Below are 44692 nucleotides of genomic sequence, written 5' to 3'. Positions count from 1 at the left end.
CATACCTAGCCAAACGGAGCTAGGTATGCGGGAGCTCTTTTTCTGTTTTTGAAATCAGCTGAATATCCAAAAAAACAGCGTAAAACAAAAAAAGCTTGTAGAAAAACATCGTTTTCTCTACAAGCTGGACAGCGTGAAGCTGTTCTTTTTATGTTGGCAGATCATGATCTTTTGTTTATAATGGAAAAAATATTCAGGGAGTGATCAGATTGAAAATCGCTGTCATCGGACTCGGCAATATGGGACAGCCCATTGCCAGAAATGTACTTCAAGCAGGCTACAAATTGACTGTTTATAATCGAACGAAACAAAAGACGGAAGAACTTGCATCAGGAGGCGCACAGGCAGCTGACACGCCGCGACAGGCGACAGAGTCAGCTGATATTGTCATCACGATGCTTTCAGATGACGATTCTGTCAGCGACGTGACATTCGGAAAAGATGGGCTGATTGAAGGGTTAGCCAAGAACGGCATTCACATTTCGATGAGCACGATCAGTGTTGAGTTCTCAGAAAAGCTCGCAGCAGCTCATGCGGAGAAAGGACAATCCTTCCTCGCCGCTCCTGTGCTCGGAAGGCCGGATGCCGCCGCCAAAGCCGCGCTCCGCATCATAACAGCCGGACCAGCGGAAGCAAAGCAAACAGCCAAGCCTCTGCTTGACAGCCTGAGTCAGCAGGTATTTGACGTCGGCGATGAAAGCAAGACGGCAAATGCAGCCAAAATCAGCATCAATTTCTTGCTCGTGTCCATGCTGGAGGCGTTATCTGAATCATTCTTACTGATGGAGAAGTATGGCTTAGAACAAAAACAATTTTTAGAAATCGCCAGCGCGCTCTTTGGCTCTCCTGTCTACCAAAATTACGGAACCATCATGGCCGAGCAGAAATTTGAGCCGGCCGGTTTCAAAATGTCTTTAGGGCTGAAGGATACCAATCTGGCACTCGCCGCCGCAGAACAGGTCTCTGCACACCTCCCTCTTGCCGAGCTGGCCAAGAGCCATTTTGAAAGCGGAGTTGAAAAAGGCTTCGGAGACTTGGATTGGGCCGCGCTTATCAAATGTATAAAATAATAAGAGAGCCTCTCCGTTTAAGGAGAGGCTCTTCCCGTTACAAAGACGGCAGCTTCATCTCTTTCTCAAACATCAAATCATCAATGCTTTTAAATGTATAACCTTGTTTTTTCAGATCTGTGATCGCATCATCCAGAGCTTCGGCATTGTCCCTCGATACGGTGTGAAGCAGATAAATGGCTCCTGGATGCGCCTGTTTGATCATATGATCATAGGCATATTTCTTCCCTTTTTGGTTGTTGATTTTCCAATCAACAAAAGCAACCGACCAGAAAACGGTTTGATAGCCTAAGCGTTTCGTTTCTTTCAGCACGTATTCACTGAATACGCCGCGGGGCGGGCGCAGATACAGGTTGTCCTGCTCTCCTGTAATTTTATAGACCTCCTCGTTGACTGAATCAAGTTCGTCCTGAATTTGGTCAGCCGTTTTTGTGGTTAGGTCCGGATGGTGAAAGGAATGATTGCCGATAATATGGCCTTCATCTGACATTCGTTTAATCAGCTCGGGCTGATCCTTTACGAAATGCCCTGTGACAAAAAATGTTCCGGTTACGCGATGTTTTTTTAAGACATCAAGCACTTTTGGCGTATAGCCATTTTCATAGCCGTTATCAAACGTCAAGTAAATCGTCTTTTCCTTCGTATGACCTAAATAAAACGCATCATATTTTTCAATTAACCGGTTCAGCTGCTTCCCGGCATCGGGCGGCTGATGGTTGACACTTCGTTTAAAGCCCCAATTGATCGGCTCATTCGCCACCGCTCCCGCCTGTGCTGCGCCCCCGGCAAGCAAGACGGCTGCACAGCATATTGAACACATCCATTTCATGGCCAGCGCTCCTTCTGCATTTTTTCTTATTTTACAGAAAGGCGCTTCGTTTTATACTGACGCTTTATGCCAAACAAAAAACCGCGGCGTGTGCGCGGTTTTATTCCCAGTCTTTTTTAAAGCGTTCATATTTGGCTTCAAGGTCATCAAGCATGCTGATGAGCCTATCTATATCTTCAACGTCGGTTGCTTCAGGGTCTAATGAATCGATGACGTTCATAAACATGTCAAGTCTGTTCTTTAAATAATCAATCTGCTGATCCTTATTGTTTACGGCGTTCCCCATTCTGTTCCTCCATTCATTTTTTACTATGGTAGCTCATTTTTTGCTGTTTTTCAATCACTGCGCTACTTGCGATCTTGACAAATCAGGTCTAAAATTAACTGTTGGCAGCGTTAGTATGCCCCATTTATAAAGGAGTTAGATAGTCATGACACAAAACACGAAGCTGCGTCCAATTACACCTGAGTTTGATCCTTGGGAAGCCTATATGGATGTTGACCAGTATGGAGACATGCAGCTGACAAACGTTGAATTCACAACGACGACACTGTGCAATATGAGATGCGAGCATTGTGCTGTAGGCTATACATTGCAGCCTAAAGACCCGAATGCTCTGCCAATAGATCTTCTATTAAAACGGTTGGAGGAAATCCCGCGCCTGAGATCCATCAGTATTACAGGCGGAGAGCCGATGCTTTCGTTAAAATCAGTAAAAGAATATGTCGTTCCGTTATTGAAATATGCCCACGAACGGGGTGTGCGGACGCAAATCAATTCCAACCTGACCCTTGATATTGATCGATACGAATGGATTATTCCGTATCTTGATGTCCTGCATATTTCTCATAACTGGGGTACAGTTGAGGATTTTGCGGAGATCGGCTTTGCGATGATGGACAGAAAACCGACATTCGAACAGCGCGCGCGTTATTTTGATAAAATGATCGAAAACAGCCGCACACTCGTGGATGCCGGGGTGATGGTATCTGCGGAAACGATGCTCAATAAACGCACACTTCCGCATATTGAGCATATTCACCGCCAAATCACAGAAGATATGAAATGTCAGCGTCACGAAGTCCATCCGATGTATCCGAGCGATTTCGCAAGCGCTCTTGAATCTCTCAGCCTGAAAGAGATGAGACAGGCCATTCACCGCTTGTTGGACATTCGTGATGAAAACACGTGGATGCTGTTCGGGACACTGCCGTTTTATGCCTGCAGTGCGGACGAAGAAGATCAAAAGCTGCTTCGCCGGCTTCGCGCGGCGAAAAACGTTACTGTGAGAAACGACCCTGACGGCCGTTCCCGGCTGAATGTGAACATTTTCGACGGGAACATCATCGTGACTGATTTCGGCGACACACCGCCGCTCGGCAATATTCAGACGGACAGCCTCCCTTCCGCCTATGAAAAATGGAGAGAGACGAAGCTTGCGAAAGAGCTGAATTGCCACTGCCCGAATGTTCGATGCCTCGGGCCGAATGTTCTCGTTAAAAATAGTTATTATCAAGATGTGGATTTTACAAAACGTCAAGCCAGGAGTTAGATGCGAATGGAAGAAACACTCACGGAGATTTTTCAGAATAAAATCGTCGATATTCTCCTCATTGCTGTTATCCTTTGGATCGGCGTCTTTATCATTAACCGGCTAGTCCAGCTATTCTTTAAACGGACGGACTTTATTGAAGAAAGAAAAGAAAAAACAATCGAAAGCCTTATCCGTTCTGTCACCCAGTACACAGCGACGATTGGTTTTATCTTTTACGTGATATCTTTATTTGTGCATGATTTTGGCAAAATATTAGCTGGGGCTGGAGTAGCCGGTATCGTCATCGGTTTTGGCGCCCAATCGCTGATCAAGGACGTGCTGGCGGGTGTGTTCTTAATTTATGAACGACAGCTGCACAAAGGCGATTATGTCACCGTCAACAATTTGTTTAACGGGACTGTGGAGGAAATCGGCCTTCGCTCGCTGCAAATCCGGGAATGGAGCGGGAAGCTGCTCACCATCAGCAACGGTGAGGTCAGACAGATAGAGAACTATAATATCGATTTTATGAGGATTACCGAATCCTTTCTCATCAGCTTTAAAGAAGATCCGGACCGCGTGTACAACGTATTGGAAGAAGCATGTGACATGCTGAATGAAGAGCTTCAGGATTCATTGAAGCGAGATGAATTCGGCAATCCAACAGAACCGTTTCAAATCCACGGGATCACCGCGTTGAATAAAATCAATCGCGGCGTTGAATTCACGGTAAAAGGCATGGTGAAAGATGATGATTATTTCAGCGCCAGCCTTGCAGTAAGACGGGTTCTCGTTCGCCAGCTGTATCAAAACAATGTGCAAATGCTTGAGGAAGCGGTCAGAATTGAGAGAACGCAATAAATAAAAAACTGATTCCAAGTTGGAATCAGTTTTTTGTTTATCTTGGCTGCGAGGAAAGCTGAAAGCTAAACGTGACGTGGTCTTGAACCGGAATCCAAGCGCCGATTCCCTGTGAGGTGACATTTTTTACGACAAGTTTTCGTTTATTCCCTTTCAGGACTAAGTATACTTCTCCGTAAGTCACTTTTCCTTTTTCATTCACAGCCGGTGCATATGCATGAAGATAACCGAGTTTTTTAGGAGCGACTTTATAAATTTGATCCCGCTTTGTACCCGCTCCGACAACCGTATCAAATGCAAGCGGAAGGTTCGTTTTCTTCATCGCCTTCAGCATCATCATGCTTTTGACATCTTCAGCATTTGGAACCTTAGCTGTCAGTCCGCCCTTCACTTTGTATTGCTGTTCCTGGGCATAATGCATTTCAGCCGTTTCTTTTCCGCCACGGTTATCTGCACGGTTTGTGTTGATTTTTTTATATTCCCAGTTCGCGACTGTTTCATTTGAGTCATAGCCGAGCGCCCATTTCCCGAGAAATATCGTCGCCCGGTAGCCGACTGCGAGCGGTGTACCGGATATGTTGGACTCATTCAGCATTTTGATAAGGTGCGGGTTTTCAATCTTCACCTCAGAATGATCAAGCAATTCCTTTGCCAGCTTGCTCGGCTGAAGCATCGGCTGATCCTGAGAAGCGTTCGGGTATGTGTTTTCCTTTGAAATGCTAGCGACAGAATTAGGAACCTTAAACTGCTTTTTCGCGTGGATGGGCTGAACACCGAAAAAACTAAAGAATAACAGCACAATAAGTGTGGAATGAAATAGCTTTTTCATCATATCACTCTTTCTATGGCATTTTCCCTTAGTCTTTTCATCCCGGTTTGTTGTTATCCATCATTTTTTTAGATTATAGAAGGAAAAAGCCGATCGCCATAATGACATATGCGGCAAGCAATGTCGCCCCTTCAAACCAGTTGGAATCCCCGTCATTTGAAATGGCGATCATCAAGAGAACCGAGGATACCATCGCAACGAGCTCCGGCAGTGTAAAGACTAGCGGCATGCTTACCGGGAAAAAGATAGAACAGATCACAAGAACCGGTGCGACAAACATAGCAATCTGCAGCGTCGAGCCGACTGCGATTTCAACTGCAATATCCATTTTATTTTTATAGGCCATAATGATGGCTGACGCATGCTCCGCGGCATTACCGACAATCGCGACGATGATAACCCCGATAAACAGCTCGCTCCAGCCGAACTGTTCAGCCACCGAATGGAATGTGTGCACTAGGTTTTCGGAAATGTATGCCACGGCAATCGTTGCCGCAAACAAAACAATCGTAGCAACCTTGCCTGACCATTCCGGCTCCTCTTCTTCCACATGCTGGGTGGCATTGTTCGGCTGATAAACACCGCGGTGTGTGACGAGCTTAAAGTACAGAGCAGCCACATACAACAGAATTAAAATAACGCTGATGCCGATGCTTAAATTAAGCTTGCTCACGTCACCCATACCAACGGAGAATACCTCCGGAATCACGAAAGCGACAATGATGGCAAAAATCAAAAGCCCGGAATTATGGCGTGCATCATGGATATTAAACTCCTGCCGTTTATATTTTAAACCGCCGACAAAAAATGATAAGCCTGCCACCAGCAGCAGGTTCCCCAGCACTGAACCGGTTAAAGAAGCAAGCACGATTCCAGTTAACCCTTCCTTTAATGCAAAAATAGAAATGATCAGCTCAACCGCATTTCCAAAGGTGGCATTCAACAAACCGCCGATCCGCGGTCCTGCAATAATGGCCAGCGATTCTGTCGCCCTCCCCATATAGCTTGCCAGTGCGATAATCGTTACGCAATATACTGCAAAGAGAATGGCAGAAGGCCAATGCATGAAACTGCCGATTACAGAAAGCGGAATTCCCGCCGCTACTAAAATAAAAAAGATACGACTCATGGTGAAATGCTCCTTTTATATGACTTGTTTTATTTTTATTCTTCACAAAAATCATCATGATTACACGAGTTCAAATGATTACTTGTGATATAGGCTTTTTTTATGTTGCCCCCTTTTGGAAATCATTGTACGATCAACTTAGCTTCCACATAAGGAGAAAAATACGATGTCACGATTTCATTTCTTTATCCTTGTTTTGCTCGTTTCCATTTCCGGGTTTTCACAAGGCATGCTGCTGCCTGTCATCTCGATTATTTTTGAAACAAATGGGGAATCGGCCGCCATCAATGGCCTGCACGCGACCGGATTGTATATCGGCGTGCTTTTGGCTTCGCCGTTTATGGAAGCGCCGCTCAGAAAACTCGGATTCAAGCCGCTAATCGTCATTGGCGGAAGCATTGTCATTTTAAGCTTGTTCGGATTTATTTGGCTTCATTCGGTTTGGATCTGGTTCCTGCTTCGCCTGTTTATCGGAATCGGCGACCACATGCTACACTTTTCTACGCAAACGTGGGTGACTTCCATGTCATCGAAACAAAATCGCGGAAGAAACCTGTCAATTTACGGGCTTTCCTTCGGCCTTGGCTTTGCCGCGGGCCCGTTCATGGTTCCGCTTGTCAAGCTGAGCCCGGCGCTGCCTTTTATCGTGTCCGGCTGCTTCAGTCTGTTTGCGTGGCTTTTTGTTTTCTTTCTACAAAATGCATACCCGGAAACCAGTCCTCACGAAACCAAATCAGACAATAGTTTCAGGCGGTTTTATCAAGCCATGCTGTTTGGATGGGTTGCCTTTATGCCTACATTTGGCTATGGCTTTCTGGAGACGGCGCTAAACGGAAGCTTTCCGGTGTATGCGCTCCGTTTGGGGATATCTGTAGACGCAGTGGCACTGATCCTTCCCGCATTTGCGATTGGAAGCATTATCTTTCAGTTTCCGCTCGGCATCCTCAGTGATAAATACGGGCGGCGGAATGTGCTGCTTGTGATTTTGCTGACAGGGGCGCTCTGCTTTCTCATCGCCGGCGTGTTTCCTTTGCCTTACGTAATCGGCTGCTGTTTTTTTATTGCGGGAATGGCAGTCGGATCAACCTTTACCCTTGGCATCAGCTATATGACAGACCTGCTTCCGCCCCACCTGCTGCCTGCGGGGAACCTGCTTTGCGGCATTACATTCAGTCTCGGCAGCATCCTCGGTCCAATTGCCGGCGGCTGGTATATGCAGACATTTGATAGCGCAAACTTGTTTTATTTCATTACCCTCACGCTAAGTGGTGTGTGGCTGGCACTTATGCTGGGCAAACCAAAAAGCTGGTCACCAGCCGAAGCCTATTCTTCATCTTCTTAATCCAAACAGCCTCCTGACATGATGTCAGGAGGCTGTTGTGCTAATGATAGCCGTTTTGTCCGTTGGCGCTTCCGCTTGTTTTATGGCTCGATTTGCTTTTCGAATTTTGTTTGTTATGGCTTCCGCCTTTTTTTGTATGCTTGCTCATCACGATAGCCCCCCGACTTCTTTTTGAACCGAAGTTCCCTTATAGGGTGCGCTAATGATAGGGATTTTCATCAGGAAGCTTTTTACGTTTATGTAAAAGAGCGTTGATTTCTCCCCCTAGAATAATTAAAATGCCGCTCAGGTAAAACCAAATCATCAGGACAATGATTCCCCCGATGCTTCCATATGTGGCGCTATAGTTGGCAAACGTGCTGACGTAAAATGAAAACAAGGTGCTGACAACGATCCAGCCGATGGTCGCAAACACCGCACCCGGCATGACAAACCGAAGGGACAGTTTTTTGTTCGGCGCAATCACATACAGGGCGAAAAAAACGATTAGCAGCACAAGCGGGCTGACACCCCAGCGAATTGCGGCCCATATAGATAAAAACAGATCCGATGCGCCGACAAAATCTGACGCGAGCATTCCAAGCTCCCGGCCGAATACCGGCAGTAGCAAGGCCACTAAAATCGTAAATACCATGGCGATCGTCAGAAAAATTGAGGTTAGACGAACAATGATGAAAGAGCGGTTTTCCTCCACTTCATACGCGTGGTTTAATGATCGGACGATGGCGTTCATTCCATTAGACGCAGACCATAAAGCCGCGATAATCCCGAATGACAGCAAACCGCCATTTCGATTATTTAAGGTTTGATGTGTAATGGATTCAACGAGAGACATCGCACTGTCGGGAGCATATTGTCTTACAACTCCCAGAACATCATTAGTAGAAATAGGCAGATACGCGGTGAGGTTCAGTATAAAAATCAAAAACGGAAACAATGACAAAAGAAAGAAATACGCCAGCTCCGCTGATTTGCTTTGCCCTTCATGAAGGGTGTATCTGCTGAAAAGCTCTTTCAAAAAATTCATGTCGTCTCACCTCGCATGTTTGATCATTGCTTTGAAAAATGCTCTTTCGTTTCTTGTACGAGCTCCATCACTTGCGGAGTTGTTTTCTTCAGCTCTTTCACCTGCTGATTCACAAAGCCGACTTCATCTGACAGCGTTTGGGCCAGTTTCTTGGCCTCATCCACTTTTGTGATGACGGTGTTTTTCAACAGCTCTGGATTGCTTTTGTACAATGAAAGTTTATGCTTGCATGTCAGCCATCTCATGCCGCATGCCTGTCTTGTCGGCTTATGGAGCAGTGATAACGCCGCACCTGCCGCAGCTCCGAGAAATATCCCTTTCAACATCAAACGTTCGTTGTTCATACAAATTCTCCTTTCACTCACAATTGTTTTTCTTTTTGAATGGATGCAAGCAAATGCTCACAGCCCAATTTGATTAATTGGCAGACCTCTTCAAAATTCCCTGTGTAGTAAGGATCGGGAACGTCAGCCAAATCTGAATCTTCAACATAGTCCAACAGCCTTTTGATATGCGATGTGTTCTTGAAGCCCGCCATGCTTCTGAGGCTCCCGATATTTTCTGCATCCATCGCAATGATGTAATCAAAATCGGCCAGATCCTGTTCGCGGACTTGACGGGCCAGCATGCCCTCAAAGCTGATACCTTCTCTCTGCAAGATCTCCCGCGTTCCTTCATGTGGCGGATTGCCGATGTGCCAGTCGCCGATACCGGCTGAGTCCGTCTTGATTTTCCCCTCTAATCCTTTTTTGGCTGCCAAGTCGCGAAAAATCGCTTCCGCCATCGGAGACCGGCATATGTTTCCTAAACAAACAAATAACACGCTTATCATGCTGTGTAACCTCCCTATTCTTTGCCCATATTTCTCTAAAAAGAAACCTTCATCAATATCTTAGTAGGATGTTCATTTCCTTTTCAACTGATGTCTCCACTTTTTTGAAATCAACAGCGAGCTCTAAGAATAGGGTTTTTTTCTGATCGAATTCTGTTAGAATAAAACATACCGAATATCGTGCAAAGAAAGGATGGAACCATTTGTCCAGCCCAAATACAGAAACGTTAACTCAAATGATTGAAGAGATTTCCCAAAAACTGAACATGCTGAATGTCGGCGTGATTAAGGCGGAGGATTTCAGTGATGAAAAGATTGAAGACCTCACATACCTTCACAGCATGGTGATGAAAAAACAATCATTCAGCCCTAGTGAAATGCAGGCGATTGCTCAAGAACTAGCCTCACTTCGTAAATAAATGAGACTGGCCGGAAACTCGGCGAGTCTTTTTTATCATTGCCACAAAACCAGTTTCCCTTAAAACAGGCGTCATGAATTCTATTTTTGCATACTGTGGCAGGATGCCCTCGCTTTCCGTTATTTGACCGGTAAAGAAATGCCGTTGATGACAATGTTTGAAAATAAGATTTGAAGGAGTACACAAGCATGAAAACGACACCTATCAAAACAGCATCCGGAATGTATATCAACTACTTCTTTCTGGGGATGGTCAACATCATTCTGGCATCCAATATGTCCTCTTTAACGAAACAGTGGAATACCGATCCGACTGGCATCAGTTATGTCATTGCTGCTATCGGCTTCGGCAAACTGCTGACATACGGAATGTCCGGTGTTTTATCAGATAAAATTGGCAGAAAGCCGCTTGTTGTCGCTTCTGCAGGAATTATGGCCGTCTTTTTAGTCGGTATTCCTTTGTCACCGAGCTATGAACTGGCGTTTGTGTTCGCCTTATTAGCCGGTGCCGCAAATTCAGCGATGGACGCTGGTACATATCCGGCCTTAACCGAGCTCTTCCCGGCTGCTTCCGGATCGGCGAATGTCCTGGTCAAAGCCTTTATGTCTGTTGGAGCCACTCTATTGCCGCTTTTGATCACATTTTTGTCAAACCACAGCCTGTTTTACGGATTTGCCTTTTATCTGCCGGCAGCAGTCTATGCGCTGAATATCGTTTATCTGTCAACGCTTTCGTTTCCTAAGAAACAGAGACCAACGAACAGCAGCCAACAGGAATCTCCAGCTTTCTTGTCTGAACCTGTTTTTCAGAAAGAAGGCACCGCACTGATCATTATCGGTTTTACATCCACGGCTTTATTTACGGTTTCTCAAATCTGGCTTCCGAGCTATGCGCAAAAGGCCGCCGGTTTAGCTGAATCAGCATCCGTGCAATTGCTTAGTTATTACAGCATAGGTTCTCTGATATCTGTATTATTATTAGCCGTTTTGCTGAACAGATGGGTCAAGCCCGTCATGATTACACTCTTATATCCTGTTATGACTTTATGTACGCTCGCTGTCATGCTGACGGTTCATGTCCCGGTTGTGCTGGACATCACCGCCTTTTTCTTAGGCTTTTCTACCGCAGGTGTATTTCAAATTACCATTACATTAATGACAGAGCTTTTTTGGAAGCGAAAAGGAACCGTTACCGGAATTGTAGCAACTGCTTCAAGCATCGCGTCGATTGTGCTGCCGATTGCCACCGGGCTTATCGCAAAAGCGGGAGGCATCGCACATATCTTTATGTTCGACTTTTGCATTGCGGTTATCGGAACAGCTGCAGCAGCCTTCTTGTATTACAGGTACAAGAAACTGACAAGTGCTCCTGCAGATGCCAGGCTGTAATCAACAAAAAACGGACGCCTAGGAGCGTCCGTTTTTCTTACTTCTCAAGCAATGCCAACGATTCACGATTAAACGCCGGAATATCATCCGGTGTGCGGCTTGTGACCAATTGACCTTGGCAAACAACCACTTCCTTGTCCACAACGTCGGCACCCGCGTTTTCCATGTCAACACGAATAGACGTATAGCCTGTCGCTTTTCGGCCATCGAGCGCTTTCGCATTGATTAAAAGCTGCGGGCCGTGGCAAATGGCAAATACCGGTTTTTTGTCAGTCATAAACGCTTTTGTAAATTGGACGAAACGGTCGTCAGCGCGAAGCTGGTCTGGTGAAAATCCTCCGGGAATCAAAAGCGCATCAAAGTCTGAAGGGTTTACGTCGTCAATGGACGCATCAACCGTCACTTCCGCGTTCCCCTGCTTGCCTTTTACTGTTTTTCCTTTTTCATTTTCGATAACAGTCAGTTCATGTCCCGCTTCCTTAAAGGCTTTCGCAGGTTCAGTGTACTCGCTGTCCTCAAAATAATCTGTCAAAACAACTGCAATTTTTTTCGCCATGATTCATGACCTCCCGCTTTAATATGTCTACATAATACACTCTACCCCAGCCACACTAAAATAAACATTCCGCGAATCTGACAAACGATATGCATAAATACCCAGTATTTGTCGTTTGATGCCGCTACATAATACTCATTTTTCTCCCTTTTACAATAATCATAAAGAAACACCTACAAATAGTTACAAATTATTCTTACAATAGGAGCTGTAACACGAATTTCGTTGAAAGGTGGAGAACTGGTGAGAATACAGAAAAGACGAACACATGTCGGTAACATTCTCCGTATTCTTTTGCCCCTGATTATGATATTTAGCCTAATCCTCCCAACACCACCCATTCATGCAGAAGAAAGCGCGGCACCAAAGGTACAACTGAGTATTTTGGCCACGACTGATATTCATGCCAACATGATGGATTACGATTACTACAGCGATAAAGAAACGACGGATTTCGGGCTGGCAAGAACGGCACAGCTGATCCAAAAGCACCGCGAACAAAACCCAAACACCCTGCTTGTCGATAACGGCGACTTGATTCAAGGGAATCCGCTGGGCGAATACGCGGTCAAATATGAAAAAGAAGACATTATCTCCGGCGCAAAAACCCACCCGATCATCAGCGTCATGAATGCGCTGAAATACGATGCCGGCACATTGGGGAATCATGAATTCAATTACGGGCTCGACTTTCTCGACGGCACGATCAAGGGCGCCGATTTCCCGATTGTAAATGCCAACGTCAAAACAACAAGCGGCGACAACCGTTATACGCCGTATGTCATTAAAGAAAAAAACGTCGCTGACGAAAGCGGCAAAGAGCAGAAAGTGAAGGTTGGCTACATAGGCTTTGTCCCCCCGCAAATCATGACGTGGGACAAAAAGAATCTTGAGGGCCAGGTTCAGGTGCAAGATATTGTAGAATCCGCCAATGAAACGATCCCGAAAATGAAGGCGGAAGGCGCAGATATCATAATTGCACTTGCCCACAGCGGTATTGAAAAGCAGGCACAATCGCCAGGCGCAGAAAACGTCGTGTTTGATCTTGCCACCAAAACGAAAGGCATTGACGCAATTATTTCGGGCCATCAGCACGGGCTCTTCCCTTCCACCGAGTATGCGGGTGTTTCTCAATTCGATGCTGAAAAAGGAACGATTAACGGCATTCCTGTCGTCATGCCAAGCAGCTGGGGCAAATCCTTAGGCGTGATTGACCTCAAACTCGAAAAGACGGACGGCTCATGGAAGGTGGCAGATTCCAAAGGCAGGATTGAATCCATAACCGGCAGTGTCACATCCAGAAATGAAACCGTCACAAACACCATTCAGCAAACACACCAAAATACATTGGAGTATGTCCGAAAACCTGTCGGCAAAACAGAAGCAGATATTAACAGTTTCTTCGCGCAGGTGAAAGATGACCCTTCCATTCAGATTGTGACCGACGCGCAAAAATGGTACGCCGAAAAAGAAATGAAGGGTACCGAATACAAGGACCTCCCGATTTTGTCCGCTGGAGCGCCGTTTAAAGCGGGCGGCAGAAACGGAGCCAATTACTATACGAATATTCCGGCAGGAGATCTCGCCATTAAAAACATCGGTGACTTGTATCTTTACGATAATACCATTCAGATTGTCAAGCTGAATGGAAGCGAGGTCAAGGACTGGCTTGAGATGTCAGCAGGCCAATTCAATCAAATTGACCCGGCAAAAGGCGGGGATCAAGCCTTGCTGAGTGAGAATTTCCGCTCCTATAATTTTGACGTGATTGACGGTGTCACATATCAGGTCGATGTGACAAAACCTGCGAAGTACGATGAGAACGGAGAAGTGATCAACGCGGACTCGTCCCGGATCATTAACCTTTCCTATGAAGGCAAGCCCATCAGCACAAACCAAGAGTTTCTCGTCGTCACTAATAATTATCGTGCGTCCGGAGGCGGCGGTTTCCCTCACCTGACGAGCGATAAGATTGTCCACGGCTCCGCGGTTGAAAACAGGCAGGTGCTGATGGATTACATTCTTGAACAGAAAACAGTCAATCCAAAAGCGGACAACAACTGGTCAATCGCACCTGTTTCCGGCACAAACTTGACGTTTGAGTCCTCCCTTTTGGCCAAGCCATTTGCAGATAAAGCAGACGATGTCACTTTTGTAGGCGAGTCTAAGAATGAGGGCTATGGAATGTACAAGCTGCAATTCGACGATGATTCAAACCCTGAGCCTCCTAAAGACGGACTGTGGGATCTGACTGTCATGCATACCAATGATACGCATGCTCACCTCGATGACGCAGCGAGACGAATGACGAAAATCAACGAAGTGCGAAGCGAAACAGACCACAACATTCTCCTTGATGCAGGAGATGTGTTTTCCGGTGACCTGTATTTCACAAAATGGAACGGTTTAGCTGATTTGAAATTGATGAACATGATGGGCTATGACGCCATGACCTTCGGTAACCATGAATTTGATAAAGGACCGACAGTGCTTTCTGATTTTCTCAGCGGAAACAGCACAACCGTTGATCCTGCCAACCGCTATCACTTTGAAGCACCTGAATTTCCGATTGTCAGCGCAAACGTCGATGTGTCAAATGAGCCTAAGCTGACATCATTTGTCAAAAAGCCGCAAACCTTTACTGCGGGAGAAAAGAAAGAGCCTGGCATCCACCCTTACATTCTGTTAGATGTTGACGGTGAGAAAGTCGCCGTGTTCGGACTGACAACGGAAGATACGGCGACCACATCAAGCCCGGGCAAAAGCATTGTATTTAACGACGCGTTTGAAACAGCGCAAAACACTGTCAAAACGATTCAGGAAGATGAAAAAGTAAACAAAATTATCGCTTTAACCCATCTCGGACATAACCGCGATCTTGAGCTGGCGAAAAAGGTAAAAGGCATTGACTTGATCATCGGCGGACACACCCACACTCTAGTTGACAAAATGGAGGTCGTGGACAACGAAGAACCGACGATCGTGGCGCAGGCAAAAGAATATGGCCAATTCTTAGGGCGTGTCGATGTCGTGTTTGATGAAAACGGCGTTGTACAAACAGACAAATCAAATCTAAGCGTGCTGCCAATTGATGAACATACAGAAGAAAATGCAGAGGCCAAAAAAGAGCTGGATCAGTTCAAAAATGAATTAGAGGATGTAAAAAATGAAAAAGTCGGCTACACGGATGTGGCGCTTGACGGCCAGCGTGAGCATGTGCGCACGAAGGAAACGAACCTCGGAAACTTCATCGCGGACGGCATGCTTGCAAAAGCGAAAGAAGCTGCTGGCGCCAAGATTGCAATTACAAATGGCGGCGGCATCAGAGCCGGCATTGACAAGGGCGATATCACTCTCGGCGAAGTGCTGAACGTGATGCCGTTCGGCAACACGCTTTACGTGGCCGATTTGACCGGAAAACAAATCAAAGAAGCCCTTGAACAAGGCTTAAGCAATGTGGAAAATGGAGGCGGCGCCTTCCCTCAGGTGGCTGGAATTGAATATACCTTTACATTAAATAACGAACCCGGACACCGTGTTTTAGACGTGAAAATCGAATCGCCTAACGGAGACAAAGTTGAACTGAATACAGATGATACCTACCGCGTCGCAACAAATAATTTTGTCGGCGCCGGAGGAGACGGATACTCTGTCTTTACGGAAGCGTCCCATGGTGAAGACCTTGGTTACGTAGATTATGAGATTTTCACGGAACAGCTGAAAAAACTAGGAAACAAGGTTTCTCCTAAAATCGAAGGACGAATAAAAGAAGTATTCCTTCCAACAAAGCAGAAGGACGGCAGCTGGACACTCGACGAAGACAAATTTGCGATTTATGCTAAAAATGCCAACATGCCATATGTCTATTATGAAACAGCTGAAGGTTCTCAAGAGAAGCCTATCAATCTTAAAGTAAAAGAGGATCAGGTCAAACTGTTGAAAGAAAGAAAGTCAGATCCTTCATTGACGGTGTTCAACTACTGGTACAGCATGAAGCTGCCAATGGCGAACCTCAAAACCGCAGACACTGTCATTGGAATCAAGTCTACCGGTGAATTGGATGTTTCGCTGGCAGATGTATATGACTTTACAGTGAAGCAACAAGGAAAAGAAATAAAATCATTCAAGGAGCCCGTTCAGCTTTCGCTTCGCATGTTTGATATTGAAGAAGCTCATCACCCTGCCATTTACCACGTCGATCGGAAAAAGAAAGCTTTCACAAAGACAGAAAACGGATCAGTTGACGATGATATCGTGACAGGATATACAAACCACTTCAGCGAGTACACGATTTTAAATTCCGGTGAGAACAACAAACCGCCGGCATTCCCATCCGACCAGCCGACAGGCGGTGATGACGGCAGCAACGGCGGAGGCTCCGACAAACCAGGCGGAAAACAGCCGACTGATGGGAACGGAGGAGAGGATACACCTCCCGGCACTGAGCCGACAAACGGCTCTGGAGGAAACGGATCAGGCGGATCACGAACGGACAGTCCTTCTGGCGGCCTGCTTCCAGACACAGCCACGTCCATGTATTCGATCCTGTTCGCCGGATTTCTGATCAGCGCGCTCGGAACGGCATTGTACTTGTATCAGAGAAGAAAACAGAATAAGACGAATCAGGCATAAAAAAAGAGCTGCTCGATAATCGAGCAGCTTTCTTTTATTAGACCCACTTCACAACATCTTCAACAGCAGATCTTGTTTTCGGACGAGGATCTCGTACACGGTAGCCAAATGCCACCATCACAGAAATGTCGAAGCTTCCGTTTTCCAGAAGGCCTTCTTCTTCAAGAATGCGGTGAATCTGATCATACTGGAAGCCTTCCACAGGGCAGGAATCCACACCAATTTGCGCAGCCGCAGTCATCATATTGCCAAGCGCAATATAGGTTTGTTTTGATGCCCAATCAAACAATGTTCTGTCACTTTCAAGCAAGTGCAGATCGTTTTTCTGGAAATCTTCTGTTTTGCTGAGATAGCCTTCGTATACGTCCTGAGGCATTTGTTTTACTTCTTTTAAATGACGTTTGATGTAGTCCGCATCGTATTTAATATCCTTCGCTGTACGCGCAAGAATCAGAACGAAATGGCTTGCTGTTGGAAGCTGCTTTTGCGCGCCCCATGTGTATTCGCGAAGTTTTTCGCGGAATTCTGGATTTTGGACGACGACAAATTTCCAAGGCTCAAGGCCGAGGGAGCTCGGAGACAGTCTTCCTGTCTCTAAAATAAATTCAAAATCACTGTCTGATACTTTTTTATTTGGGTCAAATTCCTTTGTCGCATGTCTGAAATGGTATGCATTGAGAATTTGTTTCTTTACATCTGCCATGTTGAACACCTCTCCTTATGGTTACTCTCATCTTTATTTATTGTAGCCATTATCATAAAAAGTAAAAGTACGCACATTTTTGTTGGTTAGTATCATTTTTGATACCAAACAAAAATAGCGCGCTGCCGCAGGCAGGCGCCTTTCTCATTTTCCCCGCCGCGCAGAATCGACAAACCGGAATTTGTCATGACGGTGTCTGCTTTCCGTATATTGAAACAGGCTCGTATGATGAGAGGGAGGGGCTGCAGAACATGAGCTCCGTCCGTATGAGTCCATTGTTTTATCGTATAACGAAACCCCTCTGTCACAATGTTATACTTTGTCGAATCTGAATCAGTATTTGATAATGAGAACACCGATGACCGTCATAGGCTGTGTTATTATCTTTGTAGCGATCTATATTGCTCTAAAGAGGGTAAAGAAAAGCGGTTATTGAAGGCCCGATCCAATCACTTCAATCAGGCTATAATGCGTTTGGGACAATGGGCAAATTAATCATCCTGCCGCTTCCCTTCTCAAGCCGGAGCGTCCCGCTGAAACATACCATTTTTGCGATACTGCTGGGCGCTATATTGCTAGCTGTGATGTTATTTCCTTCAATTTTCGGCGCGAAAACAAAACACTAAGAATTTTTGGCTTCTTTTGTTTGGTAAACAGGGTTCTGTTTCGTTCTCCCTCTATCTTTCAGGTAATACTGCTCAGATGTAAAAAATTCGGTATATAGCGCTTTTACCTTTCTGCTCAATAACAGCAGCGCAATCACATTCGGAACAACAATAAAAACTAATGCCAAGTCCAATATGCCCCAGATGGCTTTTGCTCCGCCTGCGGCACCTATGATAATAGCCGCTAAATAAACGAATTTGATCACATGTCCTGCCAGGCGTCCGAACAGAAATTCAGCTTGCTTTACGCCGTAAAAAATGACAACCATGATGGTCGATACAACAAAGAAAACGAGAGAAACCGAGACGAAATACCCTCCGCCTGAACCAAAATAGTGCTGAAATGCAGCAGTCGTCAGTGCGGCCGGATCCTTTGATGCATTCTTCCCTGTCCAGACTCCGGATGAAAGGACGATAAAAGCGGTGGTGGTGCAGATGATCAAGGTGTCGATGACAATGCCAATTACAGACCAGAAGCCTTGCCTTACAGGGTGATCAGTCTTGGCCGCCGCATGTGCAATCGGGGCTGTTCCCATTCCGGCTTCATTAGAATACAGCCCGCGGGCAAATCCCCAGCGAACGGTTTCAGCCAGAGCAGCACCAGCAAATCCTCCAACTGCTGAAGAAGAGGTAAACGCATTTGAAAAGATAAGAGAGAAAAACGCCGGCACTGATGAAAGATTCATTAGAACAATGAGGAGCCCGGCTCCCACGTATGCACCTGCCATAAGAGGCACGACAAACTCTGTTACTTTTCCAATCCTCTTGACCCCTCCTATTACCACCAACCCGATCAAAAACGCAATGCCGATTCCCGCGTATATTTTATTGAAAGAAAACGTTTCGGCAAGAGAGACTGAAACTGAATTCCCCTGAACCATAATGCTCGGAATCAGCTCCACGATCAGTGCAACAGAGAAAAATATGCCGAGCCATTTCATGCGCAGCCCTTTTGTTATGTAATACATCGGTCCCCCGACAAATTCCCCCTGCTCATTTTTTTCTCTGTAATGAACAGCAAGCACACTTTCAGAAAACTTAATCGCCATGACAAATAAGGCAATAAGCCACATCCAAAAAACCGCTCCGGGTCCGCCAAACATAATAGCGGCAGGCACTCCGACAATGTTCGCCGCACCGATCGTCGAGCTGAGAGCTGACGTCAATGCCTGGAGCGGAGTGACTGTGCCTTCTCCCTTCGGCTTTTTTCCTACACTCCCGATCGTCTGCTTCAAAATGTATAAAGGATAGCGAAATTGAAAACATTTCAGCAAAATGGTGAAGTACAAGCCCGTCCCCGTCAGCAAAATGATTAGCGGCGGACCCCACAGCCAATCAGAAATACGCTCTATCCATTCCAATAGTTGTTCCATCCCATCACCCTTTTTTCGTTTATGAGTCATTTCCCCACAGACCGTTAAACATAAACCTTTTAGACAGAGGCCACTGGAACATAAAGAGGATGGCTTCTATCAATCGCCATCCTTCAGACAAGACAAATCAGCTGGAAGAAGGTCTGTTTCGTCCAAGCCGGTCATATACTTTATTTTTATAAAAGGCGGAGGCTGGCTTTGAAAACATGCCTTTTTTGTCGACAAGCTTATCAAGCATCACCTGCTTTTCGGTTTTTTTTCTGATTAACAGCTCACGTTCTTTTTCGTCATAGCACTTTGCGATTAAATGGTCGATGGTCATGAGCTCTTTTTTGAGCGCGCCCTCGTCCTCTGCCATTCCTGCATTTTTTAACATACGGTAGCTCATGCGAAGCGATTCCGGCAAGTGTGCCGCGTCATCCTTTGGCAGCGGTTTTCCCATTCCCGGAAGGTTTTCAAATTCTCCATCTTTGATGGCACGCTTAATTTTATCTTCAGACACAATATGGGAAAAATCCATCATTCCACCTCTTTTCATTTATTCCTATAGTTTATCATACATCTCCGAAAGTACCATTTTATTCCTTAATTTCTAGAAAGAATCCTTATTTTACATTTGCAATATGTTAACGAAACGTTGATTCGACGGCGTTTTTCGCCTCTTTCTTCAACCGGCGGTTTTCACTTTTCTAATCAGCTGATTCGTGTTATATTGGATACGTTCGTTTTTTCTATCGTTTCGCTCGAACTGTGATCGGAAAAAAGGAGTGTAACAATGAAAACATTTATAAAAGAAAGAGGACTGGCCTTCTTCTTAATTGCGGTCGTCCTGTTATGGATCAAGACGTATGTCGGTTATGCCCTGAACTTCAACTTAGGAATAGACAACACGATACAAAAAATATTGCTTTTTGTGAATCCTTTAAGCTCAAGCTTATTCTTTCTTGGCTTTGGACTCTTGTTCAAGAAAAAATTACAGCAGACAGCCATTATAGTGATTCATTTTTTAATGTCTTTTTTACTGTACGCAAATATTGTGTACTACAGATTTTTCAATGATTTTATTACAATTCCGGTCATTATGCAGGGTAAAATAAACGGCGGCCAACTCGGTGACAGCGCATTTTCGCTGATGAGACCGACTGACGCCTTTTACTTTATCGACACAATCATTCTGATCATCTTGGCGATCAAAGTGAACAAGCCTGCTGAAACATCCAGCAAAAAATCGTTTCGAATTGTTCTTGCGTCTTCCATTCTTGTGTTTTTAATAAACTTGGCAGTTGCGGAATCAGACCGTCCTGAATTGCTGACAAGATCATTCGACCGAAATTATCTTGTGAAATACTTGGGAACGTACAATTTTACGATTTATGACGCTGTGCAGAATGTCAAATCCAACAGCCAGCGTGCGCTTGCCGATTCAAGCGACGTGACGGAAGTGGAAAACTACATGAAAGCCAACTACGACGTGCCGAATAATGTGTATTTCGGCAAAGCGGAAGGAAAAAACGTCATTTACGTTTCACTTGAATCTCTTCAGTCATTTATCATCGACTATAAGATTGACGGCAAAGAAGTCACACCGTTCTTAAATAAACTGGCACACGATAATGAAACGTTCTACTTTGATAACTTTTTCCACCAAACGGGACAAGGTAAAACATCCGATGCCGAATTTATGATGGAAAACTCTCTTTACCCGCTGGCTCAAGGTTCCGTTTTCGTCAACAAAGCGCAAAACACGCTTCAATCTGTTCCGGCGATTCTGAAGTCTAAGGATTACACATCTGCTGCATTCCACGGAAACACGCAGACGTTCTGGAACCGTAACGAAATGTACAAAGCGGAAGGCATCGATAAGTTCTTCGATTCTGCCTACTATGACATGAACGAAGAAAACACGAAAAACTACGGCATGAAGGACAAACCGTTCTTCAAAGAATCAATGCCGCTGTTAGAAAGCCTGCCGCAGCCGTTCTATACGAAGTTCATTACCCTATCTAATCACTTCCCATTCGGAATGGATGAGGGGGATACAGACTTCCCGGCTGGAGACTTTGGCGACTCTGTTGTCAACAACTACTTCCAGTCAGCCCATTACCTTGATCAGTCCATTGAACAATTCTTCAATGATCTGAAAAAAGACGGGTTATATGATAAATCGGTTATCGTGATGTACGGAGACCACTACGGCATCTCTGAAAACCACAATAAGGCGATGGCCAAGGTTCTTGGCAAGGATGAAATTACTGATTATGACAACGCCCAGCTTCAACGGGTGCCGCTCTTTATCCACGCTGCCGGCGTGAAGGGCGAGAAAGTTCATAAATATGCCGGAGACGTCGATGTGGCTCCTACCATTCTGCATTTGCTCGGGGTGGATACGAAAGACTACCTGATGTCCGGTTCTGATATTTTATCTAAAGAACACCGTGAAGTGATTCCGTTCCGTAACGGAGACTTTATTTCACCGAAGTACACGAAAGTATCCGGCAAGTATTACGATACGAAAACCGGAAAAGAGCTTGATGAATCCGAAATCGACAAATCAGAAGACTCACTCGTCAAGAAGGAACTTGAAATGTCCGATAAAATCATAAATGGAGACCTGTTGCGGTTCTATGAGCCGAAAGGTTTTACGAAGGTGAACCCTTCCGATTATGATTACAAAAAAGATGACGAAGATTCTACCGAAACGTCAACGGATGATGAAGATCAATAAGAAAAAGCAGAGAGGCTCGCCTCTCTGCTTTTTTATTTTACCGCTGCTCTCAATTCCTCCGCAGCAAATTCGACATTCGGGCCAATGATCACTTGAACCGATTGCCCGCCTGATTTGACGACCCCTTTTGCGCCTGCTTTCTTTAGCAGCGTTTCATCCACTAAAGCGGTATCCTTCACAATCAGCCGCAGTCTTGTGGCGCAATGATCAATGGTTTGAAGGTTTTCTTTTCCGCCGAGCCCTTTCAGCATAATGTTTTCATTGACATCCTGAACAGTATTTTCATCCAGCACTTCATCCACATCATCATCTTCGCGTCCCGGCGTTTTTAAATTCAATGCCTTAATCAGTACATAAAATACTATAAAATAAACTGCCGCATAGCATATACCTACCAGAAGCAGCAGCAGCGGTTTTTCTGCAATTCCGTAGCTCAGCACATAATCAATGGCTCCGGCAGAAAAAGAGAAGCCTGAGCGGATGCCGAGCCAGTTGACGATAAATAGAGACAGCCCGGTTAAGACCGCGTGAACAGCGTATAATAGCGGAGATAAAAACATAAATGCAAACTCAATCGGCTCCGTAATCCCTGTGATAAACGCAGTCAAGGCAAAACCAATCATCATTCCCGCCGTTGCTTTCCGTTTTGACGGCTTTGCAGTCACAACCATAGCCAGACACGCCGCTGGAAGACCGAACATCATGATTGGGAAGAAGCCGGTCATATATGTCCCTGCTGTCGGATCTTTCGCGAAAAAGCGAGCCAGATCTCCGGCCACTCCGTTATATTCTCCGAATTGGAACCAGAAAATATTATTCAGCACGTGGTGAAGGCCAAGCGGAATTAACAGCCTGTTGAACAGGCCAAATATGCCAGCCCCGATGCCGCCTAGCCCAAGCATCCATTCTCCAAACTCGTTAATGCCCGATTGAATCGGCGGCCAGACAACTCCGAATATGCCTGCTAAAATGATCGTAATAATGGCTGTTACAATCGGCACAAGCCGTCTGCCGCTGAAAAATCCAAGATATTCAGGCAGCTTTGTATCCTTAAAGCGGTTATAGGTGTAGCCGGCAATTAAACCGGCAATAATTCCCCCAAACACCGCCATGTTGTTTGTTTTATCAATTGTCTTTGTCGCCGCGTCAAGCATCAGATATGATATTGCTCCTGACAACCCTGCGGCCCCATTGCTGTCCTTTGAAATGCCGATTGCAATCCCAATCGCAAAAATAAGCGGCAGGTGATCAAAAACAGCCGTCCCCGCTTGATAGACAAACGGGATATTCAATACATCCTCTCTGCCAAGCGCAAGGATAATTCCGACTGCAGGCAAAACCGCAATCGGCAGCATAAATGATTTCCCGAGTTTTTGTAAAAATGAAAGCATACCCATCCCCCTCATACCCCTTTTTTTTCAAATATACCATATAAGATATCTAGTGATCTATACCAATATTCCCAGGGTATTTCTTTTTTCCCAGGGCCGTGTGTTTCCTATTTTTAAGACAGTTGTGGTAAGCTTAAGCTAGATTATTTAAAAAGAAAGCGGGAATGACAGATGATTGTAACAAACGATCAAGAATTAGAAGGCCTGAAAAAAATCGGAAGAATTGTTGCACTGGCGCGTGAAGAAATGAAACGGAAAGCAGAGCCCGGTATGAGTACAAAAGACCTTGACCTTATCGGAAAAGCAGTGCTTGATGAGCATGGCGCCGTTTCAGCTCCTGAGAAAGAATACGACTTTCCGGGAGTGACATGCATCAGCGTAAATGATGAGGTGGCCCACGGCATACCAAGCACTTCCAAAATTTTAAAAGCGGGAGATCTTGTGAACATTGACATCTCCGCTGAATTTGGCGGCTTCTACTCCGACACAGGCATCTCATTTGTGCTCGGTGATGGGGAAGAACGCCTTCATAAGCTATGCCAATGCGCGGAGAATGCCTTCCAAAAAGGGCTGCAGCAGGCAAAAACCGGCAAGCGGCAAAATCAGATTGGGAGAGCCGTTTATCATGAAGCACGTTCTCAAGGATTTACCGTTATTAAAACCCTGACCGGCCACGGAATCGGCAGAAGCCTTCACGAAGCGCCGAACCACATCATGAACTATTATGATCCGTTTGATAACGCGCTTTTCAAAAACGGCACAGTCATCGCCCTTGAACCGTTTATTTCAACGAAAGCGGAAACGATTGTTGAAGCTGGAGACGGCTGGACGTTCAAGACACCGGATAAAAGCTTGGTTGCCCAAGTTGAACACACCATCGTCATCACAAAAGATGAACCCATTATCCTGACTAAACTGTAAAACACATTCCGGACTGTCAGATGGTTTAACCTCCTCCAATTGCAGGGTAAACATCACTATGCAGGAGGAGGTATTGCAATGAACAGAGATCAAGAAAAAATCCAAATTGAAAACGAAATGAATGCCATGCATGGCACAACAAAAGAAGACATTTTAAAAGACTTTGAGGAATTTAAAGACTATCTGAGTAAACAAGTAAACCGAGGCAAGAAGATGGGCTTGGACGACGGCAAGCTTGTGAAAAGCGCCGCGATCCTGGGGGATTACCTCGCAAAGCATGAAGAGCCGCACAACAGTGAAGAAATGCTGCTGCAAGAGCTGTGGAGCGTTGCGGACGAAGATGAGAAAAAACATTTGGCACAGCTGCTGGTCAAATTGGTTGATAAGCAATAAAAACACGAGCCGGGCGCATATGCTGCCCGGCTCTCTTGATATGCCACAGCAGGGCTCTTCCAGATATGATACACTACTATTATGTCTGCGAAAGGAGCCTTTATCTGCATGTGGTTTATTATTTTTGGCATCATTTTTTTCATTGAAGGCATCATGTTGACCGTTTACGGCGTGAAGAAAAAAAACGGGATGCTCACATATATCGGCATAGTTTTCAGCATTATGACATTTGGCGTTGTCATCATGAAACTGACCGGCCATTAAATCCTATTCAGCCTTTGCTCCGGATATACATACAGAAGAACGTACAACTAGTACGAAAGGCTCAGTTTTTCCCGCACCTCTTTTCAGCATCTTTCCATAGATGTTACAATGCCAATCGCTTGGTAAAATCCTCTCCATTGGGAGAGATAGGGAAAGGAGTTTTCTGACATGCATTACGGCAGTAAAGGCTGGTATGTGGCAGAATTAAAAAAGCAGGGGATCACGCACCATGAAGGAAGAAAGCTTCAAAGCTATAAAACCCATTTTCTTGCCAACCTGCTTGAAACAAAGAAACATTAATCTTAAGAATAGTAAAGCCGCGCACGTTGATATGCGCGGCTTTTTTCTATTCAGCCGGCTGCAGCCTGTCCCTTATTTTCATAAAGGACGCTCTCCAGCTTTCCGACAGTGCGTCTTCACTTAAAACCCGTTCAATGGCGGCGAGATTTTTTGCATCATGGTATTTGATACGGTTTGCGAATTGAACTGATATGTCTTTCTCGCCTCTGGACAGCAATTCCAGTTTAGCGCCGGGAGAAACCCTGCCCTCTTCCAGCACGCGAAAATAAAATCCGGTATAGCCGGTTTGCTGAACCTTTAGCACCATTTCCTTTACACCAAACTTTTTCGCCAGCTTTACACACGGCTGGCGCGGCTGGCTGACCTGAACAACAGCTTCATCAAGCTTGAACACATCACCGATGCAAACGTTCTCCTCGGTCAGGCCCGCGACCGTCAGATTTTCTCCAAATGCGGCGCTTGGCAGCGTTCTTGAGAGAACCTCTTCCCAAAACGGATAGTGCTCGGCCGGGTAGACACAAACAGCCTTATCAGGTCCTCCGTGATTGACGAGATCCGCCTGTCCGTCACCTTCAAAATTATCCCGATGCAGCATTACAGCGGAATCAGCGGGCTGCTTCATAATGCCCGTTTCGATTTTTTTGCCGTCATACTCAAGCGTCTGCGGCTTTCCGAGATTAAGAGAAAGAACTTTATAGTGCAGTGTCTTCATACGAACACATCCCCTTTACAGGTTGTAAAATGATTGATTATCATAAAAAGAAAAGGTGGTTTTTACATGCTTCAATACCGAATCGTTGCAGATGGCCGGGTTCAAGGTGTGGGCTTTCGCTATTTTGTTCAAATGGAAGCCGATAAGCGAAAACTGGCCGGGTGGGTCAAAAACCGTGATGACGGCCGTGTCGAGATTTTGGCAGAAGGCCCGGAAAACGACTTACAATCATTTCTTGAGGCTGTAAAGAAAGGCAGCCCTTTCTCAAATGTTACCGACGTCTCTGTCACAGAATCCCGCAGCCTTGAAGGCCATCACCGATTTTCCGTTGTCTACTCGTAAGGCTTATCCTGATAAAAGTAATTCGGCTTAACGATTGAGTTATCATAGGAACGGTGGAAGATATGAGTGGCAGCGGGTGAAATCGGCGGGATCAGCCACGTCCAGTCCCCCGTCAGCTTTCTGCCCGCTTCTTCCTCCTGTTCTTCAAACCGTTTAAACTGGCTTGCGGCCGTATGATGGTCAACGATGCTGACACCTTGCTTTTTATACGAGTGCAGTACAGCTTTATTCAATTCAACAAGCGCTTGATCCTTCCATAAGTTCGTATTGTAATCAGTAGAAATACCGATAACGGATGCCACTTTTTTGAGCTTGTCGTACCGCTTTTCATCTGCCAGATTTCTCGCTCCGATCTCCGTGCCCATATACCAGCCGTTAAATGGCGCGGCATTATAATGGATACCCCCGACCTCAAGCTTCATATCGGAAATAATTGGCACACCGTACCATTTCAGCCCCAAATCAGAAAACGCTTCAATTTCAGGATGTGTGATTGGAACCTCGATCACAAGTGAACGCGGCAGCTCATACCAGACCGGCTGTTCTTCACCTCTCATGCGAAAAATGAGCGGCAGCAAATCAAAGTCCGTTCGCTCTCCGCGCCAGCCAAGCTGCTCGCAGGCTGCCGTCAGGGAACGGGAAGCCGGGTCACCTATTTTTCCCCCGTCAGATTCATATCCAGCGTATCGAATCAGCTGATGATTCCAAATTTCGACTTGCTTTTCACCCTTCTCTTCCGGAGGGAAAATCGTAATGCTCGGCCTAATTCTCCCGTTATTGGTGGCGGTATCAATGTGATGAAAGAGGGCGTCCCGCACATCCTCCTTCGTCCGGACGTCACGTCTGTCGATGACATTCAGCGAATTCCAAAACAATCTGCCGATGCAGCGGTTGCTGTTTCTCCATGCCATTTTCGCACCATGCTCGATTTCTTCCTTTGTATGTACATAGCTTCCGGTCCGGTCAATTTCACTTTTAATGCTATCCAGACGGTCTTCCACTTCCTCCTCCTTCCCCAATTCCTGATAGCATGCGGCAATAAACACTTTCGCTTCGTTCCATAGTATTTCTTTTTCTTCCAACAAACTCTCCCCTTCAAATCGCATTCATGCTTTTCATTGTATCGTTTTTAAGCCGGAAGACAAATGATTTTTCTGTATCCTCTTAGAAAACAATTAAAAAACACCCGCATGTCGGGTGTCAAAGAGACGATAAACGATTTGCCAATTCAATTAAGTCACTGCGAAAGTTTTTGCCGGTCATCGGTATGCCATGCCCCGTCAGCAGTGCTTCCGGTTCAAGACCGGCAAGCTTCTGAATGGATTCCGCAGCAGTCCCTGTGTCAGGCGTGAAATAAGCCGGCGGTCCATGAAGCTCCTGTTTTTGAATCAAGACGTCTGCCATTTTCTCCTGTTCCACTGTAATAACAGCATCACCTGCCACAAGCACACGCCCGTCCTCACGGAATAACGAAATATGGCCGGGGGTGTGTCCGGGAGTCGCAATCCACATCCACTCGTCAAGAAACGGCACAGAGCCGTCTTCCGGCAGTGCCTGCACATGTGAGGAAATATCGATGGAGTGCCGCGGAAACAGCGGCGATAGTTTGGCGACCAGCCCGCTCTTACTGTCAGGACGAGCCGGAGGATAATCCTCTTTCCCCGTTACATAAGGCATTTCCCGAGAATGCACATAAACAGGAACATCCCAGTCCTCAAGGATTTCTTCTATCGCACCAATATGATCAAAGTGCCCGTGTGTAAGGATAATCGCCTTCAGCTGAAAATCATCGCCGAATCTTTGTTTGGCTTCATTTATAATCATGCCGGCTGATTGAGGCATGCCGGCATCAATTAAAACAAATGAGCGAGGTTCAGACGGGAGCTGAATAAAATAGACATTCGCAATTTGCACGGTTAGGCCGTGCACCCCTATTGCCGCTTCGAACCCCGTTCCGCTTCTGACTGAAGTCATTGGCATATAAGGATCACTCATGATGGACACCTCCGGTATGTTGTTGCCGTTAGTGTGCGTCATTACGCCTGAATTATCATACGGAAATAGAAATCGTACCGATCAATAGAGCGATAACCGTCATCACGATTACTGCGAGAACAGCCCATTTCATGGCGAATTTTTGATGGTCGTCAATAGATACTCCGACAAGTCCGACAAGCAAATGAGTGGATGGCACAAGCGGACTCAGCATATGAATCGGCTGGCCGATAATAGAGGCTCTGGCAATTTCCACTTTATCCACACCGTATGCGACAGCCGTTTCTGATAAAATCGGCAGCACCCCGTAGAAATACGCGTCATTCGGCATCAGGAATGTGAAAATGCCGCTTGTTAAGGCCACTATCGCCGGGATCAATCCGCCCATTTGTTCAGGAATCATAGACACAAGCGAAATCGCCATTTCATCAACCATTTTGGTGCCTGTCAAAATTCCCGTAAAAACCCCCGCAGCAAAAATCATGGAGCCAATAGCCAGTACGTTGCTGGAGTGCGCCGCGATGCGCTGTCTTTGATGCTCAAGGTTTGGATAATTCACAATCAGTGCAATACAGAACGCAATGACAAACAATACAGTTAAACTAACTTTACCCGATACTAAACATCCTATCAAAGAAAGCGTTAACAATAGATTGAACCACCAAAGCTTCGGTCGCTTCCACTTATCTTCAACTGCAGCCGCCGGTTCATTGGCATTGGCCGGCTGCTTCAGTTCAATCACGCCAAGGCGCTTTCGTTCCGCTTTGCCAAGCACATACGCAACCGCCACCATACAAAGCATCCCACTTGCGATGACAGGAATCATCGGTCCTGTAAGCTCAGCCGGATCAACCCCCAGCGCGCTCGCCGCCCGCGGCGTTGCTCCGCCCCATGGAATCGTGTTCATGATTCCCATGCCGACTCCCGCGATTCCCGCTAAAATAATTGGCCGGATGCCAAGCAGCAAATAGAGCGGAAGCATTGCGCTTGTCGTAATCATATAAGTAGTCGAGCCATCCCCGTCCAAGGCTACGAGCATCGTGAGAACCGCTGTCCCGACAACAATTTTTAAAGGGTCTCCTTTGACCATGCTTAAAATTTTGCCAACCATCGGATCAAACAGCCCTGTATCAATCATAATTCCAAAATATAAGATCGCAAACATAATCATGACCGCAGTCGGCGCGACTTGCTGAATCCCTGAAATCATCATGTCCCCAACTTCAGTAAATCCAAATCCGGCGATAAGTGCAAACACAATCGGCGTCAAAACTAAAGCGGTTAAAACAGAAAGCCGTTTTGTCATGATCAATGCCATAAATACGAGCATCATGAGAAAGCCTAAAATTGCTAACACATCCATTCCCCCCTTAAATGAATCCGCTTACATTTTCTCTCTTACTCCCCTTCTTGCCTTTTTTCCATCGTATGGGAAAACCAATCGCAAGTAAATAATTTGGTTTTTTTGTATTTTTAATTTTTTAAAACCGTTTTGTTCTTTTTGATCATTTCACAGCGCATCAAAAAGATCCCGCAATGCCGGGATCTTAATTCCCTGTCATAATGCTTTGATAAAACGCGGATTGCTGATCAAGAAACCGTTTCGTTTCCCTGCTGTTCAAATAAAAGCTTTCCCAGTCCTGTTCATTTATTTTTCGCTTCCACTCTCGCGAGGAGGTGACCTTCTTTAGCGCTTGATCCCAGAAAGAAATCTCTTCCTCTGACATGTTTTTCGGACCCAAAACCCCTCTCCAATGTGAAAAAACAAACGGGATCCCCTGCTCCTTCCACGTTGGTACATCAGGAAAACCATCAAGTCTTTTATCAGACGTTACAGCAGCTAGCGTGATATCGCCAAGCCGCTCATATGGTTTTGCTTCAGAGATTGTCATTGAAGCCGCTTCTATCTCATGTCTGATCAGCGCCTGAATAAGCTGTTCACTGCTGTCATACCTCAAAAATTGAATGTCAAAAGAGTCAATGCCGTACATATCTGCCGCTCTGACGAACGAGAGCTGATCATCATTGCCAAGGCCCGGGGCAAAGCCGATTTTCACATTGCCGGGATGCATCTTAATTTCATTCAGCAAATCCTTGCCGCTTGTTAACGCCGATCCTTTTGGCAATGCAACCGTCTGCCATTCCTTGGAGAGAATGGCAAGCGGAGTAAAATCGCCAATTTTTAATTTGCTTTGCCCAAGAAGATCATTGCTCAGTATTAAACTGGACGTCATGCTGATGGTGCGTTTGCTGCTTTCGTTGACATATTTCCAGCCTTTATCTCCCCCGCCGCCGGGTTTATAGACGATATGAACTTCATCCTTCACGATCTGCTTCTGCCTCAAAACCGCTTGGATCGCCTGCGCTGTAACGTCCCATCCGCCAGAAGGTTCAGCAGGAACGACAATTTCAATTGGCCCGCCAGGCAGGCGCGGCGCAGCCGCCTGCCTGATGTCCCCCTGCATAAAGATCAATAAAGCAATCAATAGAATCATACATTTCTTCATCTCTATTCCGCCGCCAAATAATATTTTCTCTCCGGCCTGCCGATAATCCCGTATTCAAGCTCGGCTCTTGCTTCATCCTTTGCCACAAGGTACTCGGCATAGCGGCGGGCAGTCGTTCGTGACGCCCCCATTTTTTCTCCTAGCTCTTCAGCTGTCAATCCTTCTGACGCAGTTCGGAGCGCTTCCTTAATTTTTCGCAGTGTAATCGAATTAATGCCTGTCGGCAACTCCTCTGCCGGCAAAGGTGTCTTCACACTGGTCCCGAAAATATGATTAATCATGGATTGGCTGACCTCTGGCTGAGACAACAGCAGCTTTCTGACTTCTTTATACTGAAGCAGCACCTGTCTGAACTTGTCAGCCGTTACAGGTTTGATCAAATAGTGGGCAATCCCTGCCCTGAGCGCTTCCTGCAAATGACGGGTTTCTGTTGCCGCTGTGATGATCATAATATCCACTTCAGGAAATCGGCTTCGTATCTCCGGAATCAACGTGGTCCCAAGTTCGTCCGGCATATAAATATCCAGCAAAAGCAGATCAGCCCTATGTTCCTCCAAAAGCGCCATTGTCTCTTTGGCATTGGCCGCCTTGCCAATCATCTTGAATCCATCAAGCTGTTCAATCAATCTCTCATGGATTTGCGCAACCCGAAAATCATCCTCCGCAATCGCGATGTGAATCAAATGAATTCCCCCTTTATTTCTCCTTCGGTATAAACACAGTGAATACCGCTCCGCCAGCTTTTGAGTTTGCCAATTCAATCCAGCCGCCCAGTTCACGCACTGAGTCTTTCACATTGGCCAGACCGTAGCCTCTCTTCCTCCCCTTTGAAGAATAACCTCTTTCAAACACAGCTTCCGTCTTATCGGGCGGCACACCGGGCCCTGTGTCCGAAACTTCAATGACAATGTCACGCCCCATATCCGTGATGAAAAACAATACCTCCCTCACGCTTTGATCCGCTACAGCTTCGAAAGCGTTATCAATTAAGTTGCCGATAATTGTGATGAGGTGAGATAAGCCAATATGTGCAGGAAGAGGCGCGAGCGAGCTGTTCTCATCAATAACCAGCTTGACCTTCTTTTCCGATGCTTTGCTTATTTTTCCTAACAAAATCGCCTGCACCTGCTGTGAATGGATGTTTTGGAATAAAATATCATGCTGTTCATTTTGTATCGCATATTCCTCTTTAATCAGATCAATGGCTTCATCATACTCACCAAGCTCAAGCAGCCCTAAGATCGCGTAAAGCTTATTGGAAAATTCATGGGTCTGCGCCCTGAGATCCTCTGAATATTTGCGAACCTCTGTCAGTTTATCGATTAGCTTTTTCAGCTCTGTTTTCTCCCGGAAGCTCACGACAATCCCATACGCCTGCCCGCCTTGAGTCATCACTTTCGTATTGATAATATAAACTTGATCGTTGACGTTCACCTCTTGGTTAGGCAACATTTCTCCTCGCTCAAGCACACCCTTCAGCCCTGCTCCCGGCATAACGTCATCAATAGGGAGATTGATCACAGGCTCGGGAAGCTTTAGCATCTCGGCAGCCGATACATTCATCATGGTGACGACGCCTTCACGATTGGTGGCAATGATTCCTTCTCGAATCGCGAAAAGCATTGCATTCCTTTCCCGATAAAGAGACGCGATCTCGTGCGGCTCTAGGCCAAGCGTATCCTTCCTGATGCTTTTCGCCAGTGCGGCGGCACCGGCAAATCCGAGCAGCAGCACAAGCACAGCGATCACACTCAAGTTTCGCAGATGCTTTTTGATGCTTTGCTCTGTCTCGGTTTTCAGAAAATCAACAGATACGCTGCCGATTACTTGGCTGTATCCCTTCTGCTCTTTAATAATCGGCGCACTCCCCCTGATGACTCTTGATCCATCCGCTTTTGTTTCAGAAACATGCGAGCCGCCAAATAAAATTTCCCTGCTGCGCTCAAGTTTCTTTTGGCTGCTTTTACCTGAGGCGCTCCGAATGTCTCCTTTTTCGTCCAACACATAAATGGCATACGCGCCAGTCTGTTCTTTCATTTGTTCAATGACCTCTTGCGCCTCATCCGCATGTCCACCTTTTCTCTCAATGAGCTCTTTAGCCGGCGGCATATAGGATATGGTTCTCGCCGTCTGAACCGCCAGTTGTTCAGCCTGTCTCCGTTGTTCCTGCGTATGCTGAACGGCTAACGTAATGGTCAGCACACCAATGACAAAAACCAGCAGAGCCGCAATCAGCCCCATTATTTTTGTTTGCAGGGAAAAATGGAACCGCTTTTTCACCAGGCACCAGCCATCCTTTCTACCTAGATCATACCATTTTCGGTTCGGAGTTTTGTTTTTTAGTAATAATTGAGATAACCAAGCGGAAACCCTTCTTAGATCATTTTTATTATAAAATCATTGAAAAAATAAATATAGCTGTTTAGGCACTACCGGAATTCAACAAATATGCGTTTATTCCTAATGCCCTTCTTCAAATGTCTGCTAACCTTAAGAAGATCATTCTACAATCTATAAGAGACTGCCAATATAAAATGTGCTTGCTCTAGCTTAAACAGAAGCATTATATAAAAAAAGAATGTCAAGTTAAGCGGTTCCACCTTTTCAATCTTAGTTTTCAGGTAAATCACTAAGAAAGTCTTCCAACACAAAAAAGATTGTAGAGAAAACATAGCTTTTCTCTACAATCTGAGTAAAACCTATTACCTTTTTTGATGTCAATTTAGTAGTAAACAAAATAAGTTCTAATGCATCCTTGGAACGGAAATTAGCATGTTTCAAGAAGTAGTAAATAAAAGTGAATTGTTTGTAGTGGAGCATATGCACCCCATAAAAAGGGTTAGTTGATTGAGATAAATAGGCTTAAAAGAAGTTCCAACATGTGATCTTCTCCTTTCATGCATTAATGAAATCATGTGTCATGAAGTTATCCAATTGTGATAGAGAGAAATAAGTCTAAAAGAAGCTCTAACATGTGATCTTCTCCTTTCATGCATTAATGAAATCATGTGTCATGCAATTAACCAACTGTGATAGAGAGAAATAAGTCTAAAAGAAGTTCCAACATGTGATCTTCTCCTTTCATGCATTAATGAAATCATGTGTCATGCAATTAACCAACTGTGATAGAGAGAAATAAGTCTAAAAGAAGTTCCAACATGCGATCTTCTCCTTTCATGCATTAATGAAATCATGTGTCATGCAATTAACCAATTGTGATAGAGAGAAATAAGTCTAAAAGAAGCTCCAACATGCTATCTTCCCCTTTCATGCATTAATGAAATCATGTGTCATGAAATTAACCAATTGTGATAGAGAGAAATAAGTCTAAAAGAAGCTCCAACATGTGATCTTCTCCTTTCATGCATTAATGAAATCATGTGTCATGAAGTTATCCAATTGTAATAGAGAGAAATAAGTCTAAAAGAAGTTCCAACATGTGATCTTCTCCTTTCATGCATTAATGAAATCATGTGTCATGCAATTAACCAATTTTAATAGAGAGAAATAAGTCTAAAAGAAGTTCCAACATGCGATCTTCTCCTTTCATGCATTAATGAAATCATGTGTCATGAAGTTATCCAATTGTGATAGAGAGAAATAAGTCTAAAAGAAGTTCCAACATGTGATCTTCCCCTTTCATGCATTAATGAAATCATGTGTCATGCAATTAACCAATTGTGATAGAGAGAAATAAGTCTAAAAGAAGTTCCAACATGTGATCTTCTCCTTTCATGCATTAATGAAATCATGTGTCATGCAATTAACCAATTGTGATAGAGAGAAATAAGTCTAAAAGAAGCTCTAACATGTGATCTTCTCCTTTCATGCATTGATGAAATCATGTGTCATGCAATTAACCAATTGTGATAGAGAGAAATAAGTCTAAAAGAAGTTCCAACATGAAATCACCCCCTTAAAGAGACTGAATATTCAGACAAAAATATGTATTTTTTTTATATCAATTTTAAAATTGAACTGAACTCACTTTATTTACTATTGCAAAATAATAAATCTACTAGCCCCTTCTGTAATATTTTTTCCATATTATTACATCAAAGGTTTATGTGAACTAATTGAGTAAATAATATCATGAGTTAGAATTTGTGTAAATACTTTAAATTTCTCTTTTTTAATATTTTTGTAAACATTCTGTTATTTTTGTATTAATCGTAAAAAAGCTAGAAGAGAGATAATAATCTCTCTTCTAGCTTAGACTCTACCATATACCTAATACTTTCCACCATAATCCCCCGATGACAAGCCATACGACAATATGGACGATCGACAGGATAAATCCGATAGACCACCATTTGCCTTGCGGAATGTAGCCTGCCCCGAAGAAGACTGGAGCCGCTCCAGAACCGTAGTGAGTCGTTGACCCGAACAGGTTGCTGAAGAATGCGAGGCTCAGCGCTGCTAAAAGCGGCGGTGCACCCGCTGCCACGACCACAGCCAAAAATGCAGAATACATCGCACTGATATGGGCTGTCGCACTTGCAAAGAAGTAGTGAGAATAGAAATACACTACAATTAAGATTAAGAATGCCACAATCCATGAGAATCCTGATACTGACGATTTCATCGCATTACTGAACCAAGACACCATGCCTAACTCATTCAGGAAGTTGGCCAGCATGACAAGCGCCGCAAACCAAGTGAGCGTATCCCAAGCGCCCTGTTCTTTCTTGATATCATCCCAAGTCAGAACCTGTGATAATAAAAGAACCGACAATCCGATCAGTGCGGTTGTGGTTGCGTCGATGTTAAAGCTGCCGCCAAAAATCCACAGCACAAGCACCAAAAGAAACACGATAACCATGGAAAGCTCTGATTTTTTGAACGGTCCCATTTCTTTCAGTTTTTCTGTTGCGATTTTCGCCGCATCCGGTGTTTCTTTGATTTCCGGCGGATACAGCTTGTAAATCACAAGCGGTGTAATGATTAAGCTTACAAGTCCCGGTACAATCGCGGCAATTGCCCAGCTTGTCCATGTTAAGTCCACCCCTGCGACATCATGGGCCAGCTTGGCAATCAACGGGTTCGCCGCCATCGCCGTTAAAAACATAGCAGATGTAATCAGATTTCCCTGAAAACCGGTTTTTAATAAGAATGCGCCGATTTTTCTCTCTGTTCCATTTGCCGGGCTTGATCCGAATGTTTCGGACAATGATCTGATAATAGGAAATATAATGCCTCCTGCACGCGCCGTATTACTTGGAATGGCAGGTGAAAGTATTAAATCACTGAACAGCAGTGAATAAGAAAGTCCAAGGGTTTTTTTCCCGAATTTCTGAACGAATACATACGAAATTCTCGCACCGAGCCCGGTTTTGATAAAGCCCCGGGAAATAAAGAATGCGATGACGATAAGCCAGATGGTCTTATTCCCGAATCCGCTTAATGTATCCTCAATTGAGAGTGTTCCAGTTAGTGCAGTAACCGCCAATGCAAAAATTGCAATTGCACCCATTGGCAAGGGCTTGGAGATAAAGCCGATAATTGTCGCGACAAAAATCGCAAACAAATGCCAAGCCTTAGGTTCAAGTCCGGACGGAGCGGGAATAAACCAAATGATTAGTCCCACAGCGACAGTAATAAGCAATGGAACAAGCTTTACTGCTGACTGTTTTCCTGCGTCTTTTTCTGAAGCCATAAATAGGTCTCCTCCTATATACTTGTTTTCCGATCCCCTTTCCCATTCTACTCCTTAACTAAGTTAATAAACATTTTAATTAATTAAAAAACACAAAGGTACGCAGCCCTTTGTGTTTTTTATTTCTTAATTTAGTTTACCCGCACCCGCTTGGGCTGTAACATACGATTTCACATTCGCGGTACCACCAATTGATCCGTGCAGATGCGGCGTCCAGCCGACAGAAGAACTAAGGCCGTTGGCAGCTGAAGCGCTGATCTGCGTGCCATTCAGCAGTGTGCCTGAGTCATATAAAGCTGTTCCGCCCTTAAACACGCTGATTGTTTTCTCAGCTGACAGTCCCGGTACGTCAATGACATTGTTTTGAGCATAGATTTTAGATGACTTGCCGACCCCCCACGCATAACTGAAAGCATAGCCTGAGGAGCTTTTGCTGCCTTCATAATAGTTGTTGTATACGTGCACTTGCCCGAAACGGACTCTTGGTGCGCGCTGGACGATATTTTTATAGTGGTTATGGTGAAGCGTAACTTTTAATTTACCATCATCGGAGGTTTTGCTGTCGCTTGATCCGATAATAGAGCTTTTATCATGATCGTGATAATAATTGTAGGACATCGTGATATAATTGGCACCGTTAGAAACATCGGTTTGGCCGTCATGGTGCTGATATTTTCTGCCGAAATACTTTGGCGATGTGCTGTCCGGACGGGAACCGTCATTAAATGTACAATGGTCAATCCATATATGCGTGCCGCCATTTATCGTGATGTTATCGTATTGTGAGTTCCAGTTTCCTGAGCTCCCGTCAGTCGGATCCCATTGCGGAAAATAATCATAAGCATCCTGGAATTCGATGTTGCGGATGATGACATTATCACTCTTGATCTGGAAGTTTCCGCCCACGATTTTGGCGTTTGTGCCTGAACCGACAATCGTTGTATTCGCAGGAATGTCAACCATTACTCGTGCTTTTTGGTTTTTTTGAGAACGTTCTCTCGCTTCTTCCTGTGTCCCAGACGGCTCTTTTTTGCCCCATGTGCTTGGATCATAAGCTTTTAAATATTTGTTGAAGTCATACTCTGGATCTGCATAATCATCTGCGTCAAGCGGTTTCAGATTGTCATCGACATTCATATCAATTGTTCCATTGATATAAATGATTTTCGGTGTTGTGTTGGTGCCCTTGCCTAATGCCGAGACAAGCTGGTTTCTGTTGCTGACGGTATACACGTTTGAGGACGATGCTTTTGATCCGCCTGTTGTACCGGTTGAGTATGCGCCCCAGCCATCATTTGATCCTAATGTTTGATGGCCTAAATCCGCCGCGTTCGCGCCAATTGGAGCCAACCCTAAAAATAGAGCTGTAGCTAACATCACTTTTTTCATTCACTATGAACCCCCATTTTCTATTTTGTGAGATTATATTCCAATTTCTCACAAAAATATAATAGCAAATTGAGGGACATTCAGAACCGAAAATGTTCCGCTATCTTATTGCGGCATTCTGCAAAATATACACCGCAAAGACCGCAAAAAACCCAAAAAGCCGAAGTGGCCTTTTGGGTTTTTTTCCTGCATTACGCCCAGGATTTCACTTTTTCATTATCGGTCACAAAGAGAAGCACTTTCCCTTCATCTAAACGTTTTTCGAATTGAGCGGCTTCATCCTCAGAAAAACCGATTTCATGAATTTTATTGCGGAGCTCGTCTCCTTTTTTATTAAACACGTTTCCTACCGCATGCTTGATACCCGTTTCTTTAGCTCCTATCGTGTTGGCGTTCGTGTTGTCTGCCAGCCGTTCCGTTCTGTCATCATCGTGAGCTAAGACGTATACATCTTCTTTTGCAACACCCATTTTTTGTAACTCTTCTACATCCTTCATGAGCTGTTCGTCGTTTGTATACTCTTTTACAACTGGTTTCATTTCAACATTCCTCCTTCATGATTACTATATTTCTTTCATACCCGTGCACATATGGATGAAACAGATTCCAGAACATTGAGGAGAAAAACAGGAGGAATGGTAGTAGCCATTTATTTTCAGCCCATGGTAAAGTGGTAGGAACAGAAACTTTTTTCAGAAAAGTCAAAATTAAAGAGAAACCGCTGCGCGGAGCAAACGATCATGAAATGCAGCCTTTATCCGTACAAGCAGGAGGTATGTCTAATGCAATACTTTTCACCAGAACAGCAATATAATGCATGGGTTGTGAGTGATTTAGTCAAACAGGTTTTTCATCAGCGATCCGGCTGTTCACCAGGAATTCACGAGCTTGCGGTTTTTGCTGAGAAAGATTTTCATATCGATATCGATTTTGTTTTTTCGATTATTATGAATATCGGCGACATTGAATTCGCACGTACAGAAGAAATAAAAAAGAAATTGTCTGGCTATCTCGGGACTCTCCTCCCATATGTCAACGCTGAAATGCTCGAAACCTCTAAAGCCAATGCCAATGCGTTTTTATCCCGCAGACACAGCGATGCTGTATATCATTTATTTGTGTCTGATGATGCTTTCATGAAAAAAGAGTAAAAACGCAGCTTTCTTTACTAAAAAAATATTGACATAATAAGTCATGCTATTATAGTGTTTACATGTGATAATGATTCTCATTACTAAATCTAAAAAAAGGAAGAATGACATGCGCACCTATTCTAACAAGTTGATTGCCATCATGAGTGTTGTATTAATCGCCTGCTTCATTATATCCGGCTGTTCATCCAGCCAGGATAACAGCGGAAGCAGCGAAAGCAAGTCTAAAGATTCTAGAGTGATCCAGCACGAAGAAGGAAAAACGACAGTAAGCGGCACACCTAAACGAGTGGTTGTCCTTGAGCTTTCATTCTTGGATGCTGTATACAATCTCGGCATTACGCCGGTGGGCATCGCCGATGACAACAAAAAAGATATGATTAAAAAGCTAGTCGGCAGCTCCATTGATTATACATCTGTAGGCACACGAAGCGAACCAAATCTTGAGGTTATCAGTTCCTTGAAGCCTGATTTAATTATCGCTGACGCTGAGCGCCATAAAAACATTTATAAACAGCTGAAACAGATCGCTCCGACCATAGAGTTAAAGAGCCGGGAAGCAACATATGACGAAACAATCGACAGCTTTACGACCATTGCTAAAGCATTAAATAAAGAAGCTGAAGGAAAAGAAAAGCTTACCGAACACAAAAAAGTCATCAACGATCTAAAAGCGGAGCTTCCAAAAGATGAAAACCGCAACATTGTTCTCGGGGTTGCAAGAGCAGATTCCTTCCAGCTTCACACGTCATCATCTTATGACGGAGAAATCTTTAAAATGCTCGGCTTTACACACGCTGTGAAGTCAAATGAAGCCTATCAAGAGGTCAGCCTCGAGCAAATGAGCAAAATCGATCCGGATATTTTATTCATCTCAGCCAACGAAGGCAAGACAATTGTAGACGAGTGGAAAAAGAACCCGCTCTGGAAAAATCTCAAAGCGGTGAAAAACGGACAAGTCTATGATGCGGACCGTGACACTTGGACAAGATTCAGAGGCATCAAGTCTAGTGAAACAAGCGCCAAGGACGTGCTTAAAAAAGTGTATAATAAGTAGGACAAATGAGAAGCGAGGGGAAATCCTTGCTTCTTCGTTTTTGCAACCAGACGCAATAAGGAAGTGAGACTGTTGTATCATTCAGCCAAACGGCGCTCATCATCAAGACTGATGATATTCATCATTGCACTGATCATTTTGATATTCGGGCTTGGGCTGAATCTTTCAGTAGGAGCCTCAGACATTGGCATCATAGATTCATTGAAATATCTTTTTGTATGGGATGGTTCAAAGGAACAGCTCATTATCTCTACTCTTCGCCTTCCCCGCACATTAATCGGCGTTTTCGTCGGCGCCAGCCTGGCAGTAGCAGGAGCGCTGATGCAGGCCATGACCAGAAACCCTCTGGCTTCACCTCAAATTTTCGGTGTGAATGCGGGTGCATCGCTTTTTGTCGTTGCTTCTCTCGTCATTCTGCCGGCATCGCCCTATTCTTCCGTTGTATTCGCTTTTGCGGGTGCGGCAGCAGGCGGCGCGATTGTGTACATGATTGCCTCATCCGGCGGAATAACACCAGTCAAGCTGGCGTTGTCGGGAATGGCTGTGCATCTGTTCCTCTCCTCCATGACACAGGCCATCATTATTTTAAATGAATCAGGAGAGGATGTTCTGTACTGGATGACAGGCGCGATTGACGGAAGCAATTGGCAGGACGTCATGACGATCGCTCCGTTTTCTGTCATCGGAATCGGGCTTGCCCTCGTGTTTTCCGGCTCTGTTTCTGTACTTGGTCTCGGAGACGAAACAGCAAAAGGGCTTGGACAAAATATGAACGGCATCCGGATTCTGATCAGCTTTATCATTTTAATTCTATCCGGTGCTTCCGTAGCTGTCGCCGGGCCGATCGGCTTTGTCGGACTGCTCGTTCCACATATTGTCCGCAAGCTGATCGGAGAACATTATCAATACGTGCTTCCGTTTTCGGCGCTGTTCGGTGCCATATTGCTGGTGTACGCAGATGTTCTGGCCAGATGGATTGCATTTCCATATGAATCACCGGTCGGCATCGTCACCGCGATTATCGGAACACCGTTCTTCTTATATTTGGCAAGGAAAGGGCGAAATCTGAAATGAAGAAAACAACCAGAAAACAAAAACGCCCCTTGCTGGCGATACTCATATTGGCCGTGATTCTGATCGTTCTGTCCGTCATCAGCATTGGCTTCGGTGCTTTATACATTTCACCGGATGCGGTAGTGACGAACTTGTTGGGACTGGATCATTCCTTTGCATTCATCATCCAGCAATACCGCCTTCCACGAATTATATTAGCGATTTTGGCCGGTGCCGGGCTTGCCGCGGCCGGAGCGATTTTGCAGGGTGTCATCCGCAACCCGCTCGCTTCCCCGGACGTTGTCGGCATTTCAAAAGGATCCGGACTTGCGGCGATGGCTGTCATTCTGATCTTTCCTGAATCGCCGGTGTACGTGCTTCCGTTCTCTGCATTTGCCGGAGCAGCCATTATTGCTGTACTATTATTAATGATAGCCCGCAAAAAAAGCATTCAGCCCTCTTCTTTGGCTTTATCAGGCATTGCCTTAGGCGCGGTTTGCCACGCCGGGATGCAGTATATGATGGTCAAGTTTCCGGGTGACGTGAATGCTGCACTCATTTGGCTGACAGGCAGCCTCTGGGGAAGAAACTGGGAAGAAGTCCAGCTGCTTGCTCCATGGCTTTTGATTCTTTTGCCGATCGTCTGCATTCTCATACCGAAGCTGGACCTGATGTCACTCGGTGATGAGCTTGCGCAAGGTCTCGGTGAAAACGCAAACCGGCTGAGATTCATCCTGATTTTCACCGCGGTTGCACTTGCGGGAAGCTGTGTAGCCGTCGTCGGCTCAATCGGTTTTATCGGCTTGCTTGCTCCGCATATCGCCAGACGGCTTACCGGAGAAAAAGCTAAATATTTACTGCCTGCATCGGCATTGATTGGTGCTATTATATTATTAATTGCAGATACGTTAGGGCGCGGCATCATGCCTCCGGTGGAAATTCCGGCCGGAATATTGACAGCCGTGATCGGCGCGCCTTATTTTTTATATTTATTGAAATTCGAAGCGAGGAAACAGTAGGGAGAGGATACCATGGGAAAACTGGCTGCAGACCAGCTCACTCTTTCATATGACAGCACAGTGATTATTGACGGAGTCGATTTAAAGATAGAAGAAGGAAAAATCACTGCGCTCATCGGCGCCAATGGCTGCGGGAAATCAACAATCCTCAAATCGCTAGCCAGGCTGATGGCCCCAAAAAGCGGTACGGTCCTATTGGAAGGAAAAGATATACACCGCCAGCCGTCAAAAGAAGTCGCAAAAAAACTGGCTATTCTTCCTCAATCTCCTCAGGCGCCTGAGGGATTAACGGTAGAGGAACTATGCTATTTCGGCAGACATCCTCACAAAAAGCTGTTATCCAAGCATACCCAAGAGGATCACGACATGGTAGAGTGGGCGCTGGACGCAACGGGCATGATTGAGCTGAAAGAACGGACACTGGATGCCCTGTCAGGCGGCCAAAGACAAAGAGCATGGATTTCCATGGCGCTTGCACAAGGCACTGATTTGCTTTTGCTCGATGAACCGACCACTTACTTGGACATATCTCACCAAATTGAGGTGCTGGAGCTGCTGAAAAAGCTGAACCGGAATCATGGACGCACCGTTGTCATGGTGCTTCACGACTTAAACCAAGCCGCTCAATATGCTGACTATCTGATCAGCGTACTGGACGGAAAAATCTACAATGCTGGAACGCCGGAAGATGTGTTTACCCAGCCGTTTTTCCGTGAAGTCTTCGGCTTGGAATGCTGCATCATGAGAAGCCCGATCGACCAGAAGCCCATGTGCCTGCCGACGGGACTGTGCCCGAGATTACGGGCGTAATGAAAAGGAGAGGACCCCCTCTCCTTTTTTGTATGCCAGCTTACCTTTTGTATTTCTTCTCCTGTCCGTGTTACATTGGTGTCAATCAAGTAAGAGGAGGATGAATATGACAAAAACTCAACAGCAGATCCAATTAGCCAAACGTCCGCAAGGTGTTCCCGCTCATGAAGACTTTCGCTTTGAAACCATTCCGGTTCCTGAACCGAAGCAAGGGGAAGTGCTTGTCAAAACGCTTTATGTATCGGTTGACCCTTATATGCGCGGCCGTATGCAGGATACGAAGTCGTATGTTGAACCGTTCGCCTTGGATGAAGCGCTCTCTGGCGGGGTTATCGCTGAAGTCGTGTCAGACGGTGAGCATCTGAAAAAAGGCGATATCGTCATCGGAAACCTAAGCTGGCAGGAATTTTCCGCTGTCAGCGAGTCTGCTTTGCGAAAAATTGATACAAGCCTCGCTCCCGCTTCAGCCTATCTCGGCATTTTGGGAATGACAGGCTTGACGGCATATTTCGGACTGCTGGACATCGGGCGCCCGAAAGAAGGTGAAACCGTGGTCGTCTCCGGAGCTGCGGGAGCCGTCGGTTCAGCGGTCGGACAGATTGCCAAAATCAAAGGCGCGCGAGTCGTCGGCATCGCAGGCTCTGATGAAAAAATTACGTATTTAAAACAGGAGCTGCAATTTGACGAAGCCATCAATTACAAAACAGCGGATGATATCCAAAAAGCGCTTCAAAACGCTTGTCCTGACGGTGTCGATGTGTATTTTGACAATGTCGGCGGACCGATTTCAGACGCGGTGATGAATCTGCTCAATGAATTTGCCCGCATTCCGGTGTGCGGCGCCATTTCTTCCTATAACGCAGAAAGCGAAGCAGATGACATGGGCCCTCGTGTTCAATCAAAACTCATTAAAACGAAGTCGCTGATGCAAGGCTTTATCGTAAGCGACTACTCCGATCGTTTTGCTGAGGGAGCAAAACAGCTGGCCGAATGGCTGGAGGATGGAAAGCTCCATTACGAGGAAACCATCACAGAAGGCTTCGAAAACATTCCTAACGCGTTTCTCGGCTTATTTAAAGGTGAAAATAAAGGAAAACAGCTGATCAAGGTCAATGATCCGAGCTGACATGATTAATAAAAACAAGGAGGGCTTTTTGCTCTCCTTGTTTTTGTGTATGGCAGGTCCGAACAATCAAAGTGAGAAAGCCATCTTCATCAGGTTCCGTGTCTTCCAAAGTAAATCCAGCTGCTTGAAAGCAAGCCAAACTGATTAGATTGTCTTTTTCAATGCATGCCACCCATTCCCGCACTCTCATAAAATCAGGATCATTCAGCAGGTTTTTTAATATCTGTTTTCCGTATCCTTGAAGCCGGTACAAAGGATTGACGATCAATCCAATATACGCCCGCTCCTCCTCGAACTCCATAACGACCATGCCTGCCGGCAGCTGACCGTCATATGCCATGATGACAGTATTGTCTTCATCTGTATTCACTCGTGCATACCACACATCTAATGGCAGCATCCCATCCATTCTCCGCCTGGTATCCTCATTTTCAAACCATTTTTCAATAATCTTCAGCTCAGGCTCCTTTACTATGTGAAACCTGTCTATTGAAGCCATCCACTCACCACCGCACGAACCTTTTCTATTATTTCACAACAAAAAAAGAAGGGCTTTCCGCCCTCCAGGCTGTCGAGAAAATCTCGACAGCCTTTATTTTCCCTTAAAATATCCATTCTCCTGTAATAAAATAAAAGAAAGACTTCAAAAGGACGGTGTCTTTCTTATGTTCCACACAAGAAATTCTTCTCA

General features: G+C 45.2%; 41 protein-coding genes and 3 pseudogenes. 20 read left to right on the top strand and 24 right to left on the bottom strand.

What is annotated here, in order from left to right; all coding sequences use genetic code 11:
- Positions 1-209 precede the first annotated feature (209 nt).
- Positions 210-1070, top strand: a complete 861-nt coding sequence (locus Q3W56_RS18330) for an NAD(P)-dependent oxidoreductase (protein ID WP_302896405.1) — start codon at positions 210-212, stop codon at positions 1068-1070.
- 37 nt (positions 1071-1107) lie between these two features.
- Here Q3W56_RS18330 and pdaA read toward each other — a convergent pair whose 3' ends face one another.
- A complete protein-coding gene (gene pdaA, locus Q3W56_RS18325; RefSeq protein ID WP_302896404.1) occupies positions 1108-1899 on the bottom strand; it encodes a delta-lactam-biosynthetic de-N-acetylase in 792 nt (263 codons plus the stop codon).
- A gap of 100 nt (positions 1900-1999) precedes the next feature.
- Positions 2000-2185, bottom strand: coding sequence for an SE1561 family protein (locus Q3W56_RS18320; protein ID WP_003223132.1), 186 nt, complete (start codon positions 2183-2185; stop codon positions 2000-2002).
- Positions 2186-2330: 145 nt separating this feature from the next.
- Here Q3W56_RS18320 and yfkAB point away from each other — a divergent pair, with 145 nt between their 5' ends.
- Positions 2331-3452, top strand: a complete 1122-nt coding sequence (gene yfkAB, locus Q3W56_RS18315) for a radical SAM/CxCxxxxC motif protein YfkAB (protein WP_019713627.1) — start codon at positions 2331-2333, stop codon at positions 3450-3452.
- Positions 3453-4295, top strand: coding sequence for a mechanosensitive ion channel protein MscC (gene mscC / locus Q3W56_RS18310; protein WP_302896403.1), 843 nt, complete (start codon positions 3453-3455; stop codon positions 4293-4295).
- 37 nt (positions 4296-4332) lie between these two features.
- Here mscC and Q3W56_RS18305 read toward each other — a convergent pair whose 3' ends face one another.
- Positions 4333-5127, bottom strand: a complete 795-nt coding sequence (locus tag Q3W56_RS18305; protein ID WP_080010249.1) for a YfkD famly protein — start codon at positions 5125-5127, stop codon at positions 4333-4335.
- A gap of 70 nt (positions 5128-5197) precedes the next feature.
- The gene (gene cax / locus Q3W56_RS18300; RefSeq protein ID WP_019713624.1) at positions 5198-6253 is read right to left on the bottom strand and encodes a calcium/proton exchanger; all 1056 of its coding nucleotides are present in this window, start codon (positions 6251-6253) and stop codon (positions 5198-5200) included.
- A gap of 166 nt (positions 6254-6419) precedes the next feature.
- Here cax and Q3W56_RS18295 point away from each other — a divergent pair, with 166 nt between their 5' ends.
- Positions 6420-7595 (top strand): MFS transporter, encoded by a 1176-nt coding sequence (locus Q3W56_RS18295; protein ID WP_302896402.1) that lies wholly within the window; start codon positions 6420-6422, stop codon positions 7593-7595.
- Positions 7596-7794: 199 nt separating this feature from the next.
- Here Q3W56_RS18295 and Q3W56_RS18290 read toward each other — a convergent pair whose 3' ends face one another.
- Genes Q3W56_RS18290 through yfkJ form a run of 3 tightly spaced genes read right to left on the bottom strand, consistent with a single transcriptional unit; the run spans position 7795 to position 9454 of the window.
- Positions 7795-8622, bottom strand: a complete 828-nt coding sequence (locus Q3W56_RS18290) for a YihY family inner membrane protein (protein WP_302896401.1) — start codon at positions 8620-8622, stop codon at positions 7795-7797.
- Between the two features lie 23 nt (positions 8623-8645).
- Positions 8646-8966: a hypothetical protein gene (locus Q3W56_RS18285; protein WP_019713620.1), complete on the bottom strand. Its 321-nt coding sequence runs from the start codon at positions 8964-8966 to the stop codon at positions 8646-8648.
- Positions 8967-8983: 17 nt separating this feature from the next.
- Positions 8984-9454 (bottom strand): protein-tyrosine-phosphatase, encoded by a 471-nt coding sequence (gene yfkJ, locus Q3W56_RS18280; protein WP_302896400.1) that lies wholly within the window; start codon positions 9452-9454, stop codon positions 8984-8986.
- Positions 9455-9657: 203 nt separating this feature from the next.
- Between yfkJ and Q3W56_RS18275 the strand changes: the two genes are divergently transcribed.
- Together Q3W56_RS18275 and Q3W56_RS18270 are read left to right on the top strand one after the other, a co-directional pair.
- Positions 9658-9873 (top strand): DUF1128 domain-containing protein, encoded by a 216-nt coding sequence (locus Q3W56_RS18275; protein ID WP_003223104.1) that lies wholly within the window; start codon positions 9658-9660, stop codon positions 9871-9873.
- 188 nt (positions 9874-10061) lie between these two features.
- Positions 10062-11261, top strand: a complete 1200-nt coding sequence (locus Q3W56_RS18270; protein WP_302896399.1) for an MFS transporter — start codon at positions 10062-10064, stop codon at positions 11259-11261.
- A gap of 37 nt (positions 11262-11298) precedes the next feature.
- Here Q3W56_RS18270 and yfkM read toward each other — a convergent pair whose 3' ends face one another.
- The gene (gene yfkM / locus Q3W56_RS18265) at positions 11299-11817 is read right to left on the bottom strand and encodes a general stress protein 18 (protein WP_302896398.1); all 519 of its coding nucleotides are present in this window, start codon (positions 11815-11817) and stop codon (positions 11299-11301) included.
- A 243-nt stretch (positions 11818-12060) separates the two neighbouring features.
- Here yfkM and Q3W56_RS18260 point away from each other — a divergent pair, with 243 nt between their 5' ends.
- Positions 12061-16449 carry a multifunctional 2',3'-cyclic-nucleotide 2'-phosphodiesterase/3'-nucleotidase/5'-nucleotidase gene (locus Q3W56_RS18260; protein ID WP_302896397.1) on the top strand — a complete coding sequence of 1463 codons (4389 nt, stop codon included), beginning with the start codon at positions 12061-12063 and terminating at the stop codon, positions 16447-16449.
- Between the two features lie 37 nt (positions 16450-16486).
- Here the strand turns inward: Q3W56_RS18260 and Q3W56_RS18255 are convergent, their stop codons facing one another.
- Together Q3W56_RS18255 and Q3W56_RS18250 are read right to left on the bottom strand one after the other, a co-directional pair.
- Positions 16487-17152 (bottom strand): NAD(P)H-dependent oxidoreductase, encoded by a 666-nt coding sequence (locus Q3W56_RS18255; protein WP_302896396.1) that lies wholly within the window; start codon positions 17150-17152, stop codon positions 16487-16489.
- Positions 17153-17296: 144 nt separating this feature from the next.
- Positions 17297-17377, bottom strand: a pseudogene (locus Q3W56_RS18250) (trehalose operon repressor); the annotation flags it as partial.
- Positions 17378-17580: 203 nt separating this feature from the next.
- Between Q3W56_RS18250 and Q3W56_RS21210 the strand changes: the two are divergent.
- A pseudogene (locus Q3W56_RS21210) lies at positions 17581-17754 on the top strand (endospore germination permease); the annotation flags it as partial.
- Between the two features lie 20 nt (positions 17755-17774).
- Here the strand turns inward: Q3W56_RS21210 and Q3W56_RS18245 are convergent.
- Positions 17775-19190, bottom strand: coding sequence for an alanine/glycine:cation symporter family protein (locus tag Q3W56_RS18245; RefSeq protein WP_302896395.1), 1416 nt, complete (start codon positions 19188-19190; stop codon positions 17775-17777).
- Between the two features lie 127 nt (positions 19191-19317).
- Complete coding sequence (locus Q3W56_RS18240) at positions 19318-19710, bottom strand: DnaJ family domain-containing protein (protein WP_302896394.1); 393 nt, start codon at positions 19708-19710, stop codon at positions 19318-19320.
- A gap of 255 nt (positions 19711-19965) precedes the next feature.
- On the opposite strand from Q3W56_RS18240, the gene ltaS reads away from it, so the two are divergent.
- Positions 19966-21915, top strand: coding sequence for a lipoteichoic acid synthase (gene ltaS / locus Q3W56_RS18235; RefSeq protein WP_302896393.1), 1950 nt, complete (start codon positions 19966-19968; stop codon positions 21913-21915).
- A 32-nt stretch (positions 21916-21947) separates the two neighbouring features.
- Here ltaS and nagE read toward each other — a convergent pair whose 3' ends face one another.
- Positions 21948-23306, bottom strand: a complete 1359-nt coding sequence (gene nagE / locus Q3W56_RS18230) for an N-acetylglucosamine-specific PTS transporter subunit IIBC (RefSeq protein WP_302896392.1) — start codon at positions 23304-23306, stop codon at positions 21948-21950.
- Positions 23307-23477: 171 nt separating this feature from the next.
- Here nagE and map point away from each other — a divergent pair, with 171 nt between their 5' ends.
- From map to Q3W56_RS18210, 4 genes are all read left to right on the top strand, one after another.
- Positions 23478-24227, top strand: coding sequence for a type I methionyl aminopeptidase (gene map, locus Q3W56_RS18225; RefSeq protein ID WP_302896391.1), 750 nt, complete (start codon positions 23478-23480; stop codon positions 24225-24227).
- 78 nt (positions 24228-24305) lie between these two features.
- Positions 24306-24620, top strand: coding sequence for a DUF3243 domain-containing protein (locus Q3W56_RS18220; protein ID WP_268399996.1), 315 nt, complete (start codon positions 24306-24308; stop codon positions 24618-24620).
- 108 nt (positions 24621-24728) lie between these two features.
- A complete protein-coding gene (locus Q3W56_RS18215; RefSeq protein WP_268399997.1) occupies positions 24729-24884 on the top strand; it encodes a hypothetical protein in 156 nt (51 codons plus the stop codon).
- 168 nt (positions 24885-25052) lie between these two features.
- Complete coding sequence (locus tag Q3W56_RS18210; RefSeq protein ID WP_019713607.1) at positions 25053-25184, top strand: YflJ family protein; 132 nt, start codon at positions 25053-25055, stop codon at positions 25182-25184.
- 46 nt (positions 25185-25230) lie between these two features.
- Here the strand turns inward: Q3W56_RS18210 and Q3W56_RS18205 are convergent, their stop codons facing one another.
- Complete coding sequence (locus Q3W56_RS18205; RefSeq protein ID WP_302896390.1) at positions 25231-25896, bottom strand: MOSC domain-containing protein; 666 nt, start codon at positions 25894-25896, stop codon at positions 25231-25233.
- Positions 25897-25962: 66 nt separating this feature from the next.
- Here Q3W56_RS18205 and Q3W56_RS18200 point away from each other — a divergent pair, with 66 nt between their 5' ends.
- Entirely contained in the window at positions 25963-26238 is a 276-nt protein-coding gene (locus tag Q3W56_RS18200; RefSeq protein ID WP_019713605.1) for an acylphosphatase, read from the top strand.
- On the opposite strand, the gene nosA is transcribed toward Q3W56_RS18200, so the two are convergent.
- The 9 genes from nosA to Q3W56_RS18155 form a co-directional block, all read right to left on the bottom strand.
- Positions 26229-27320 (bottom strand): nitric oxide synthase, encoded by a 1092-nt coding sequence (gene nosA / locus Q3W56_RS18195; RefSeq protein ID WP_302896389.1) that lies wholly within the window; start codon positions 27318-27320, stop codon positions 26229-26231. The two genes, Q3W56_RS18200 and nosA, sit on opposite strands and share 10 nt — an antisense overlap.
- Positions 27321-27438: 118 nt before the next feature.
- Positions 27439-28233: an MBL fold metallo-hydrolase gene (locus Q3W56_RS18190; protein WP_019713603.1), complete on the bottom strand. Its 795-nt coding sequence runs from the start codon at positions 28231-28233 to the stop codon at positions 27439-27441.
- Between the two features lie 55 nt (positions 28234-28288).
- The gene (gene citM, locus Q3W56_RS18185; protein ID WP_302896388.1) at positions 28289-29590 is read right to left on the bottom strand and encodes an Mg(2+)/citrate complex secondary transporter CitM; all 1302 of its coding nucleotides are present in this window, start codon (positions 29588-29590) and stop codon (positions 28289-28291) included.
- A 190-nt stretch (positions 29591-29780) separates the two neighbouring features.
- A complete protein-coding gene (locus Q3W56_RS18180) occupies positions 29781-30740 on the bottom strand; it encodes a tripartite tricarboxylate transporter substrate binding protein (RefSeq protein WP_302896387.1) in 960 nt (319 codons plus the stop codon).
- A gap of 2 nt (positions 30741-30742) precedes the next feature.
- Entirely contained in the window at positions 30743-31423 is a 681-nt protein-coding gene (gene citT / locus Q3W56_RS18175) for a two-component response regulator CitT (protein WP_302896386.1), read from the bottom strand.
- A gap of 13 nt (positions 31424-31436) precedes the next feature.
- On the bottom strand, positions 31437-33023 hold the full coding sequence (gene yflR, locus Q3W56_RS18170; RefSeq protein ID WP_302896406.1) for a two-component sensor histidine kinase CitS: 1587 nt from the start codon (positions 33021-33023) through the stop codon (positions 31437-31439).
- Positions 33024-34959: 1936 nt separating this feature from the next.
- Positions 34960-36396: an anion permease gene (locus Q3W56_RS18165; protein ID WP_019713597.1), complete on the bottom strand. Its 1437-nt coding sequence runs from the start codon at positions 36394-36396 to the stop codon at positions 34960-34962.
- Between the two features lie 126 nt (positions 36397-36522).
- Positions 36523-37785, bottom strand: a complete 1263-nt coding sequence (locus Q3W56_RS18160; RefSeq protein WP_302896385.1) for a pectate lyase — start codon at positions 37783-37785, stop codon at positions 36523-36525.
- Positions 37786-37976: 191 nt separating this feature from the next.
- Complete coding sequence (locus tag Q3W56_RS18155) at positions 37977-38324, bottom strand: YflT domain-containing protein (RefSeq protein WP_268401383.1); 348 nt, start codon at positions 38322-38324, stop codon at positions 37977-37979.
- Between the two features lie 243 nt (positions 38325-38567).
- Here Q3W56_RS18155 and Q3W56_RS18150 point away from each other — a divergent pair, with 243 nt between their 5' ends.
- From Q3W56_RS18150 to Q3W56_RS18125, 6 genes are all read left to right on the top strand, one after another.
- Positions 38568-38936: a DUF3212 family protein gene (locus Q3W56_RS18150; RefSeq protein WP_302896384.1), complete on the top strand. Its 369-nt coding sequence runs from the start codon at positions 38568-38570 to the stop codon at positions 38934-38936.
- Between the two features lie 109 nt (positions 38937-39045).
- Complete coding sequence (locus Q3W56_RS18145; protein ID WP_302896383.1) at positions 39046-39993, top strand: Fe(3+)-citrate ABC transporter substrate-binding protein YfmC; 948 nt, start codon at positions 39046-39048, stop codon at positions 39991-39993.
- A 72-nt stretch (positions 39994-40065) separates the two neighbouring features.
- Positions 40066-41067, top strand: coding sequence for a Fe(3+) dicitrate ABC transporter permease FecD (fecD, locus tag Q3W56_RS18140; RefSeq protein ID WP_302896382.1), 1002 nt, complete (start codon positions 40066-40068; stop codon positions 41065-41067).
- Positions 41064-42065, top strand: a complete 1002-nt coding sequence (gene yfmE, locus Q3W56_RS18135; protein WP_302896381.1) for a Fe(3+)-citrate ABC transporter permease YfmE — start codon at positions 41064-41066, stop codon at positions 42063-42065. Before fecD ends, yfmE begins: the two co-directional genes overlap by 4 nt.
- 12 nt (positions 42066-42077) lie before the next feature.
- Positions 42078-42875 carry a Fe(3+)-citrate ABC transporter ATP-binding protein YfmF gene (gene yfmF, locus Q3W56_RS18130; RefSeq protein WP_302896380.1) on the top strand — a complete coding sequence of 266 codons (798 nt, stop codon included), beginning with the start codon at positions 42078-42080 and terminating at the stop codon, positions 42873-42875.
- A 106-nt stretch (positions 42876-42981) separates the two neighbouring features.
- Positions 42982-44001: an NADP-dependent oxidoreductase gene (locus Q3W56_RS18125; protein WP_302896379.1), complete on the top strand. Its 1020-nt coding sequence runs from the start codon at positions 42982-42984 to the stop codon at positions 43999-44001.
- A gap of 58 nt (positions 44002-44059) precedes the next feature.
- On the opposite strand, the pseudogene Q3W56_RS18120 reads toward Q3W56_RS18125, so the two are convergent.
- Positions 44060-44500, bottom strand: a pseudogene (locus Q3W56_RS18120) (GNAT family N-acetyltransferase); the annotation flags it as partial.
- Positions 44501-44692 lie beyond the last annotated feature (192 nt).

It is taken from the genome of Bacillus sp. C28GYM-DRY-1, assembly GCF_030519405.1.
In the GTDB taxonomy this organism is placed as follows: Bacteria; Bacillota; Bacilli; order Bacillales; family Bacillaceae; genus Bacillus; species Bacillus spizizenii_A.
Note: the sequence above shows the minus strand (reverse complement) of the source record. Positions and strands in the feature narration are given on the sequence as shown.

Excerpts from the sequence above, each read along its gene's own strand:
- Q3W56_RS18240 (WP_302896394.1), bottom strand. The coding sequence starts at position 19,710 with ATGGATTTTTCCCATATTGTGTCTGAAGATAAAATTAAGCGTGCCATC.
- Q3W56_RS18270 (WP_302896399.1), top strand. The coding sequence starts at position 10,062 with ATGAAAACGACACCTATCAAAACAGCATCCGGAATGTATATCAACTAC.
- Q3W56_RS18295 (WP_302896402.1), top strand. The coding sequence starts at position 6,420 with ATGTCACGATTTCATTTCTTTATCCTTGTTTTGCTCGTTTCCATTTCC.
- Q3W56_RS18190 (WP_019713603.1), bottom strand. The coding sequence starts at position 28,233 with ATGAGTGATCCTTATATGCCAATGACTTCAGTCAGAAGCGGAACGGGG.
- ltaS (WP_302896393.1), top strand. The coding sequence starts at position 19,966 with ATGAAAACATTTATAAAAGAAAGAGGACTGGCCTTCTTCTTAATTGCG.
- Q3W56_RS18180 (WP_302896387.1), bottom strand. The coding sequence starts at position 30,740 with ATGAAGAAATGTATGATTCTATTGATTGCTTTATTGATCTTTATGCAG.
- Q3W56_RS18160 (WP_302896385.1), bottom strand. The coding sequence starts at position 37,785 with ATGAAAAAAGTGATGTTAGCTACAGCTCTATTTTTAGGGTTGGCTCCA.
- Q3W56_RS18215 (WP_268399997.1), top strand. The coding sequence starts at position 24,729 with ATGTGGTTTATTATTTTTGGCATCATTTTTTTCATTGAAGGCATCATG.
- Q3W56_RS18245 (WP_302896395.1), bottom strand. The coding sequence starts at position 19,190 with ATGGAACAACTATTGGAATGGATAGAGCGTATTTCTGATTGGCTGTGG.
- Q3W56_RS18290 (WP_302896401.1), bottom strand. The coding sequence starts at position 8,622 with ATGAATTTTTTGAAAGAGCTTTTCAGCAGATACACCCTTCATGAAGGG.
- pdaA (WP_302896404.1), bottom strand. The coding sequence starts at position 1,899 with ATGAAATGGATGTGTTCAATATGCTGTGCAGCCGTCTTGCTTGCCGGG.
- Q3W56_RS18165 (WP_019713597.1), bottom strand. The coding sequence starts at position 36,396 with ATGGCTTCAGAAAAAGACGCAGGAAAACAGTCAGCAGTAAAGCTTGTT.
- Q3W56_RS18285 (WP_019713620.1), bottom strand. The coding sequence starts at position 8,966 with ATGAACAACGAACGTTTGATGTTGAAAGGGATATTTCTCGGAGCTGCG.
- yfmF (WP_302896380.1), top strand. The coding sequence starts at position 42,078 with ATGGGAAAACTGGCTGCAGACCAGCTCACTCTTTCATATGACAGCACA.
- Q3W56_RS18220 (WP_268399996.1), top strand. The coding sequence starts at position 24,306 with ATGAACAGAGATCAAGAAAAAATCCAAATTGAAAACGAAATGAATGCC.
- mscC (WP_302896403.1), top strand. The coding sequence starts at position 3,453 with ATGCGAATGGAAGAAACACTCACGGAGATTTTTCAGAATAAAATCGTC.
- Q3W56_RS18145 (WP_302896383.1), top strand. The coding sequence starts at position 39,046 with ATGCGCACCTATTCTAACAAGTTGATTGCCATCATGAGTGTTGTATTA.
- Q3W56_RS18255 (WP_302896396.1), bottom strand. The coding sequence starts at position 17,152 with ATGGCAGATGTAAAGAAACAAATTCTCAATGCATACCATTTCAGACAT.
- Q3W56_RS18125 (WP_302896379.1), top strand. The coding sequence starts at position 42,982 with ATGACAAAAACTCAACAGCAGATCCAATTAGCCAAACGTCCGCAAGGT.
- Q3W56_RS18150 (WP_302896384.1), top strand. The coding sequence starts at position 38,568 with ATGCAATACTTTTCACCAGAACAGCAATATAATGCATGGGTTGTGAGT.
- Q3W56_RS18205 (WP_302896390.1), bottom strand. The coding sequence starts at position 25,896 with ATGAAGACACTGCACTATAAAGTTCTTTCTCTTAATCTCGGAAAGCCG.
- Q3W56_RS18200 (WP_019713605.1), top strand. The coding sequence starts at position 25,963 with ATGCTTCAATACCGAATCGTTGCAGATGGCCGGGTTCAAGGTGTGGGC.
- yfkJ (WP_302896400.1), bottom strand. The coding sequence starts at position 9,454 with ATGATAAGCGTGTTATTTGTTTGTTTAGGAAACATATGCCGGTCTCCG.
- yfkAB (WP_019713627.1), top strand. The coding sequence starts at position 2,331 with ATGACACAAAACACGAAGCTGCGTCCAATTACACCTGAGTTTGATCCT.
- cax (WP_019713624.1), bottom strand. The coding sequence starts at position 6,253 with ATGAGTCGTATCTTTTTTATTTTAGTAGCGGCGGGAATTCCGCTTTCT.
- Q3W56_RS18320 (WP_003223132.1), bottom strand. The coding sequence starts at position 2,185 with ATGGGGAACGCCGTAAACAATAAGGATCAGCAGATTGATTATTTAAAG.
- Q3W56_RS18155 (WP_268401383.1), bottom strand. The coding sequence starts at position 38,324 with ATGAAACCAGTTGTAAAAGAGTATACAAACGACGAACAGCTCATGAAG.
- yfkM (WP_302896398.1), bottom strand. The coding sequence starts at position 11,817 with ATGGCGAAAAAAATTGCAGTTGTTTTGACAGATTATTTTGAGGACAGC.
- Q3W56_RS18305 (WP_080010249.1), bottom strand. The coding sequence starts at position 5,127 with ATGATGAAAAAGCTATTTCATTCCACACTTATTGTGCTGTTATTCTTT.
- Q3W56_RS18210 (WP_019713607.1), top strand. The coding sequence starts at position 25,053 with ATGCATTACGGCAGTAAAGGCTGGTATGTGGCAGAATTAAAAAAGCAG.
- yfmE (WP_302896381.1), top strand. The coding sequence starts at position 41,064 with ATGAAGAAAACAACCAGAAAACAAAAACGCCCCTTGCTGGCGATACTC.
- nagE (WP_302896392.1), bottom strand. The coding sequence starts at position 23,306 with ATGCTTTCATTTTTACAAAAACTCGGGAAATCATTTATGCTGCCGATT.
- map (WP_302896391.1), top strand. The coding sequence starts at position 23,478 with ATGATTGTAACAAACGATCAAGAATTAGAAGGCCTGAAAAAAATCGGA.